The following is a 57671-nucleotide window of genomic DNA, read 5'->3' as shown; positions in this document are numbered from 1 at the left end:
CAAGACCTTCGGTCTTGGCTGGTCCACCCCGTGGGAGCGGGCCTGGATCAACGGCGGCTCGCCGACCAAGGGCTTCCTCAGCAGCGTCGAAGTCGGCCCGTTCCAGGGCTTCTTCCACTCCATCGCCGGCGACGCCTGGGCCAACTGGGCGTTCATGCTGGGCATGCTCGGCATCGGCATCGCCCTCATCGCCGGGATCGGCCTGCGGGTGGCCGCCGTCTCCGCCACCGCCGTCATGGCCATGATGTGGGCCGCCGAATGGCCCCTGGCCAGCGGCTCGAGCAACCCGGTGGTCGACTACCACTTCATCTACGCGGTCGCCGCGATCGCGCTCGCCCTCACCTACGCGGGACACACCTGGGGCCTCGGCCGCTGGTGGACCAAGCTCCCGCTCGTCCAGAAGAACCGCTGGCTCATCTGAACGGTTCCGACACGGCCGCCCTTCGGGGCGGCCGTCCCTGCGTGTAGGGACTTTCGGCCCTGATCGGCCCCCTCCCCCGATGACGAGACTCGGGGTGAAATCACTGAAAGGAACCGCCCGTGGACGCGCTCGACCTGGCCCGATGGCAGTTCGGCATCACCACCGTCTACCACTTCCTCTTCGTCCCGATCACGATCGGGATGTCGGTGCTGGTCGCCGTGCTCCAGACGGCCTGGGTGCGCACCGGCAAGGAGCACTACCTGCGCGCCACCAAGTTCTGGGGCAAGCTCTTCCTGATCAACTTCGCGATGGGTGTGGTCACCGGCATCGTGCAGGAGTTCCAGTTCGGCATGAACTGGAGCGACTACTCCCGCTTCGTCGGCGATGTCTTCGGAGCCCCGCTCGCGATCGAAGGCCTGCTCGCGTTCTTCCTGGAGTCGACGTTCCTCGGCCTGTGGATCTTCGGCTGGGACCGGCTGCCCAAGCGGTTGCACCTGATGACGATCTGGCTGGCCGCGATCGGCACGCTGCTCTCGGCGTACTTCATCCTCGCCGCCAACTCGTGGATGCAGCACCCGGTCGGCTACGAGCTCAACCCCGACACCGGCCGGGCCGAGCTGACCAGCATCTGGGCCGTCATGACCAACTCGACCACCCTGGTCACCTTCCCGCACACGATCACGGCCTGCTTCGTGACCGGCGGCGCGGTGCTGGTGGCGATCAGCGCCTGGCACCTCAAGCGGCGCAACCAGGTCGACGTGTTCCGGCCCAGCCTCAAACTCGGCGCGTGGGTGGTGCTGATCGCCGGCATCGGCGTGCTCATCACCGGCGACCAGCAGGCCCGCATCATGACCGAGCAGCAGCCGATGAAGATGGCCGCCGCCGAAGCCCTGTACTCCGACGCCCAACCGGCCAGCTTCTCGATCTTCACCATCGGGTCGCTCGACGGCAGCGAGGAGCTGTACAGCGTCCGCATCCCGTCGCTCCTGTCGTTCCTGGCCACCGGCGACTTCGACGGCGCGGTCGAGGGGATCGACAACCTGCAGAGTTCGTACGAATCCACGTACGGCCCGGGTGACTACAAGCCCTCGATCCCGGTCACGTACTGGTCGTTCCGCTTCATGATCGGTTTTGGCGGGCTGGCCATGCTGGTCGCGCTGGCCGCGCTCTGGTTCACGCGGGGCGGGCGTACGCCTCGGAACCGCTGGTTGTGGCTGGCGGCGATCAGCTCGATCGGGATGCCCCTGGCCGCCAACTCGTTCGGCTGGATCTTCACCGAGATGGGGCGGCAGCCGTGGACGGTGTTCGGGCTGTTCAAGACCGCGGACAGTGTCTCTCCGTCGGTGAGCGCCGGTGAGGCCGCTACTTCACTGATCGTGCTGACGCTTCTGTACGGGGTTCTGGCCGTCGTCGAGGTCGGGCTTTTCGTGAAGTACGCCCGGGCCGGCGCGCCCCCGATCGCCCCCGAATCGGATGAAGAAGACCGCCCTCTCGCCTTCGCCTACTGAGCCCGAGGAATCATGGAACTCACCACTGTCTGGTTCGCGCTGATCGCCGTCCTGTGGGCCGGGTATTTCCTGCTCGAGGGCTTCGACTTCGGCGTCGGCGTCCTGCTGCCGGTGCTCGGCCGCGACAACCGCGAACGCCGCCTGCTCATCAACACCATCGGCCCGGTCTGGGACGGCAACGAGGTATGGCTGATCGTGGCCGGCGGCGCCACCTTCGCCGCGTTCCCCGAGTGGTACGCGACCCTGTTCTCCGGGTTCTTCCTGCCGCTGCTGCTCATCCTGGTCGCCTTGATCATCCGTGGGGTCGCGTTCGAGTATCGCGGCAAGCGCGACGACGATCGCTGGCGCCGCCGCTGGGACTGGTGCATCGTCGCCGGCAGCGCCGTTCCCGCGGTCCTGTGGGGTGTCGCGTTCGGCAACATCGTGCGCGGGGTGCCGCTCGACGCGTCGCACGAGTACGTGGGCGGTTTCTTCAACCTGCTCAACCCGTACGCGCTGCTCGGGGGTCTGACCACGCTGACGCTGTTCACCCTGCACGGCGCGGTGTTCCTGGCCCTCAAGACGGACGGCGAGATGCGTTCCCGGGCCGGTCGCCTGGCCGCTGCTCTGTCGTGGCCGGCTCTCGTGGTGGCCGCCGCCTTTCTGCTCTGGACCTCGGTGGCGTACTTCGATCCCTCCGGCCTGATCATCTTCGCGGCGGCGGCGCTGTCCCTGATCGGCGCGGCGGTGGCGGCCCGCTTCCGGCGTGAGGGCTGGGCCTTCATCGGGACCGGCCTCACGCTGGTGCTGGCCGTGGCCGGGCTGTTCGTCACGCTCTTCCCGAACGTGATGCCCGCCCTCGACCCGGCCAACAGCCTGACCGTGGACAACGCGTCCTCCACCCCGTACACGCTGACCGTGATGACCTGGGTCGCCGTCGCGTTCACGCCGATCGTGCTGGCATATCAGGGCTGGACGTACTGGGTGTTCCGCAAGCGCCTGACGGTCGAACGGATCCCTTCGTGAAGCCGCTCGACCCCCGCCTTCTGCGCTACGCCCGCAGCGCACGCGTCTACCTCGCGGTGACGGTCGCTCTGGGCGTGGCGCAGGCCGCGCTGATCGTGGCGATGGCAACCCTCCTCGCGTACGGGATCACCGCGGTCTTCCTGGACGGCGCGGACCTCGCGGATCTCGGGCCGGCGCTGACCGCCCTGATCGCCGTCGTCGCCGGACGCGGCCTGATCGCGTGGGCGCAGGAGGCGGCGGCCGTGCGTTCGGCGGCCGGGGTGAAAAGCGAACTGCGCGGCCGCCTGCTGACCCACCTGGCCGCGCAGGGCCCCTCGGGCGGCACCGGCGCCTCGGTGGCCCTGGTCGTGCGCGGGCTCGACGCGCTCGACTCGTACTTCGCCCGCTACCTGCCGCAGCTGATCCTGGCCGCGTTGGTGCCGTTCGTCGTGCTGGCCCGCATCTTCCCGGCCGACCTGGTCGCCACCCTGACCATCGCCCTGACCCTGCCGCTGATCCCGGTGTTCATGGCGCTGGTGGGCCTGAAGACCGAGGCCGACAACCGCCGTCAGTTCCGGCTGCTGGCCCGCCTGTCCCACCACTTCCTCGACGTGATCGCCGGCCTGCCCACACTGAAGCTGTTCGGCCGCGCCGCGTCGACGGCGTCGTCGATCCGCCGCATCAGCGACGAACAGCGCCGCGTCACCATGCGGACGTTGCGGATCGCCTTCCTGTCCTCGCTGGTGCTGGAGTTGCTGGCCACGCTGTCGGTGGCGCTGGTCGCCGTGGGCATCGGCCTGCGCCTGGTCGGCGGCGAACTGGACCTCCGTACGGCGTTGCTGGTGCTGATCCTGGCCCCCGAGGCGTACCTGCCGTTGCGCCAGGTGGGTGCCCACTACCACGCCAGCGCCGAAGGATTGGCGGCCGCTTCCGAGGCGTTCGCCTTGCTGGAGAAGCCGCTCCCCGCCGCCGGTTCGCTTCCACCGCCGCCGTTCCCGGCCCCGATCTCGTTCGAAGACGTGGTCGTGCCGTTCCGTTCGTCCTCGCTCTCCCTGACCGCGACCGTGATGCCGGGCGAGATCGTCGCGCTGACCGGCCCGAGCGGCTGCGGCAAGTCCACGGTGCTCAACCTGGTGCTGGGTTTCGTACGTCCGTCGACGGGCCGCGTGGCCGTGGACGGCATCGACCTGTCCACCGTGGATCTGGCTGCCTGGCGGGCGCAGATCGCGTGGGTACCGCAGCGGCCGCATCTGTTCGCCGGGACCATTCACGAGAACATCGCCCTGGGCAGCTCCGCAACGGCCGTTGCCGTGGCCGCGGCCGCCGCTGCGGCGGGGGCTTCCGGATTCATCGAGGAGTTGCCCGACGGCTATGCCACACGGCTCGGGGACAACGGGGTGGGTCTTTCGGCGGGGCAACGTCAGCGGATCGCGTTGGCGCGGGCTTTCCTCCGTGACGCGCCGTTGATTCTGCTGGACGAGCCGACCGCGAATCTGGACCGGGAGACCGCGGCTTCGGTCATGGCGGCGATCCGCCGTTTGGCCGTGGGCCGGACCGTTCTGATCGCCGCCCATCGCCCCGAGTTGATCGCGTTGGCCGACCGCATTGTGCACGTTTCCGGGGCCCCCTCCCCCTCCCCCACCAACCAGCTCGAGGCCGCAGCAGCGCTCATTGCCGGAGGCGCAAAATGACCAGCTGGCAGCAACTGCTCCGGTCGGCCGCCCGTCCCGCGGCGGGTGGCATCGCCGTCGCTGTGCTCGCCGGTGTCGGGGCGGCCGGCGCCGGTGTCGGCCTCATGGCCACCTCGGCCTGGCTCATCTCACGCGCGGCCCTCCACCCGCCCGTGCTGCACCTGATGGTCGCCATCGTGGCCGTGCGCGCGTTCGGCATCGGGCGCGGCGTGTTGCGCTACGCCGAACGGCTCGCCGCCCATGACGCCGCCTTCCGGGCCCTCGGCCGTCTGCGCGTACGGCTCTTCGCCCACCTGGAACGCATCGCCCCGGCCGGGCTCGCCGGGTTCCGCCAGGCCGACCTGACCCAGCGCCTCGCCGGCGACGTCGACGCCGTGCTCGACATGCTCACCCGGGTGCTGCTGCCCGCCGCCGTGGCCGCGATCGTCGGCCTGGCGTCGGTGCTGCTCATCGGCTCGCTGTCGGTGACCGCCGGCGCCGCTCTGGCCGCCGGGATCCTGCTCGTCGGGGTGGGCGTGCCGTGGATGCAGCGTTCGGCGGCCCGCCGCAGCGACGGCCGGCTGGCACCGCTGCGCGGCGAACTCGCCACCGGAACCGTCGACCTGTTGCAGGGGCTTCCCGACCTTCTCGCGTACGGGGCGGACCGGGCACAACTGGCTCGTCTGGCCGATGTGGACGCCCGGTTGCGGCGGGCCGGCGAACGTTCCGCGGCGGCGGCCGGGGTGTCGGCGGCTGTCACGGCGGTCACCACCGGTCTCTGCGTTGTCGTGGGGCTGGCGGCGGGGGCGGTGGCTGTCCGTTCCGGGTCCCTGAGCGGCGAACTTCTGGCGGTCATCGTGCTGACTCCTCTCGCGGTCTTCGAAACGGTGGGGACGGTGCCGGTGGCGGCGCAGCGCTATGCCGAGGCTCGGGCGGCGCTGCGTCGTCTGGCTGAGGTGTTCTCGGTGTCTCCGGGTGCCGAACACTCCACCACATCCGCGGGTTCGGCGACTTCGGTTATCCACAGGCAGGCCCGGCTGTGGACAACCGACGACCCGCCGACGGCCGGGGGTAGGGTGCCGGGTATCCCCGGGTGGGAGGGGGCTGGGGATGGCCGTACACCGACAAAAGCCTCCTATGCGGACAAATGCCTCCTGAGGGTCGAAAAAGTCAGCGCGGCGTGGCCGGGGGGCGGGCCTGACGTCGTACGGGAACTCGATCTTGATCTGGAACCTGGGGCGCGGGTGGCGTTGACCGGGCCCAGCGGGTCGGGGAAGACGACCGTCGCGTCGTTGCTGGTGCGGTTTCTTGATCCGACGGCGGGGCGGATCACGCTGAACGGGGTCGATCTGCGGGACATCGCGCCGGACGAGGTGCGGCGGGTGGTCGGCTATCTGCCGGAAGACGCGTACCTGTTCGACACCACGATCGCCGGAAACCTGCGGCTGGCGCGGGAGGACGCGAGCGACGACGAACTGCGAGCCGCGCTCGGGCAGGCCCGGCTGCTGGACTGGGTCGCCTCGCTGCCGCAGGGGCTGGAAACCCTGGTCGGGGAGCACGGGATGGCGATCTCGGGCGGGCAGCGGCGGCGGCTGGCGCTGGCGCGGGCTCTGCTGGCCGGCTTCCCGATCCTGATTCTGGACGAGCCGACCGAGCATCTGGACGACGAGACGGCGGTGGCGCTGACCCGGGATCTGCTGGCGGCGGCGGGCGACCGGGCGGTCCTTCTGATCACCCACCGTACGGGTATCGCGTCCGAAGTGGACCGGGTGATCTCGCTGTCGTCGCAGGTGAAGGAGTTTTGTCGTACCCCCGCGGCATGATTCCGCGCATGGACAGCTGGCTCTCCCTGATTCCCGGTCCGCGCCCGGAGACGCGCGATGTCACGCCGACCGTGGTCACGGAGGTGGAGAGTGAGGAGTGGGACGGTGCGCGGCAGCGGCTGATCTCCAAACAGTGGCATCGCTACGCCGCCGACATCAGCGGCCCGGTCTATCTGCGCGATCCGGAGATCTACGAGGTCGCGGCGGCGCCGACGCCGTGGACGGAAGACGATCTGGCCTGGGCGCTGCATGTGAGCCGCGAGTCCACGACCAAGTATGACGGGCGGGTCTTCCACCTGCCGGTCATCATCGCGTCGCAGCTGTCCGTCGAGCAGCTGGCGCCGTTCGAGCCGGTGCTGCGGGCGGTGCTGGCCGACGTCTCCGAGCGGTGGGGCATGCCGACTGACATCCGCCGTCCGCTGGCCGCGCGTTACGGCGAGGTGCTGGCCCGGCTCGGCGGCGGGTTGCCGGCCCATCTGCTGCCCGAGCGCGACGGGTTCGGGGTGACCACGCGGCGGCGGCTGGGCGGGCTCGCGGCCGATCCGGCGGTGATCGCGGCGTTGGAATTCGCGGACACGCTGGCGAAACCGGCGCCGACGAAGACGTGGCTGCGCCAGGCCGAGCAGCTGGTCGCGGCCTCACCGGCGGTGCCGTCGGCGGTCACGACCGTGCTCGCCACCTTCACCGAGGAGGCCGGCCCGCTCGACGACTTCCACGACCAGCTGCTGCGGGGCCTGGTCTGGATGGCCGCGGCCGATCCGGGTGACGAGGCGACAGCGCTGATCGCGCGGGTCGCACAGGTGGCCGGTGAACCGTACGGGCGCGGGGCTTACGCGCGGGCGTCCCGCACGGCGGCCTCGGCAGTCGAGGCGGTGGCCGACCGGCCGGGTGACGCGCCGGCGGCGGCCCTGGCGCGGCTCGCGGTGACCTGCCGCAGCAAGCCGTTGCGGGTGCGGGTGCGTGACGCGCTCGACCGGCTCGGGGCGGCCCGCGGGTGGGCGCCGGGCGAGGCTCTGGAACTCACCGTCGAGACCCACGACATCGATCGGCACGGCGACGCGGTCGAGATCGTGGGTGACAAGGCGAAGGCCCTTTCCCGCACGGGCGAGGCGAAGACCCTCGTGAAGGCGCTCAACAAGACGCTGGGGCTCGAGCGCGCCCGGCTGGAAGATCTGCTGGCCCACGACCGTACGTGGAAATGGGAGACCTGGGTGGAACGCTATGCGCGACACCCGATCACCGGCACGGTGGCGCGGCGACTGCTGTGGCAGGTGTCAGCCGACGGCCGGGAGTGGACGACCGGGCTGCCCGAGGCCGCCGGCGACGAGTGGCGGGTCGGCGGCGCGGGCGGGGCCGGGTGGGTCGTGCGGCTGTGGCATCCGGTGCTGGCCGACGCGGCCGAGGTGGCGGCCTGGCGTGACACGATCACCACGGCCGGGATCCGGCAGCCGTTCAAGCAGGCGTTCCGCGAGGTCTACCGACTGACGCCGGCCGAGGAGCAGACCCGGGCCTATTCCAACCGGTTCGCGGGGCACATTCTGCGCTACCGGCAGGCCAACGCGCTGATGCGGGTGCGGAACTGGTCGGCGTCCTACCTCGGCACGTGGGACGGCGGCTATCACAGCGAGGCGGTTCGGGAGCTCGCGGCCGGCACGTGGCAGGCGTCGTTCCGGCACGAGATCGCGGGCGAGGTGGAGGCCCCCAGCTACACAGTGGAGCACTGCTCGACCGACCAGGTGCGGTTCGCCGTGCGTGCGGGCCGGCGGTGGGAGCCGGTGCCGGTCACCGACGTTCCGGCGCGGGTGCTCAGCGAGGCGATGCGTGACGTCGACCTGTTCGTCGGGGTGACGTCGATCGCGGCCGACGACACGTGGGCCGACCGGGGTGAGCATCCGTTCGGCATGTACTGGCAGACGGCCGGGTTCGGGGCGCTGACCGGCAGTGCCGAGGTGCGGCGGGATGTGCTGGCGCGGTTGCTGCCACGGCTTGCGATCGGCTCGAAGTGCGAGCTGACCGACCGGTTCCTGCGGGTCCGGGGCAGCCGCGCCACCTACAAGATCCATCTCGGGTCGGGCAACATCCTCATGGAGCCGAACGACGCCTACCTGTGCATCGTGCCCGCCGGACGATCGGCGCGGGTGAGCCTGCCGTTCGACGACGACGAGCGGTTGAGCCTGATCCTGTCGAAGGCGTTCCTGCTGGCGGCCGACGAGAAAATCACCGACGCAACGATCCTGCGCCAGCTCCCGCGGCCGGCGTAGGTCACCGGGGACGCGGCAGCAGTCGGTGTTGGCCGCGCACGGCGAGCGGGCCGCGCGGTGAACGGACGCAGCGCGGCGAGCGAGGGTGGCGCGGAGAACGGGGCGGCGCGTGGAACAGGGCGGCGCGCGGAACAGGGCGACGCACGGAACAGGGGCCGCGCGGAACAGGGGCCGCGCGGAGAACGGGGCGCGGCGCGGATGGCGGTTCGGGGTGAGTGGGAGTGGGAGGCGGTAGGGCATGGCTGAGGCGCTGATGCGAGACGAGACCATGAGCGGGCGCGAGATCGACTCGTGGCTGCTGCCGGGGTTGCCTGATCGGATCACGGCGCGGGAACTGGTCCGGCTGCGGGTGCGGGAAGAGGTGGCCCGGTTCAACGCCACGGGCGGGGATGTGTTCCGGGGACTGGTCCGGCCGGCGGCCGCGACCGAGACACCGCAGGGGTTCAAGCTTCCGGGCCGCGAACGCGTGGACTGGGAAGCGCAGGCGGATGCGGCATGTGAGGCGTTCGGGCGCAACGGTTTCGTGATGCTGACCCGCGACCGGCAGATCGACAGCCTCGACGAGCTGATCGACCTGCGCGACGACAACGAGGTCTCGTTCATCCGGCTGGTCCCCCTGGTCGGCGGATGACCGGCAGGGGTTCTTGGGCGCAACCATTCACGCAGGTCGCCGCGGCTCGGTGAGCGTTCTGGACGCGCCAGCGGCCAGCTCGCCGGGCCGTGGCCCTCGGCGTGAGCAGCGGTCCGTACCCACCACCCCGCTACGACATCGATCTTCTGACTGATCCAGCCGTCGCCGAGCTCGGTCTGCAGGTGCAGATCGGCCACGCCTTCGTCCCGATGGATGCCTCGACCAACGGTGGAGGACTTTTCGCAGTTGCCGCAAACGTATGTACGCAAACGTATGCGGTACCGGTACGGTCCCGATAACCCGGCCGTCGGAGACGAACGGATGCGACGCCCGAGCGGCCGGGACAACTCGACAGGAGGCACCAGGGATGAGGACCCGCCAGCGGTTGTCCCTCCTGACGGTCGCGGCCATGATCGGGGTCGCGGGCTGCTCCCAGGAGGCTGAGTCACCGGAATCCACCGCCGGCCAGAACGTGGCGGCCACGACGAGCTGCGCGAGCAGCGGCGAGCTCACCATGTGGGAGCGCTCGGGTGGCAACAAAGAGATGGTGGACATGCTGGTCGCGGCATGGAACGCCAAGAACCCGGACTGCCCGGTCAAGCTGACCTACATCCCGCACACCGAGATGGTCGGCAAGATCGCCCAGGGCATCGCCTCGGGGCAGGTGCCCGATCTGATGGGCATGGACCTGATCTATGCGCCGCAGTTCGAGAAGGCGGGCCAGCTGGTCGACCTCACCGACCGGCTCAACGGCTGGTCCGAACTGAGCACGGCCAGCAAGGGACACATGACGGTCGCGACCTTCGAGGAACGGCTGTACGGGGTTCCGCTCTATGCCGACGTGTCGGCGCTGTTCTACAACAAGGATCTGTTCCAGCGGGCCGGTCTCGACCCGGACAAGCCGCCGGCCAGCCTGCCCGAGCTCCGCACGTACGCCGACAAGATCACTGCGCTGGGCGGCGACGTCAAGGGCTACTACCTGCCCGGCAACTGCGCGGGCTGCAACATCTTCACGGTCGGCCCGCTGATGTGGGCGTCCGGCGCCAAGATCGAGGCGGCCGGGCCGGGCGACGAGCCGCTCGTGGGTGACGGCGTCAAACAGGTGCTGCAGTTCGAGCGGGACATGGTCAAGGCCGGCAACGTGCACAACGGCGACCGCACCGAGAACGGCGAGACGTTCCACCTGCAGTTCGGCTCGGGCAAGGTCGGCATGATGGGCACCGGCAACTTCAACATCACCCTGGCCCGTCAGCAGAACCCGTCGATGAAGTTCGGCATCGCCCTGCTGCCCGGCATGACCGCGGGCTCCAGCGCCTCGTTCATCGGCGGTGACCTCGTCGTGGTCCCCAAGGGCAGCAAGCGGGTCGCCGACGCCGTCAACTTCATGAAGTTCCTGCTCTCCGACGACGTGCAGGTCGAGGTGTACGCGAAGGCGCTCAACCTGACGACCCGCAGCGACATGGTCGACAACAAGTACTTCCAGGCCGAACCGCTGGTGCAGGACGTGGCCAAGGCGCTGACCGTCGGCCGCACGCCGTACACGCTGACGTTCTTCGAGCAGATCAACTCGCCGCAGGGCCCGTGGCTCAAGATGCTGCAACGGGCCTACTACACCGACGACAACCTCGACACGGTCATCGCCGACGCCAAGACAGCGATGAAGGACATAGCCGCCAAGTCCTAGGGGAGCCGTCATGCGCAACCGGTGGGTGGGTCTGGCCTATGTGGCGCCGGCGCTGGCGTTCGTGCTCGTCTTCACGGTCTATCCGCTGGGCCGGATGATCTGGATGTCGCTGCACCAGTGGTCGCTGATCAGCGCGCCGCGCTGGATCGGGCTGGACAACTACCGGCAGGCGTTCGCGGACCGGCAGTTCTGGGTGTCGTTCCTGTTCACGCTGAAATACACGCTGCTCGTCACCCCGGTGCTGATCGTCGGCGGCTATCTGCTGGCCCTGCTGACCGCGCCCGCCTCCCGGATGCGCGCGGTCACCCGTACGGTGGTGTTCGCCCCGGTCGTCATCGGCCTCGGCGTGTCGAGCCTGCTCTGGTACTGGCTGTTCAGCACCGACTTCGGCGTGGTCAACCGGATCCTGCTCGATCTCGGCGTCGTCGACCACCCGGTGCTGTGGCTGGGGGTGGACGCGGACACGTCGAACTTCGCGATCAGCGCCTCGGTGGTCTGGAAGGTCATCGGCTTCGGGATGATCCTGTTCGTCGGCGCCATCCAGGCCGTGCCGTCCGAGATCACCGAGGCCAGCCTGGTCGACGGCGCCGGCTACTGGCAGCGGGTCAGTCGGGTGTTGCTGCCGCTGACCATGCGGACGGTCCTGCTGGTCACCCTGATCAGCGTGATCGGCTCGCTGCTGGCGTTCGACCAGTTCTACATCATGACCGCCGGCCAGCCGCAGAACGAGACCGCGACCTCGGTGTTCTTCGTCTATCTGAACTCGTTCCCCTATCTCAAGCTCGGCTACGGCGCCGCCCTGTCGCTGGTGCTGGCCGTGACCATCCTGGCCTTCACCGTCGTGCAGCTGGTGCTGACCCGGCGGAGCGAATCGTGAAGAAACTCGTCGCCGCCGCCTGCGTCGCCATCTGCACGGTCATGCTGCTGCCGCTGCTCTACTCGGTGCTGGCCTCGGTCAAACCCACCGCCGAGGCGGCCGCCACCCCACCCACGTACGTGCCGCATGGTCTGAGCCTCGACAGCTACCGCCGGCTCTGGGACTACCAGGAGGGCCTGCTCACCTATCTGGGCAACAGCGCCGGCACCGCGCTCCTGACGATCGTCCTCACGTTGCTGCTCACGGTCCCCGCCGCGTACGGGCTGGCCCGTTTCCGCCTGCCCTTCAAGGAACTCGTCTTCGTCGTGCTCCTGCTGTCGCTGATCGTTCCCTACCAGGCGTTGCTGACCCCGATGTTCCTGATGTTCGCCAAGGTCGGCCTGACCAACTCGCTGGTCGGGCTGGCCGTCCTGCACACCACGATCCAGTTGCCGTTCAGCCTCTACGTGCTGCGCAACAGCTTCGCCGCCGTGCCCCGCGAACTCGAGGAGGCCGCGGTCATGGACGGCGCGGCCTCCCTGCAGACCCTGTGGCGGATCTTCATTCCGCCCACCGTGCCGGCGATCGTCACCGTCACCCTGTTCGCGTTCATCACGTCGTGGAACGAGTTCCTGGGCGCGCTGGTGATGATGAGCTCGAGCGAGAAGTTCACGCTGCCGGTGATCCTGGCGACGGCCCGCACCGAGACCAGCCTCGGCGGCACCGACTGGGGCATGCTCCAGGCCGGCGTCACCATCTCGATCGTCCCCTGCGTCCTGGTCTATCTGCTGCTGCAGCGCTACTACATGGCCGGCCTGATGAGCGGAGCCGTGAAATGACCCGATTCTGTTCGTTTGACGTCCGCCAGGTCTCGATCACCGACGGGTTCTGGGCCGAGCGCCTCCGGATCAACCGCGAAAGTTCCCTCCCGTACGGGCTGGAGCAGCTCCGTGAGGCCGGAAACCTCGACAATTTGCGGCTCGCGGCCGGCGCCCCGGGCACGTACCGGCCCGCCGATCCCCTGCCGTTCCTCGACTCCGACGTCTACAAGTGGCTCGAGGCGGCCGGTTGGGAACTCGGCCGGCGCGGTGACCCCGGTCTGGCCGCGGCTGCCGACGAGGTGATCGCCCTGGTCGCCGCCGCCCAGCGCCCCGACGGCTATCTGAACAGCTACGTCCAGGTCGTCGGCGGCAACGGGCCCTACCGGGATCTGTCGTGGGGGCACGAGCTCTACTGCCTGGGCCATTTGATCCAGGCGGCGGTCGCCTGGCGGCGTGCGCTCGGTGACGACCGGCTGCTCACGGTGGCGCTGCGGGCGGTCGCCCACGTGCCCGAGAAGCTGGTCGACGGCCATCCCGGAATCGAAATGGCCCTGGTCGAACTGGGACGGGTGACCGGCGACCGGCGGCACGCCGAGAGGGCCGCCAGCATGATCGAGCTGCGTGGCCGGGGCATCTTGCCGGGTGCGGACCGGTTCGGCGCGGCCTACTGGCAGGACCACGAACCGGTCCGTGACGCCGCCGAGGTCGCGGGGCACGCCGTGAGGCAGCTCTATCTGGACTGCGGTGCGGTGGACGTGGCGGTCGAACTCGGCGACGACCGGTTGCTGGCCGCGGTGCGCCGCCGCTGGGACGACATGACCCGCACCCGCACCTACCTGACCGGCGGGCTGGGCAGCCGGCACCGCGACGAGGCGTTCGGCGATCCGTACGAGCTGCCGCCCGACCGTGCGTACGCGGAAACCTGTGCCGCCATCGCGAGCGTCATGCTGGCCTGGCGGCTGCTGCTGGCCACCGGCGATCCCGGGTACGCCGACGCGATCGAGCGGGCCATGTTCAACGGGGTGCTCGGCGGGTTGTCCCTGACCGGAACCCGGTTCTTCTACACAAACCCGCTGCAGCGCCGCACCCACCGCGCCCCGGGCGACGACGGGCTACGGCAACCCTGGTACCGGTGCGCGTGCTGCCCGCCCAACCTGATGCGCCTGCTCAGTTCGTGGCCGCAATACCTGGCGACGTACGACGTCAGCGGTGTCCAACTGCACCAGTACGCGTCGGCCGACATCGCCTCGGGCCCGATCCAGCTGCGGGTCCGAACCGGCTACCCGTGGGACGGCCGTGTCACCGTGACCGTCGCCGCGACGCCGCCGGAACCGTGGACCCTGTCGTTGCGGGTGCCCCGCTGGTCTCGGGCGGCGACCCTGACCGGCCCCGACGGCACTTCGGCGGTCGGTCCCGGCGTGGTCAAACGGCACCGGCGGTGGCGGGCGGGTGATGTGGCCGAGCTGCGTCTCGACCTGCCGGCCCGGGTGACCGCGCCGGATCCCCGGATCGACGCCGTACGGGGGTGCGTCGCGCTGGAACGGGGTCCGCTCGTGTACTGCCTCGAATCGGCCGACGCCCCCGCCCGTACGGAGATCGAGGAGTTGACGTTCGACGCCGGCCGCGCGCCGGAACTGGTGCCCCGGCCCGACATCGCCGAGTCGATGGTCGGGGTCAGCGTGCCGGTGGCCGGGCACGGGACGGCGGGCGCGATCCCCTACTTCGCGTGGGCCAACCGCACCCCCGGCGGCATGCGGGTCTGGATCCCGCGCTGATCCCTGACGACCCGGCGGCGCGGGTTTGGATTCCGCGCTGATCCTCGGGCGGCGGGCCGTTCAGTCTGGGGGCGCCGTCGAGTCGCGGACGATCAACGGCAGCTCGTACGTGGTCACGCCCGGCTCGCGGGCCCGCTCGGGATCGCGGGTCAGCGCGACCGCCTCGGCGACGCCGTGCCCGACGATCTCGCCGACCGGCATGCGCAGCGTGGTCAGCGCGGGCACGGTGTGCGAGGCGATGAGGATGTCGTCGAAGCCGACCACCGACAGCCGCCCCGGCACCGGAATGCCGAGACCGTGCGCCGCGTGCAACGCCCCCACCCCGACCAGGTCGGTCGACGCGGCCACCGCGGTCGGCGGTTCGGGCAACCGCATCAGCGCGGCCAGCGCCGACTCCCCGCCGTCGAGGGTGGACGGGCAGCGACGCAGATAACCGTCGGGCACACCGCCGAACCGTTCGCGCATGAAGTCGGCGTACGCGTCCTCACGGATCCGGTATTCGTTGGGCAGGTCCGCGCTGAGAAACCCGATCCGCCGGTGCCCCAGCGCCGCCAGATGCTCGAGACCGGCCCGTACGCCGGCCTGGTCGTCGGGGTTGACCGTGGGGAACTCGAGCGGACTCGTCCCCTGCCACAGCCCCACCACCGGCACCAGCGAGCGCCGCAGGTCGGCCATCAGCTCCGGATAGCCCTGCATGTCACCGAGCAGAACAATGGCGTCGGTGTGGCGCGTCTCCAGAACGGTGGTGAGCGGAACCCCTTCGTCGAGCCGCCCGTGAACGTGCCCGAGAACCACGTTGTAGCCGTGCGCCATCGACTCGACCACCAGGGCCTCGATGACCCCGGCATAGAACACGTCACTGAAGTCGCGGACCACCGCCCCGATCAGGTTGGTGGACGCACCGCGCAGCCCCCGCGCCAGCGGATTGGGCCGATAGCCGAGCTCCCGCGCGGCCTGCAGAACACGCTCCCGCGTCCCCGCCGCGATCGGCACCCGGGTCGGCGCGTTGTTGAGCACCCGCGACACGGTGCTCTGCGCAACCCCAGAAGCCGCGGCGATGTCTTTCATCGTGGGCGTCAACCGCCGGGAAGGTGACATCGAGCCGGAGCGTAACACCACCGCATCCCCATGCCCGCATACGATTCCACCAGCTTAGGGACTCCCCGCGCCGAACCTAGGCGACCACCCGCACCTGGTCCGCTGTCAACGGAACCTGCGCGATCGTGCGGCCGTCGTCATCGGTGAACTCGACCTCATAGGCGACCCGTGGCCGGTCGAAGATGTGGACCACCGCACCGACCGCGCCCGCTTCCAGCCCTTCGGAAGGCAGGTCGACCAGCAGTCGGACGGTGTCGTACAGCTCCACGTCGTCACTCCTTCGGAAATGAGATGGTCACCAGCCGGGGCGTGGTCGATCCGACGTCCACGATCCAGGCCGTGCGGACGATGATCGTGCCCCGCGGCCCGGTCAGGGGCACGTTGACGCCCCACCTCTGACCGTACTCATCGGGCTTCGCGAGGATCGGCGTGCCCTGGGCGATACCGTCGCGGATCTGCTGTTCGACCAGGGCGGCGTCACCAGGTTCGAGTCCGGTGGCGCTGTGAATGACCCGGTACTTGTTCTTGCCGACGGGATGGTCGGGATTCATCGCGTACGCCGTGATCTTGTTCGAGTCGATCTCGGCGTCGCGGAAGTCCGGCGGCGCGGGGACCGCAACCGGCGCGCCGCCCTCCCCCGCACCCGCTGTCGGGTCCGCTCGCGCGGTGCGGAACTTCTCGTCGACGCGGTCGTGCGCCGCATCCACGTTGCCGGGGGTGATCGGCGGCGGCCGGTCGCCGCGACGGCGATCGTGGGAACTCGGATCGCCATCGCCGCGCGGGGACCGCGGCCGGCCGGTCACGCCGCTACCCCGTCAGCTGCACCAACCACACGGCCAAGGTAACAACTGGTGTCGATGCCGACGACACATCGTGAGGGCGGCGGTCAACGGCCGGGTGAGAGGCGGGTTCGCAGGTCTACCTTCAGGATCTTGCCTACCTTGGAGCGTGGCAGGTCGTCCCAGATCTCTATCTGCTTGGGGGTCTTCACGCTTCCCAGGCGTTCCTTCACGAAGGCGGCTATCTCGGCCTTGTCGGCGGTCGCGCCGGCTCGCAGTTGCAGGACCGCGGTCACCCGCTCGCCCCACTTGTCGTCGGGGAGGCCGATCACCGCGCAGTCCTGGACCGCCGGGTGTTGCATGAGGGTCTGTTCGACCTCGGTCGAGTACACGTTGAAACCTCCGGTGATGACCATGTCCTTGGCGCGGTCGACGATGAACAGGTAGTTGTCGTCGTCGAGGTAGCCGATGTCGCCGGTGTGGTGCCAGCCGTGGGCCGACGCGGCCGCCGTCGCCGCCGGGTCGCGGTGGTAGCCGCGCATCACCAGCGAACCGCGGCAGACGATCTCGCCGGTGGCGCCGCGGGGCAACAGGTCGCCCTCCGGGCCCATGATGGCCACCGTGACCAGCGGCGACGGGCGGCCGGCGGAGGACAGGCGGGTGACGGCGACGCTGCCGTCGAGGAGGTAGTGGTCGGCCGGAGCCATCGTCGAGATCATCATCGGGGCCTCGGTCTGGCCGAAGAGCTGCGCCATCGGGCCGATGCGGCGTAACGCCTCCTGCAGCCGCGCCGCGGACATGGGCGCCGCCCCGTACCAGAAGCATTGCAAGGACGACAGGTCGGCGGCGTCCAGAGTGGGGTGCGCGAGAACCATGTAGATGAGCGTCGGCGGCAGGAACGTGTGCGTCACGCCGTGCTGTTCGATGAGCGCGATGAACGCGGCCACGTCCGGCTTGCGCATGATGACGATCTCGCCGCCCCGGGCCAGCACCGGGAAGCACAGCACCCCGGCGGCGTGGGTGAGCGGGGCCAACGCGAGATAGACGGGCCGGTCGGGCCACGGGTAGCTCATCAGCGTGATCGCGGTCATCGCCTCGAGGTTGGCCCCGGTCAGCTCGACCCCCTTGGGCCGTCCGGTGGTACCGCCGGTCCCAACGATCATGGCGAGGTCATCAGCCGCCGGCAGATCCACGTCGCCCTGAGCCAGGAAGTCGGAGAAGTCCGACTCCAGACACACGGCCACCCGCAACGCGGGCAACTCCGAGCGGATCTTGGCGACCAGCGGCTCGAACGACGCCTGGTAGATCAGCGCCACGCACCCGAACAGGTCGAGCAGCTCCCGGTTCTCCGACGCCTCGTTGCGCGGGTTGATCGGGCACCACACCGCCCCGGCCCGGCTGATCCCGAACACGCAGGTGAAGGCGGTCGGGTCGTTCCCGGAGAGCACCGCCACCCGGTCTCCGGGAACAACCCCGTGCGCGGCCAGCGCCGCCGCGACGCGCACGCTGAGCCGCTGCACTTCCCCGTACGTGCGTGTCTCCCCGTCCGTGGTGAGGCACGGCGCGTCCGGGTCGAGGGACGCCCCCTTGTCCAGATAGTCGACGAGCCGCATGGTCAGCGCTCGACCGTGACCGTCGGCTCGCGCACCAGGCCGAAACTCTCCAGCACCCCGAGCAGTTCCCGATGCCCGAAGGCCTGGCAGCCGGAGGCGAACCCGACCCGGCGCGGCGGCTGTTGCAGCAGGTGGTAGGCGGCGTACGCCTGCATGAGCCCGGTCTGCTTGTAGTTCGAGTTGCCATAGATGACGCAGTGCGCGCGCCCCAGCGGCCCGGAGGCGTGCACCGAGTCGACCGACTTGTTGAGCCGGGGGTTCTCGCGCGGCGGCATCACGTTCATCACCTGCGCGGCGGTGGCGGTCAGGGCCGCGTACCGCTCGTCGGGTTGCATGTCCTTGGTCGCTTCGACGGCCGCCGAGACGATCTGCGGTACGCCGTTCATCAGCGCCCGGTTGAACACGCCGCCGAGCACCTTCACGTTGGCGACACGCGGATCGCGGCGGTACCAGACGGGGTGCGAGGTGCCGCCCCACGGCAACGCCAGCGCCAGCTCGTGCTGGCCCGGCAGCACCAGCTGATAGAGCCCGGCCTCGGGATCCCAGGCCTCGTAACGGTTCTGCTCGAGCCGGAACGCACCCGAGGTGGCCGCGTTGACCAGGATCGTCAGCGTGGACGCGATGGTCGGGCTGCCGCCCCAGAACACCGCGATGTCCAGGGTGTCCAGTCCGGGCTTCTCCAGGCACAGCTCGGCCGCGATCTCGCCGGTGGTGTACATCTGCGCGACGCCGGGCGCGAGCAGCAGGCCGGCCGCGGCGAAGTCCGGGCCGTACTTCTCGTCGCAGGTGATCATCCAGTCCTGCTCGCCGGTGGTGTCGAGGTAGTGCGTGCCGGCGGCCAGGCAGGCCTCCGCGACCTCGGGGCCATAGACGCTGAACGGCCCGACCGTGTTGCACACGACCGACGACCCGGCGAACAGTTCGGTGAGCGCCTTGACGTCGTGGCCGACCTCGGCGATCTCGTAGTCGGCGGTCTCGATGCCGGCCACGTTCTCCTGCATCGACTGCTTGAGCTTGGCGGCGTCACGGCCGGCGGCGACGAACGGGACGTTGTACTCGCGCAGGTATTCGCAGATCAGCCGGCCGGTGTAGCCGGAGGCGCCGTAGACGACGACGGGTTTGGCGGCCATGTCACATCCCCATTCCGCCGTCGACGGGCAGGCCCACACCGTTGATGAAGCTCGCCGCGTCGGAGGCCAGGAACACCACCGCGTCGGCCATGTCGGTGACCTCGCCCAGGCGTCCGCTCGGGGTCAGCTCGACGACCGCGCCGACCGCCTCCTCGGGCGAGCCGAACAGTCCGATCCGAGCCACGTCGTTGGCCAGTCCGGCGCCCATGGCGGTCGGGACCAGACCGGGATAAATGCAATTGACCCGTACGCCGTACCCCAGCTTGCCGCTCTCCATCGCGGCCACCCGGGTCAGCCGGTCGACGCCCGACTTGGTGGCCGAATAGACCGCGATGCCGGGGAAGGCGATGGTCGCGGCCACCGAGGCCACGTTGATCACGACGCCGCTCTTCTGGGCGCGCATGGCCCGGAAGGCGTGCTTGATGCCGAGGGCGGTGCCGAGCAGGTTGACCTCGAGCTGCTTGCGGACGGCGGCCGGGTCGAGGTCGACGATCAGGCTGGTGATCTCGACGCCGGCGTTGTTCACGACGATGTCGAGTCCACCCAGGATGCCGGTCGCCTGCTCGACGGCGGCGGCCCAGTTGTCGTCGTCGGTGACGTCGAGGTGCACAAAACCCCCGGTGGTGCCGAGCGATTCGGCGACCTTGGGGCCGAGGTCGTCCTGCAGGTCGGCGATGACGACGGACGCGCCGGCGGTGGCGAGGGCGCGGGCCATGCCTTCGCCCAGTCCTTGGGCGCCACCGGTGACCAGTGCGCGCCGGCCGGTGAGATCGATCTGTGCCATGTGGGGCTCCCGGGGGGCTCTCGACATTGAGGAGACCTACATCACATGCCGCTTCTTGACAGTTGTCAAGAAAAAGTCGGGACACCGGCCACAGCCCGTACGATGGTCCTCGTGCCCACCAAGTCCGACCGCCGCCGCGAGGAGCTGGCCGAGTCCGCGCTCACCACCCTCGGCGCGATGGGCTACGCCCGGGCCAGCCTGCGCGAGATCGCCGGCAACTCGCCGTTCAGCCACGGCGTCGTGCACTACTACTTCCAGGACAAGACCGAGCTGGTCATCTACAGCGTCCGCCACTACAAGAGACGCTGCGTGACCCGCTATGACGCGGTGGTCAGCGATTCGACCTCGCCCGAGGAGCTGGTCGAGGCGTTCGCGGCCAAGCTGGCCCAGACGATCCGCGAAGAGGCGCCGATGCACCGCCTCTGGTACGACCTGCGCACCCAGAGCATGTTCGAGCCGGCCCTGCGCGACGCCATCACCGAGATCGACGGCACGCTCGAAGCCATGATCTGGCGGGTCGTCGACCGATACGCCACGCTGGCCGGCCGCCCGCCGTCGGTCGGCGCCCCGGCCGCGTACGGGATGCTCGACGGTCTCTTCCAACAGGCGTTGCTGGCCTACACCGCGGGCGGCGAGCCGGTGCTCGACGGCCTGGCCACGCAGGTCCGGGTCGTTCTGCCGCTACTGGTCCGCTGACCGCCCCAGCCGCGTCATCTCACCGTCGGGTGCGGAGCCGCCGCCGACGACGTGCAGGCTCGCCGGGGCGTAGCCCGCGGCCCGCAGCGCGGTGAGCGTCGCGGCCGGCGCCTCCGCACTGGCGAGCACGGTCGGCGCGAGCCGCACCAGGCCGAGCGGTTCCAGCGACCGGTTGTCCAGGATCTCGGTCAGGAGCGTGTCGTCGTCGCTGCACAGGCAGCACCCGACCGGACGCACCAGGACACGGCCGGGGCCGGGCGGCGGCGGGACGGAACCGGGCGGCCGGGGCAGCATCGCCTGAGCCGGCTCGCGGGCCGCGGCGGCACCACCGGCCAGACGGCGACGGCACAGTTCGGTCGGGCTTCCGTGGGCGAGCAGGCCGAGCCGGTGGGCCTCGCGCCAGATGCCCGCGACGTAACCGGGCAGACCGTCGGCCGCCTCCTCGGCCACGTCCGGCGCCTGCCAGAGCAGCCGCTCGGCCAGGCCCTCGGGATCGACCGACCGGTCGGCGGGCACGGCGTCGACCAGCGTGCGCAGCATGAGGGAGCGCAGGCCGCCGAGGAGAAACTCCTCCTCCGCGTTCCACTGGAGGAGGCGGGCCGGGCCGGGCGCGAGCGGGCACGCGGGCATCGTCAGCCAGATGTCGATGATGTCGAGCAACTGGTCCGCGGGGTCGGCGGCGGTGAACCGGTCGTAGGCCGGAGTGGGCCGGGCCTGCGACGTGTCGATCAGTTCGCCGGCCGCCAGCAGCTCGACGGTGAGACGCGTGCGGTCCTCGTCGTGGCCCGGGATCGTGGGCCACCGGACGGCGCCGCCGGTGACCGCGGCCAGAGTCTCGGCGGCGGCGGCCGCGGCTTCCCGTTCCACCGACGCCGGGTCGACCGGGTTCAGGGTCAGGCCGGGCGGGCGCGGGTCGAACGGCGCCCCGCCACGACTCCGGCCGAAACCCAGCGGGTGCTGGAACAGCGCGCCGAGGTGCGCCGTGGCCAGACCCGACTTCTCCGGTCAGATCAGGGCGAGCTCGGTGAGCCGGTGCACGGCCGCGGCCAGGTCCGGGTCGTCCCCCGCAACGCCCATCAGTTCCGCGAGCCCGGCCACGGTGCATTTGCGGCCAAGCGCCGCGGCCGCCTCGGCCACCTGCAACTGGGGACGGGTCGTCAACGCGCACGCCGCGGTCATCGACGCCGGGTCCAGCAGACGCCGGGCGAGCTGCTCGACCCGGGTCGGGGCCGGCTCCAGCGCGACGTCAGGCCGCACCTCGGTCAGCTCGGTGAGCTCTTCCGGGGTGCGCGTCAGGAGGTGGCTGACGAGGGAGTCGAGGGAATGCACCCCGCCCAATCTACGACTCCGCGGACCGGGCCGGACTGCCGGTCGGCCCGGTCCGCGCTTCCAGCGCTCGCCACTCTTTACTGCTGCAAGACCCGGATCGGGTTGCCGGACGGGTCCCGCAGACCCATGTCGGTGCCGTAGAAATGCTTGGTCGGCTCCTGGGTGAAGTCGGTGACTCCGGCCGCCTTCAGCGACTCGTACAGGCCCTGGATGTCGTCGGTGTTGAGGACGAGACCGTTCAGGGCGCCCTTCGCGACCAGCTCGCGGAGCTGCTGGGCGGTCGCCTCGTCGTGCAGCGGCACACCCGGAACCTCCAGCGAGATCTCGGTGCTGCCCTCGCCCGGCACCCGGACGGTCAGCCAGCGGTAGGAGTCCTGCTTGACGTCGTTGCCCTTCTCGAGCCCGAGCTTGCCGACGTAGAAGTCCAGCGCCTCATCCTTGTCGAGGACGTAGATGGTGGTGACGTTCAGCTTCGTGATCATGTCGTGCTCCCCTCGTTGATGGCGTTCAGGCTAGGGAGACCGGGCCGGTGCGGGCTTCTTGAAAACTGACCGATCGGCCGCGCCCACGCCCGGACCCGGTCGCCCGAGTGCGCACTCGGCTCACACTCCGGCCCCCTGATCGGTAGGGTCGCTCGCGTGGATCTGGATGGCGTCGCCGCGCGGCTCGGGGTTCCCGTCGAAGAGATCGAGCGCGTGGACCGGCTCGCGGGCGACCGGCCGTCGGCTCCGCTGCCCGACCGCGACGACGTGCCGGAGCTCCTCGAGCGCCTGGCGGTGCGGCCGGATGACGCCGCCGGCATCCTGGCCGGCTGGCCCTCACCACAGTGGACCCCGGAGCTGACCTGGCTGCTCGACCGCTCGACCGCCCTGGTGCGGGCCGACCTCGGCGGTCACGAGTGGTTGCCGCCGGGTCCGGAGCTGCCGGGCTATTTCGCGTACGCCTACCTGGCCCTGATTCCCGTCGTGCGGCAGTACCACCGCGACCATGGCATCCCCGACACCGTGTCGTGGGCGACGCTGGCCGATCTGGGTCGCAACCTGGCGGTCGACCGCCGGATGCGCGGCGAGGGCTGGCCCGTCATGCAGAGCTGGCTGACCCTGCACGTGCGGGGCGGCCTCTATGAGCTGGGCCGCCTGCAGCACCAGCGCGGCGACGACGCGATCAGCCTGCACATCCCCGAGGCGGGCCCGTTGACCCCGGAAGCGGTCGACGCGTCGCTGGACGAGGCCCGCGCGTTCTTCCCGCGCCATTTCCCCGACGAGCACTACACCAGTTTCTCGTGCGGCTCCTGGCTGCTCGACCCGCAACTGCGCGAATACCTGCCCGAGGATTCCAACATCATCCGGTTCCAGCGGCGGTTCGAACTGGAGCCGTACGAGGCCCCGGAAGGTCTGGACGCCGACGTCGAGGTGCTGCGGTTCGGGTTCCGCTCGCTGAGCACGCCGCTCGACGAGTTGCCCCGGCGCACCGTTCTGCAACGCGCGATCGCCGATCACCTGCGGGCCGGCCGGCACTGGCAGTGGCGTACCGGGCGTTTCCCGTTCTGATTCTCCGGCTCCTTGGACCGTCGGCGCGCGACTGCCGTCCAGGCCGCCGGGTTGCGGATCGTCGCCGCCGACCCCTGCTCCAGCAGTTTCAGGTGCACCTGCTGGACGGCGTCGTCCAGGTCCGGCCACGGCACGCCACCATGCTGAGCACGGCCGGACGCGCCCGACGTCCCAGATCCGCGGCGGGCTGTTGTCCCGCGCTCTCCGAACCGGCTGCCTCATCGGCATTCCCTCCCGTTGTCCTTCGATGCTTCGACGCGGGAGGGGTTCGGATCGTTCAGTGCCTGGCTATCCCGTACGGGGTCTGTTTCAGTTGCCGCCGTTCGTCTCGGCTACTGCCTTCTCGTACGCGGTTTGGAGCTCGGCGAAGACCGACGGGGTGCCCGGCGGACGGGGCACGCCGAGGTGTTGCTCGCGCAGCTCGTCCATGAACCGCCCCCACAGCTCGGGGCCGCCCCGCTCGAGCAGCTCGGCCCGTACCGAAAGCTCGTGACTGGCCGGCATGTGCCGCCGCCCCCACGAGCCGAGCGCCGCCATGACCGGAACGAGCTGCACACCGGCCTCGGTCAGGCTGTAGCGGATCTTCTGCTTGTGGGAGGGATCGTCCGCCTGCCACAACAGCCCGTTGGCCACCAGCCGCCGCAGCCGATCGGCCAGGATGTTGGAGGCGATCCCCTCCTGCGAGCCGGCCAGCAGCTCACGGAAGTAGTGCCGGTCGCCGAACATGACGTCGCGCAGCACGACCAGCGACCAGCGGTCGCCCATCACTTCGACCGCGAGATTGATCGGGCAGCCCGACCGGTGTTCATTGCCCTTGTCCATCGGGACTGATGGTACTTCGCAACCGGTGGTGCTACCTTCACCGTGCCCGGTTTCATTCCGCAACCAGTTCTGGACGGTCCCGATGAACCTCCTCCTCACCTCAGGCGGCGTGAAGAACAAAGCCATCCACGGGGCCTTGTTGGAGCTGCTGGACAAGCCGATCGCGGAGTCGGCGGCCCTCTGCATCCCCACCGCCGGCTACGCCCACCGCGGCGGCATGGGCCGGGCCTGGAACTTCATCGCCGGCCGGGAAACCGAATGCCCCATGACCGAACTGGGCTGGAAATCGGTCGGGGTCCTGGAGCTGACCGCCCTGCCCACCCTGGACCACGACCAGTGGACCGCCGAGGTCCGCGAGGCCGACGTCATCCTGGTGAACGGCGGCGACCCGCTGTACCTGCACTACTGGATCCGCGAGTCCGGCCTGGCCGACCTGCTGCCCACCCTGACCGACACGCTGTGGGTCGGCCTGAGCGCCGGCAGCATGGTGATGACCCCAAGAATCGGCGACGACTTCGCAGGCTGGCGCCCACCCACCGGCGGCGACGACAGCACGCTGGGCATCGTCGACTTCTCGATCTTCCCCCACCTCGACCACCCCGACCTGCCCGAAAACCACATGGGCGCAGCCGAGAAGTGGGCCGCCGGCCTCCCCAACCCGTCCTACGCCATCGACGACAACACAGCCCTCAAGGTCTCCAGTGCCGGCGTCGAGGTCGTCTCCGAAGGCCACTGGAAGCACTTCGACCAGCCCGAAGCGTCCTAGCTTCAGTCAGCGGGACCCACGACGCGACCGAACTGGGCGAGTGATCCGGTCCGATCGATCTCGTCGAGAGCGTCGGCGGCGAAGCTGGACATGGCGGGCGCCTCGGCCCGGTCACGCCAGCCGGCCATGCGGACCGACTTCCACTCCAGGTTGACCGCGCCTTTCTCGGTGTGGAAGCCGCCGCCCCGCTCGAACAGCTGGATCAGGGGTTCGAACGGATCCTCCAGGTCGTCGGGAAGGTCGGCGCTCGAGGCGGCACCGCCGCGCGATGTCCTCGGCCGCCCGCTCACGACCCCAAGCTAACAATCGACGGCCATAGATCACGACCCTGGACGCGCGCCTGACGAACGGCCGTCGGAGCCGCTGACAGCAATGAGCATCTGCTCACGCATTTGCTGCCGCCGGGGCCACGCGGTCGTCGTTGTCCCAGGTGGGGTCAACGGCACGAGCCTTGGCCTTCACATCACACCAGTCCGATGCCTCGGTCATGACTCCTCCTCAGGGCGACTACGCCGTCGTCAGCACTGAATGGAGCACGCCGCGCCGGCCGAGCATTCTCTCCGCCACTCGGGTCAGTCGGGGCGACGCTCGCTGCCGGCGTCGTTCAGGCCGTCGACGAGCATCTGCGCCTCGTCTGTCGTGATGTCCATCGTCGCGCTGAGCAACTCGACTGCCTGTTCGCGCTGCCCGGCGTCCACCATGGCCGCGATCCGGAGCCAGGCGAATGCGTCGGCCATTGCGTCATTCTTTCCGTCGGCTGCCAAGGGCCACCCGTCCGGCGGAGCTGTGGCGTCCTGAGCCGACCGCTCTCCCGCGGTGGCATCCAGAAAGCCAGCATCCAGCGCCGCACCGGGGGCCGGCTCGTCAGTGGCTCCTTGAGCAGGGACGGGAGCACGGGAGGCAGCTTCATCAATGCGGGCGCCGGCGATCCGGGTGGCTGCGTCCCGCTGACGGGTGTCGGCGCCCGGGCCCGCAGCGGCGGAGGCACGCGCCTCCATCTCCCGCACCTGAGTGCCCAGCAGGTCTTCGCGGCCACTGCGCCGGCGCAGGATCATCGTGATCACCGCTATGAGCGAGACCGCGACGAAGAAGCCCACCACCAGTTCCAGCAGGCTCGCGTCAGTGCCACCGGGACTCATGAGTTCAGGCAACCGGCCGGGACGAGACCACGATCAGCGGCCGTCATCAAGAGACCCGACATGCATCGACAATAACTAACAGCATCGTCGCCCGACGCGTCATCGGACGTAGGCGCGGCGGAGACCACACCGTCCCGTCGCGAGCGAGACGGACAAGTGAGCGCGATATCGGCCGGACTGGACCTCAATCGCCGGGGCACGGCGGTCAGACTCGGCGCACGACCAGTCCTGGCTTGACCTCGGCCGCAGCTCCCAGATCGGTGATGTCACCCGGGTCACTGGTAAATACGATGGCACCGTGGACCAGAGCGATGGTGACCACCGTGGCGTCGACCACGTCGCGGGTGCCTGCCTTGCCGCACAGGACGCCGGCCGCCTTCGCTGACTCCAGCCCCACCGGGACGATCTCGCAGCTGTGCAGGAACCGGCCCAGCTGAACCTGCCGCCGGCCATCGCGCCAGGCCTGAGCCACGACGACGGAAGGGACGAGCAGCCTTCGCCCTTCCTCGACGGCCAGGTGATGAATGGCCCACATGCGACGGTCGTTGCTGTCGATAGCCAGCAGCACACCCGCGTCGTAGACGTACGGAATGCTCACGCCGCCGCCGACGGAGAAACCCCGAACGCCTCAGCATCCGCGGTAGCCATCTCCGCCCTTGCCGCCGCGAGTTCCTCGGCCGTGAAGGCACCATGCTCCGCCTGCCAGTCGGCCACCAGATGCCGCCCGGCCCGACGGCGAAGCTCACTCTCGGCCGCGCTGGCCACAAGCCGCGACAACGGGACTCCCTCATCCCGGGCCGCGGAGCCGAGAGCTTCGACCAGCTCTTCGGGAAGCGTTATCGTGATCTTCTTGGCTGCCATACAAGGACCATACACCGATATGGCGCTACGCGGAGACGCGCGCCAACCACCCGCAAACAAGAGCGCAACCAGCGCCGACCGGCAGCGGACCACTCGGCGCCACCACCGTAACGTGGGGTCCGGGGGTCGCCCCTAGGTTAGTTGAGTCGGACGGGCGGGACTCGAAACCCGCGACCGAGGGATTACGAGAGCGCCCTTCCGGATGGCCTACAACCTCTACCTGCTGCTCTGCTGACGGAGCGGCCGTCTGCGACCGCATTGTCCTCACCGAGCAGCTCGCCAATACGGTGCGCGCGGTTCGCGATACTCCTCAGCGCCGGGGTCGGTCAGTGTGCCGAAGTAGCCGAAGATCACCGCGCGCATGGCCCGCACACGGACACGCCGGAGACCCCCGTGGTGCGAGGGCCTCCGGCGAGGCGGTTCCGTGCGGTGGATCAGGATCCGCGAGGGATCCGGGCGCCGTTGTCCACGGCGCCGCATTCCCGCGGCTTTAACCCGCCGGCGTTTCGTTAAGACCCAAACCGCGCAGGACGTCATCGCGGTTCGCGTCTCCGCGCAACGCGGTCAACGAATTCAAGCGGCCCAGCAAAGTCGTCGAAGATGCAGGGCACTTCAAGTCCTGAATCGCCGACAAGGTCTTTTCAAAACGCTGAATGCGGCTTTCCAGGTCCGTTCCACTCGGCAGGTTCGCATTCTTGAGCGCCACCTGCGCGTTCACCTGAGCCTGAGTGGGCGGGCAACGACCAGGGACATTCACCCCGGTGGGGCCCACGCGGTCGGCCGTCGCGTTCGGATCGCCCGGGCTGAAACCCAGCGCCGGCACCAAAGCGTCAATGCTGCCGGAGCCGGCTCCGGCGTTCCCCGTCGCTCCACCCGCGGCCGCGTCACCGGGTCCCGGGGCGGCGGCTCTATCTGCCGGCGTCTCGTTCAGACCCAGACCACGCAGGGCGTCATCGCGGTTCGCGTTCCCGCGCAGCGCGGTCAACGATTTCAAGCGGCCCAGCAACGTCGTGGAAGATGCAGGGCACTTCAAGTCCTGAATCGCCGACAAGGTCTTTTCAAAACGCTGAATGCGGCTTTCCAGGTCCGTTCCACTCGGCAGGTTCGCATTCTTGAGCGCCACCTGCGCGTTCACCTGAGCCTGAGTGGGCGGGCAACGACCAGGGACATTCACCCCGGTGGGGCCCACGCGGTCGGCCGTCGCGTTCGGATCGCCCGGGCTGAAACCCAGCGCCGGCACCAAAGCGTCAACGTTCCCGGAGCCGGCTCGGACGTTGCCCTGTTCGGCGGCCTGGCCCATCCCCGTGCCGACCGCGAGCGCCGAGCCGAGCAGCGCTGCGGCGGCGCCTCCAATCACCAGCTTGCGCGTCCGGCTGCTGATTCCGCGTCGATAGCTGCTGACTCCGCGTCGATACATGCACGGCTCCTCTTCGTCTCCGGTACTGCTTGTGCCGAGATCTCGGTACTGCTTGTGCCGAGGTCTCCGGTACTGCCTGTGCCGAGATATACGAGCAGCGATGTGCACCAGTTCATGACGCTGAGCAAGCGTTCCTTAAAGTTCCTTAAATGCGACCCCCGGGGCGTGCAGCCGCCAGCTACAGGCAAAATCGAGCGCGCGAGGCCTTGCGGGCCGGAGGACGCAAGCCCGACGGAAGCGTGACCAACTCCCCCCGCGCGCCCACCGTAACGTGGGGTCTGGGGGTCGCCCCCAGGCAAATACAGTGGGGCGGGCGGGACTCGAACCCGCGACCGAGGGATTATGAGTCCCCTGCTCTAACCCACTGAGCTACCGCCCCTTACCGGCGGCGATACTAACCCGTGCCGCACAGCCACAGCCAGCGATCTCCTGCGCGGACGCTGGGTGACGCCGACGAATCAGGCGTTTACCCGGGTTCCCAGCCAGGAAAGAACGGCCCCGGCCGTGCGCCAACCGCCCGCCAGCGCGCCCTGGATGGACGGGCTGTCGCGGTGGTCGCCGGCTATGAACAGGCCCTCGCCCAGGTCGACCGGCTTGCGCAGGGACGACTGGGGGACCCGGGCCGCCGGTAGCGCCTCGGGGATGCTCACGACTTCCAGCAGGTCCCAGTCGTCGGTGGGTACGCCGTAGAGGCGGGAGAGCTCGACCCGGATCACCGTCTCGGACGCGGGAGAGGGGGCCGAAACCCCGACCACGGAGGCCGCGATCAGGGATTTGCCGCTGGGTGCGTACTCCGGCGCGGCGTTCGAGACGACCACCGTGTTGGCGATGATCTCGCGGCGGTCGCCGTCGAGGATCAGGGTGGGCTCGTCGATGGGGGCCCGGTCGGCGCCGAAATAGAACGTGGTCAGGCCGTGCATGTCGGGGCGTGGGAGCTGGGGCAGCAGCTCGGCCGCGGCGGACGGGTCGGTGGCCACGATGACCGCCCGGCAGCGGATCTCGCCCCCCTCGGTCACCACCATGCCGGGTTCGACCTCGAGCGTACGGGCGCCGATCAGCAGTTGGGGATAGGGCAGCGGACCGGCGATCGCGGCGGGCAGGGCCGCCATGCCGGCCGCCGGAACGCCCATGCGGCCGCGGGCGAACGAGCGCAGGATCATCGCGAACACGTGGCTGGACGTGTCGAGGGAGCGGTCGGCGAAGACCCCGGAGAGGAACGGCCGCAGCACCTCTTCGATCATCCGGTGGGACAGGCCGGCCTTGCGCAGCATCTCCTGCGTGGTCGTCTCGCGGGCCTCGAGCAGCTTCCCGGCGGGCAGCGTGGCGCATTTGGTCGCCAGCGCCGCGAACTTCAGGCGGTCGCTGAGCGTTCCGACGCCGGAGGTCAGGGTCTGGGCCGCCGCCATCGGCTCGCGCACCGGGTTCTCGAGGCGATGGAGTTCCCCGCCGCGGCGTACGAGCACGCCGGGGGTGAAAAAGCGCAGGTCGAGGGCGTCGACATCGACGAGGGCGGGCAGTCGCGGATAGGACGTGTTGATGATCTGGAAGCCGCGGTCGAAGTGCCATCCGTCGACGACGTCGGTGGTGACGCGGCCCCCGATGCGGTCGGAAGCCTCGACCAGCAGCCACTCCACGCCGGCCCGGTCGAGCCTGCGAGCAGCGGAAAGGCCGGCGAGACCGCCGCCGACGATGACGACGTCCACCTCCACGGGCTGCGACACGGGCACCTCACAAGGGGACGAAACAGGCAGACCTCAGACTAACGGCGGTGGGTGGCCGCGGCAGGAGTTTCCCCTCGGTGCGGCCACCCAAAACCCGGTCGTCAGGGCAGATAGTCGACCTCGGGGAACGCACGGTTCGGCCCGTCGAGCAGGCGTTGCTCCCGCCCGCGCAGGTGCTCGTCGAAGAACGCGACCGGGTAGGCGCGGTCGATGCGCACGGCGCGGGCCGGGTCGAGCGTCCCGATCCACGAGCGCAGTTCGTCGTCGCTCATTCCGACCAGCCGGGCCACCTGGGGCATCAGCACCTGCAGATCACCGTACGAGGAATGCACCGCGCCCCTGGCCTGCACGTTGAGGCGCCATCCGCGCAGCTGGGTCCAGAACTGGGCCACGGCCGGCTCGGTGGCCCGCGGGAACTCGGCGGTCATCATCATGAACGGCCGGTCGATCGACCCGGTCATCAGCGGCTGCATGGGCGCGTCGATGGCCAGGCCGGCCCGGACCCGCCGGTCGGTGAGCATGACCCGGGCCGTGGCGGTGCCGCCCTTGGACCAGCCCACCATGCCGATCCGGTGGGTGTCGGGCGCCCAGGCCAGCCCGTCCGGCAGGCGCTTTCCGTCGACGTCGGGATTGCGTCCGGCGGCCAGGTCACCGATGCGGTCGAGCACGAACCGCGCGTCCTGGGCGTAGTCCTCGGGCGTGAACGACCCCTCGGTCGGTGTGACGACCCGGCCGCTGGGCAACTGGCTGTAGGCGTCGCCGAGGTGGTCGATGGTCACGACCAGGTACCCGCGGGAGGCCAGTTCCTGGATCATCGTCGAGTTCTCGTCGCGGTGACCTCCGGAGCCGTGGGAGAAGACCACAACCGGCAATTTCCCCGTACGCCGGACCGTCGCCCCGATGTGCCCGGAGGTCCGGGGCGTGGTCACGAGGTCGGGGGCGTACCCGGCGTCGCTCAGGTATTCGCGCAGCACCGCCGGCTCCATCCACGGCGCCCGCGGGTGGTGCGCAGTGTCGCGGGCCGGGTACCAGACGCCGATCATGAGTTCACGGTGCCCGGCCTGGCCCGTGAAGGGGTCGGGCCGCGACCGGTCGAGCAGATGCAGAGCGACCGTGCCGATCTGGTGCGGCCCGGTCGGGCCAGGCAGCGAGAGCCGTGGCGGCGCGGCGACGGCGGGCAGCGAGGGCGCGACAAGCGTGGCCAGCGCGCTCGCCATCAGGGCGCGACGGCTGATCGAGAGTACGGACATGGGACCTCCCCGTGAGAACCGGCTGAGTATTCTCTCAGCGTATACTCTGAGCGTATAGCGGCCAAGAAAAATGTCGCCCGGCGCTGCTCCCGAAAGCAGCACCGGGCGACGTACCGGGGATCAGCAGGACAGGTTGGCTCCCGGATCCACGCCGAGGATCTGCGTGAACCGCTGGTAGGCGTCGATCCGGCTCTGCACCTGGGCCGGGTTGCCGCCGTTGCACTCCAGCGACCCGTTGATGCTGCGGATCGTCTCACCGAAGCCGGCGCCGTTGACCATTGCGGCGTGCGGCGTCATCGAGCCCGGGCCGGTCTGGGTCATCCAGTACCAGAGCCCGGTCTGCCAGGCCACCGACGAGTCGTTCTTGACCAGGTCGGGGTTGTTCAGCAGGTCGATGCCGAGCGCGTCACCGGCCGCCTTGTAGTTGAAGTTCCAGCTCAGCTGGATCGGCCCGCGCCCGTGATAGGCGTCCTGACCGGCCGGGCACCCGTACGGCTGACTGGCGTCACAGTAGAGCGGCCAGTTCGCCTGGTTCAGCTCCTCGACGTAGACCAGCCCGCCCGACTCGTGGTTGATGTTGGCCAGGAACGCGGCGGCTTCCCGTTTCTGCACGTCCTCGCCGCCCGTGCCGGTGAACTCACCGAACTTGTTCATGGCGTCGAGCAGACCGGAGTACGAGTAGAAGTCGATCCGGTTCGGGAACATCTGCTGGAACTGGGCCTCGGACACGGGCAGGGTCGCCGCCGAGGCGCCCGTGCTCGGGAGCAGGGCCGCGATGCCGGCGGTGACGGCGACGGCCAGGGCGCCGGCCGCGGCCAGAAGACGATTACGCTTCACGATCACGCTCCGATGTTCAGGTCGACGCAGGCGTAGAACGCCATGGCGGTGTCCGCCACGTTCCAGCGGGCCAGCACGGTCTGCGGTCCGGTGAAGCCCTGCATGTTGACGGTGTGGGTCTTGGTGGCGCCCGGCTGCGCGCCGCCGTCGTCGAACGACGCGAGCAGCGTGTCGCCGATGAAGTACTCCCACGTCGTGGTCGAGTGCCGGGCCGTGAGCACCCAGTCGAACGTCACCGACTGACCGGCCGTGGCCCGGGGCCAGGCCTTGCTGTTGTCGTTGAGCGCGGCGAACCGGGAACCGCCGCCGTTGCACTCCTTCGAGCCCTTGGCGGCCTCGACGCTCTGCGGTTCGTACTGGACGTCGCCGCAGTCGGCGACCGCGCCGCTGGCGCAGTTGGCCTGGCGGCTGGGCGGGGACGAGATGTAGCCGTGGGCCGAGGCGGGGGAAACGCCGACGGTGAGCGCGGCCACGGTGGCGCCGACGGTCAGCGCCGGAAGTGCGAATTTGCGGTGCATGGGGAGAAACTCCTTCGCTCTGAAGGCCCCGGGCTCCTGGGAACCCGGGGCGGGGGCTCAGTTGAAGGGCGAGAGGGTGATGCCGATCGACGTCGGGTCGCCGCTGTGCACCAGCGACTCCTGGTTCGCGACGTCGTCGAAGGCGAACGCGTACGCCTTGCCGTCGGCCATGTTCTCGTGGATCAGCTTGCCGTACAGGTTGGCCGGGGTGTTCTGATAGAACGTGCCCGGGTCGGTGCTGGGCTCGACGTCCTGCGTGCCGAGGGTGCCGCGGAACAGCGCCGCGCACAGGCTGCGCGCGATCGGCCCGACGACCAGGTCGTTCGGTGCGCCCAGGTTCCCGTCGCAACCCCACACGTTGGACGAGGTCGGCTTGGTGAAGCTGGCGACCTGCGCCCCGGTGGAGTCGGTGAAGTTCATGACGTCACCGCTCGTACGGCCGGTGAAGACCTTGTCGGGCTGCTCGGCGAACGGCTTGACCGTGAGGTCCTTGCTCGCGTAGGCGGCCCACGCCTGGTCGATGTAGCCGCCCAGGTAGTCGGGGTTGAAGCCGCCGGCGTCGGCGCCCTTGCCCGGCGAGAGCACCCGCAGCACGGTCCCGTCGCCACGGGTCTGCACCAGCTTGGCGAACTCGGGGTCGGACTTCATCCCGTCGATGACGGCCTGGTGGCCGCCCGGCTTGAGCTCACCGGTCTTGAGATTCTGCCCGTCCGAGCCGGTCACATCGACCGAGTGCGGCACGGCGAACATGTCGACCTGGGAGCTGTTCAGCCACACGCCGGAGTCGTTGTAGGTGAACTCGCTCCAGTCGAACAGGACGTCGCGGCTGGGGTCGCCGCCGGCCCACGGCGCGGGCTGCACGAGGCCGCCGGTCTCCGAGATGCGGAAGTCGAGCTTGTCCCCGAACGACATGTACATGCGGCCGGACAGGCCCTTGGGAACCTGGAGGGTCTTGCTGGCGCCGTTGGCCGGCCCGGCGATCGACACGTCGGGCGCGGGCACCGGCGGGCTGCCGCCGGCCGGCCACGGGGTGAAGGTGCCGCCCTCGGTCACGTAGCCGAGCTTGCCGCCGGACTCACCGAGCACGTACAGGTTCACGCCCTCGCTACGTCCGGAGTCGTTGGTGACGGTCAGCGGAAGCAGATCCGGCCCGGCCGCGCTGGCGGTCGGAACGACCGCGGCGACTCCGGCGACGGCGACGGCCGCCACGCCGAGTCCGAGCAGGGTTTTGCGGTTCAGACGCATAGGCACTCCACGGTCCGGCCCCCGGGGTGGCGCGGGTCCGGTCGAGCCGGAAGGGATCCCGCACCGGCCGGCACGCTTCGGGGGCGGACACAGAAGGGGGATGCGTCCCGGCCGTCACGCTCCGTGCAACTTGAGCGCTCTCGAAACACCATTCCCCGGCCGCCGGAGCCTGTCAATCGACGATCGTCACGCCATAGCACACATCCCGGTTGGCGCAATTCGGGCCCGTTCTACCAGGTCAGAGCGATGCCTTGAACGATCGGGAAAGAATGTTGACGAAAGGGCAACAGCCCCCGAATCCCCTCGTCACGGACACCCCACCCACGGTGACGGCGTGACCGAGCCAACCACCGAAGATGCAACCGTGCACTGCCCCGGCAATGCGCCTCGGCAAAGAACTGGCCAGAACGCGTACGGCCCTCTCGCCCGTACGCACAAATCGCAAGCACCCCGAGCGCGGCCCCGCCCCGGCGACCGACGACGCCACGCGTCACCACCGCACCGTGGGGTCTGGGGGCTCGGCCCCCAGGTAATAGAAAGAGCGAGGCCCCCGTTCGCGCATTTGGCGAACAGGGGCCTCCGACTCGCTCCCCCGATTGGACTCGAACCAATAACCTGCCGGATAACCCGAATATCACTCATGTTGTTGCCTGACGCTATTCGATATACCGTTCCACCTGCAAAGACGTCGCGGAGACATCGACCATCGCTTGGTCTTGTTGCCCGTTGTTTGGCGTCATAAAGCGGGGGTTGGACGGGGGCAAGGATGGGGAGACCGCCGTTGCCGCTCGGAACGGCAGGCAAAATCAGGTTCGAGCAGAACACCGCGGGGTGGCGAGCCCGGTGCAGCTTCCGGGACTACGACGGAATCACACGACCGGTAGAACGTGCCGGCGCGACGAAGGGCGCAGCAGAGCGGGCTCTCAAGGAAGCCATCCGCGACCGCGGGAACTACAACCGCGACGCTGATCTCAACCCCGACACGCGGTTCAGCGTGGTCATCGAGGCCTGGTGGCAGACGTTCGCGACCCAGGAAGGCTCACTGGGTTCAAAGAACAATTACCGCCAGCAGGTCGACAACCACGTGCTCCCGTCTCTGGGCAACCTCCGGTGCCGCGAACTGACGGTCGGTATGGCCGAGCGCTTCCTGCGAAGGCTGGAGGAGAAGAACGGCAAGTCGATCACCAAGACGGTCCGCACGGCGCTGAGCAACATCTGCGGCTTCGCGGCGCGGATGGATGCCATGGAGCGTAACCCCGTCCGAGATACGTCCCCGATCAAGTTCAAGAGGAAGGATCCGAAGGGTCTCGACGTGGCGGGGCTCCGACAATTGCGGGCGTTCGCCACTTATCACGATCGGGCTGTCCGACGCGACGTCCCCTGGGTCATCGACTTCTTGGCGGCCACCGGCAAACGCGTCGGCGAGTGCCTGGCGGTGACTGAGGAGGACATTGACCTCGAGGAGGGCTCGGTCGCGGTTCGGGCCACCGTGGTTCGCTTGCCAGGCGTGGGGCTCACCATCAAGCGGGAGCCCAAGAGCGAGGCAGGGTTTCGCACCTTGAAGCTGCCAGCTTGGATCATGCCGCAGCTGACCGAGCGCGTCACAGATGCCGCTCACTCTTCAGCACGAGTCATCACCTTGGACGATCACACTGAGCTGGTCCTCCCCAAGAAGGTCTCCACCGCGGGTAGACGCAAAGGAGATCCGCCCGACTGGCTGCAAAAGCTCCTGAACAACGGCCAGGAGCGAACAGAGTCGATCGCCCTGCTCTTCCCGTCTTCCCTGGGAACCCTGCGCGACCCGTCGAACGTCGCCCATGACATCAAGGACGTCTTTGCCTTTGCCGGCCTGCCGGGCGACACGTCCCATCTCGTCAGAAAGAGCGTCGCGACACAGATGGACGATGCCGGCATTCCCGTGCGAAAAATTGCTGATCAACTGGGCCATTCGCGGACAAGCATGACTCAGGACGCATACCTCGACCGCAACAGGCGCAGCACCGTCGGAGCGTCAGTGCTGCAGTCGCTCGACTTCGGCGACGCCTGACGAGCCACCTGCCAACAGCCTAACCGCCACATCAGAACATTAGGCGCACCACACAAGCGCCCTTCCCTGGTTTCATCCTGTTCGCCGAAAGGACGGCACACGATGGCCCATCTCTCGACCAAGAAGTATTGCTGTCTCGCCTGCGGGAGCGCCGACCATCTCTACAAGGTCACTGCGGTGACATCTGAGACAGGCCGCAGGCTGACTGTCCGCGGAAGAGCATTCGGACAGTACGGCGTGTTCGCCCCAATCAGAGCACGCATTGATGCTGCCAAGCCGCTCTCAGCGGCGCTCGCTCCCCCACGTCATCCACGTTCGCCAAACGCACTGGCAGCGGGCGTGGGCGTAGCGTCATTCATCGCGGCCATGAATCTCTTCGCAGCCGTCGATTCACCAACTACGAGCAACCTGGTTCTACTGGTCGGTGCATCACTGTCGGCAGTCGCCGTCGGTCTACTGCTGCAACGACGCCGCCGATTCAACAGAGGCATGAAGGATATGGCCGACAGGGCCCTCCGACTGTGGCACTGCTGTTGGTATTGTCGACGCTGCGACGTCGTCTCATTGGCGGCGGGCTCCCTTGCGGTCCAGCTTCCACCGACTGATTTGGCGCGGTCACTCATCGGCATCACAAGAGAGCAGGTCTAGTCCGCCTCACCGTACGTGCGAAACGTCGGCCGCAGGCTCAGGCGTACGCTTACACCGCGGCGCGCGTCGAATGAATCCGGAACTACATCGGCGCCCGGTCTGCAAATCTACGACAATGCAGCTATGGTACTTGCTGCCGTTCAATGAAATCCCATACCGACTTGAACCCACAAGGAGCGAAGCCGCATGGCCCGGCAAGTCATTACAAAGCTGTTGGACGACCTTGATGGTGGCGAAGCCGACCAAACCGTCGAGTTCGCATTCGACGGAATCGACTACACGATCGACCTGTCAGAGAAGAACGCCGGCAAGCTACGAAAGGCGCTGGACCCGTTCCTGAAGGCAGGAACGAAGGTTCGCAGCAGCAGCGCAGACGACCGTCGGGGTCGCGGATCAAGAACAACGTCCGTCGCTGATCACCGAGAACGCAACCAGAAGATTCGCGAGTGGGCCAACAAGAACGGATTCGAACTCTCAGACCGAGGCCGAATCCCAACAACAATTGTAGACGCCTACCGCGCTGCCCAATGAGCACGACATAGGCTCTGCCGTTGCGGGCGCGCAAGCACACCCGCCGAAGAAACCCTGAGCGCTCAGGGGATGGCCAGCACGCCGCCGAGCCATCCGATCACTCAGGTTGGACACCAAGGTTCGGTGGATTGCCCGGGCATGCGCGGAGCAGCCGCTAGCCTCGGGAGCCGCCGTGGACGCCTCCGGATCATCCCCGCGTACGCGGGAACGGGTCCAAGCGCAACGTCTTCCTGCGCGGATACGGATCATCCCTGCGTGAGTGGGGAGCGGTTCAACAGGCCAACCTTGTTGGTGGCGTTGTTGGGATCATCCCCGCGCTCGCGGGGGAGCGGATGCCCGGCATCATCACCGACCAGATCGACCACGGATCATCCCGCGTGCGCCGGGAGCGGGTAGCCAGAGCTGCGGGCGACTCATCCTTGAACGGACCATCCCCGCGTGCGCGGGGAGCGGTCCGCCAGGGTGCCCGGGCCGGGTCAGGATTACCCCCGTGTGCGCGGGGAGCGGTTCTGCTGGTTCGTGATCTACTGGGTGGTCCGGGGACCAGTCCCCGTGCGTGGCGAGCGGGCCGGCGGCCAGAGCGGCGCGCTGACACTCGGCGGACCATCCCCGCGTGCGCGGGGATGGTCGACGTACTCAGATGTCGTGATTTTCCCTTTGGATCCCACCCCGCGTGCGCGGAGAGCGGGATAGCCAGGATTCGCTGGCGTGCGTGATCTGGGGCTCGTCCCCGCGTGCGCGGGGAGCGGCAATGGGCCGAGCCCGAGACCGGCGGGGAGCTGGGATCATCCCCGCGTGCGCGGAGAGCGGGGCGTCTTGCCGTTGAGCGCCAACTCGATCAGCGGATCATCCCCGCGTGCGCGGGGAGCGGACGAAGAAGCTGACCACGCTGGTCAAGTACACCGGATCATCCCCGCGTGCGCGGGGAGCGGATGGCCTCACCGAACGAGGCTTGCGCCTGGCGCGGATCATCCCCGCGTGCGTGGGGAGCGGGACCGGCAATCGGATCCGGCCCGCTCGAACGTAGGATCATCCCCGCGTGCGCGGGGAGCGGATCATCTCGGCGACGCCGCGGTAGTACTCGTGCGGATCATCCCCGCGTGCGCGGGGAGCGGATCATGCCGAGGATCACCATGCGGCACAGGTCGGGATCATCCCCGCGTGCGCGGGGAGCGGCTGGGCGGCACTGTCCATCCTGGCCGGTTGCCTAGGATCATCCCCGCGTGCGCGGGGAGCGGCAGACCGCCCCGGTGTAGGTGTGCCGCCGCCCGGGATCATCCCCGCGTGCGCGGGGAGCGGGTCGCCCAGACCATCTCGCAGCACCTTTTCGAAGGATCATCCCCGCGTGCGCGGGGAGCGGACGCGCGACCACATGAACGTGCCGCGAGTGCCGGGATCATCCCCGTGTGCGCGGGGAGCGGGACCAAGCCCGCTTGTGTGCCGCGTGCGTCTTCGGATCATCCCCGCGTGCGCGGGGAGCGGGTCAGCCTGTTCACCGACGGCGTCAGCCTCACCGGATCATTCCCGCGTGCGCGGGGAGCGGGCCTTGGCCTCTTTGCTGCCGCGGCCGTGCTCCGGATCATCCCCGCGTGCGCGGGGAGCGGCCACGCCGCCGTCGTCAGCGTGCTGCCCTACTACGGATCATCCCCGCGTGCGCGGGGAGCTGTCTCGTCTCTCCGAGCCGTCACCTGGTTAACCAGGATCATCCCCGCGTGCGCGGGGAGCTGTTCGTTCGCTTCGCTGGTCGTCATTTCAGGGCCGGATCATCCCCGCGTGCGCGGGGAGCTGGTCACACCCGATCGGATGATCGGCTGGTCGCAGGGATCATCCCCGCGTGCGCGGGGAGCTGACTAAATGACCTGGGAAGACGGAGATCAAGAACCTGGTTTTTGTTCACTTTGTGTAGGGGACGTGGGACCGCGTTGGGTGCCTCGGCGGCCGAATCTGCGGCGTTTGGCCGCCTTGCTCCAGCCGGACGGCAGGGCTGGGTTGAAGGGTGAGTCTCCGGCGCGGCGGATCAGTGTCACGCCGTCCAGGTCGACGGGTTCCCAGTGATGGTCGTGCACGGCGAAGGAGAGTCGCTGCTCGCTCTTCTCCTGGAAGACCATCAGTGCACGGCCGGGTCCTGCCATCTCAATGACCCGCGCCCAGAGGCGTTCCCTGATGCGAGCGTTGACGTGGCCTATGTACACGCCGGCGGAGATCTCCAGCAGCCATTGCGTCAGGTGTCCGCGGAGTCCAGGTGGGCAGGAGGTGAGAACGATGACGATCATCAGAAGTCCACGTCGCCGACGTCGGCGTAGTTGCGGCCGGCGTCGACTTCGTAGCCTTTGTCGTCCCAGAGGTGGACTGCGTCCTCGTCGTCCTCGATGGGGCCGGTGCTTTCGGGCCTGAGCAGGAGCATGCGGATATCTCTGACACATCGTTCGAGGAGGGCTCCGTCGTGGACGCGGTCGCGCACTCGGCGTCGAGTGTCGGCGCTGATTTCAGTAGAGCCTTCCGCGATCAGGTCAAAGGCGATCGGAATGGTGATCTCGGCCTTGTAGAGGTCCGCGATGTCGTACACGAAGGCGCGTTCGTGGCCTGTGTGGATGAAGCCAAGGCCGGGTGCGGCTCCGAGTGCCACGATGACGGCGTGCACGATGCCGTAGAGGCAGGTGTGTGCGGCTGACAGGGCCTGGTTGATCGGATCGCCGCTGGCGAAGTCGGCCTTGTCGTATTCGCGCTGGTTCCAGGGCACGCCGGTTCGTTGGGCATTCTCGCGATAGATGCGTCGCACTCGCGCCCCTTCTTTGCCCCGAAGTTGTTGCATCGACAGGTTGCCGGTGTCTTCGCCGGGGAAGCGCATCGCGTACATGGTGCGGGCCACTGCCAGCCGTTTGCTGCGATGACTGACCGCATCGGCCTGGGCGATCAGTAGTCGGCTGGAGGAAGCCAGGGAGCGGCCGTGGGCGTAGTAGCGAACGCCGCGCTCGCCGACCCACACCGCGGTTGCGCCGTGGTCGGCGAGCAGCAAGATGGCCTGGTGGGTGATGCTGGTGCCGGGTCCGAGCAGCAGCACGCTGATGGTGGCGGCGGGGATGTGGATGACGCCGCGGTCGTCGGTGGCGGTGATGGCGTTGCTGTCGCGGTGGATGACGCTGCGTTCGAGGTAGAGGAAGCTGATGCGGTCCTCGGCTCGGGTGAGGTCGGCGAGTTCGGCGGGCGGCACGCCTGGCGGCTTCATTGTCCGGTCGTTGTCTCCTGGGCTTTGGCGAGGGTGAGCAGGCCGCAGCCGTAGGCTTTGGCGTGTCCGATGCCGCTGCTGAGTGCGGCGCGGAATTGGTCCTTGTCGGTGATTTCGAGGATGCCGTCGAAGGTCGCGGTGGTGAGGGTGACGGGGTATGCGCCGCGTTTGAAGCTGAGTGTCTGGCGCTGGTGCAAGCGTAGGTTCGGCCGGCCGTCGCGCTGGGTTGCCACGGTGAACCCGTTTCGGGCGGCGCGCTGGAGCAGCCAGTCCTGTTGTTCGTTCTCCCGGAGATGGCCGAAGCGTTGGGTTTCCTTGGCGTCGGCGGTCTTGCGCCCGCTGTGGGTGGGGTTGGCGGTGAGCCGGAAGGCCCAGCGTTGGCCGGGTTGCAGGGTGGCGAGCAGTGGGTCGTACTCGCGAGTGTCCCAGGCCGAGGTGGTTGGCCAGCCGGCCTGTTCGACGAGGTGGGTGAGGTCAGGGCGGCCGGGGCTGACCAGATAGAGGTGGACGGTCGCGGTGGCTGGTTTGTCGATCCGCCAGAGGGTGCGGCTGCCGGGGCGCTCGTAGTCGTCGGGTTTCGGGAACGCGGCCCGGACTGCTGCGTGCATTGCCTGTGGAGAGGAGAGGAGTTTCCGTGCTCCGCGGCGGGCTGGGTTGATCTGGAACCGGGTGAGGAACATGGTCAGCCTCCCAGCAGGCTCAGCGGGTCGTGGTCGGATACGCCAGCCCGTTCCGCGAGGTCGTTGGTGACGTCGACGTGGCGGCGGAGTACTGACCGCCAGGTGTGCTGCCGGTGGGCGGGGTCGAAGCTGACCGGCTCGTCCGGATGAGTCTCGGTGCGTTGGTCGTCCGGCCGGGCGTCACGGACGATCTCCAGCCGGGCAGTGCGGGCGGCACGTAGGCGGTATCGCTCGGTGGCGAGCCAGGGCCACGAGTCCAGGGCGTCGTCCAGGCTGCTTTGTTGGACACCGAGGCTGACCGGGCCGGCCGGTGGGCAGGATCGCCGGCCAAGGTAGAGCGGGTATCGGGGCCGCCTCAGGGCGTCGGCCAGGTCGTGGATCAGCGTGGCATCGCCCTGGACGGCGGCGAGGAAGATCGCATCGGACAGGTAGAAGCGGTAGGTAAGGGGGGCGCTGCGCCGGCCGTCGAGGGAGCGGGCGGTCTGGAAGTCGCGCGTGATCTGGCCGGGCTGGTCCAGTCGCACCCCGAACTCCAGGCCGAGCAGTTCGGTAAGCGGCTCGGTACGTCGTATGCCTTTGGCGGCGGCGAGCATGCCAATGACGCCGCTCTTGGTCGGCGCGACCTCGGTTCCGCGGCGCGCGAAGCGGCTCGAGGAGCCCCAGGACTGGAGTGGTCCGGCGAGTCTGAGGAGCAGAACCGTCATGCCGACTGTCCGAGCGCCGCGTTGGTCCGCTCCCCCACCTCGTGGACAAGTTCGTCCAGGGTGACGCTCTTGCCGAGGTCGGCCAGCGCTGAGGTCTGTTCACCGACTCGGGTGACCCAGCTTGCCGTGGGCTGTTCGCCGTAGGCGCTTTCGACTGCCTTGGTGTGCTCGGCCAGGGCGTCGGCGGCCAGTTTGATCCGCCCGGCTTCCTGGGTCTCACGGACAGGTGTTTCGAAGGCGCCGACCAGGTTGATGGGCTGGGTGTCGCGCACCCGCACGATGATCGCGTCGGGCAGGGTGCGGTGGGCAAAGGTGTTCTGCTTGCCGGTCGGCATGCTGCGAGCGAAACCCGTCAGGAATGCCTTGACCGCGGCCTGAGTGGCGGCCGCCGAGCCAAGGGTCTCGTGCAGGGCGTTCACGTCGACCGTTGCGTACCGGAAAAGGGTGGACGAGTTGAACTCGATGGTGCCGATCATGCCGGCGCCGGTCTCCGCAACGTCGTCCTTACGGTCGTCGACCGCAGTGAAGTAGTCGAACTCGTTGTCCACGCCGTGCACGCTGATGGCGTGGGCGACCTGGCAGGCTGCATCGACGTTGATGTCGGGCATGTCGGCAAGCATCCGGCCGAACATGGCGATGTCGACCGAGTGTTCGCTGTTTGCCAGTGCCTTGAATCGGCTCTTGTCCAGGGCAGTGCCGGTGCGGCTGGCTTCCAGCGTGGCGGCGGCGAGGTTGTCGAGCTGCCGGTGGCTGAGGAACAGCAGGTAGCCGGATTCGGCGTTGGGTGCCTCGCTCTTTTTCTTGTCGGCTTTGGCGACGCCGGCGGCGATGAGTACCTCGGTGGCCATCGCTGAGGCCTGTTCGTCGGTCAGGCTCGGGTCGAGGGTTTTGATGCGGTTCGCCAGGGATTCACCGACCCGCTTGGTGCGTTCGCCGAGCTGGGATCGGTCGAGCAGGTCTTTGAAGGCCAGTCGGATGGCTCGTTTCCATGCCTGGCTGGAGACCCGGGCGCGGCGTACGCCACCGTAGATGGCGGTCTTCGGTGAACCGGTGTCGTCACGGTTGAGGTTGCTCGGCGGGACGGTCTGCAGGGCGTAGATGTCGATGATGGTGCGGTTCATGCGGGGGTCTCCTCGGGAGTGTCGGTCGCGGTGTCGGAGTCGGTCAGGGTGGCTGGCCGGCTGCGGAAGAACTCGCGGCCCCAGATGGCCTGCACCTTCGGCCGGCCGTCGGGGCGCTGGAGGGTTCGCAAGTCCTCGGCGAGCAGCCCGTAGTCGAGCGGGATCTGATGGCCACGCAGCATGGTGATAAGTCCGCGGAGGTGATGGATGCTCTCGTGGTAGGTGCTGGCAGTGCCGAGCGCCGCGAAGCGGCGGCGCACGCCGTCCGGCCCCGTTGACACCCGGACAAGCTCGGACATGGCCCGGCCAAGTCCCCGGCCGTCTACGTGCATCCGTTCCGAGCGGGATTGCTGGTGCAGCGCGTACAGGCTGACCGCGTCGTGGACGGCGTGCTCGACTTCGGTGGCAGTCTCTTTCGGCCAGGTGTCGAGCAGGTCGTCGGGGACGTACAGGAAGTCCTCGAGGGTGTAGTCGAAACCGGGGTCGCGGCCGATGGCACGGCGCAGCCGGGCGAGTGCGCTGATCGCCTGGGGTAGCGGAGTATCGCGCAGGACTTGCGCCTGCAGGCGGCCGACGGTGCGTGCCACGTGATTCCCGAGGTCACCGCGGCGTCTGCCCCACGCCTTTCGCGCAGGTACGGCCGGTGGGCCTACCTCGACTGTCGTCATGCTGGTACCTCCTGCTGGTTATCTGCGTTGATCGGTAAGGCGAGCTCCTTGGCCAGGTCGCGGAGGAACCATGCCTCTGCCTGGTAGCTGGAGTAGTGAAGTTCCCGGCCGTTGCGGTCGAGCTTGGGTCCGGCCGACCCAGGCCGCCGGGCCAGCCGCCGCCACTAGATCGCTGCCGATGCGGCGCACAGTTCGCCGCACCCGGTCTTGCCAGACGGCGCGTTCGGTTGCCGGGTCGCTGTCCGGTCCGAGGTTGGCCAGCCAGTCACGGAAGACCCGGTCCAGCACGGCGTAGGCCCGTTCGGCGGCGCGGTCGGCGTCGCCGGGGTCATCAGAGCCGCCGGCAGCCCGGACGAGGTTGGTGGCGAGACGCCGTAACGCTTTTACCGCTGCCTCGGCATCGTTTGTGGCGTCGACGGCCGTGGTCCGTAGCGGGGAGCCTTCGACGAGCAGGAGAACGTTCATGGTCAGCGTGTCGGAGAAGACTTCGTCGATGACCGCCTGCTGGGTCCCGTACGTGATGCTGACGGCGTGCGGTCGTGCCTGGAAGTCCCGGCTGACCGCACCGTCGCGGGTGAGACGGGCCAGCCGTTGCAGCACTGTCGGCGAGAGCCGCTGGGCCGGTTCGCTGGTTGCGGCTACGGGCGGAGGCAGGAGCGTCTCCAGCCCCCGCCAGAGTGTCCTGGTGTGATCGTGTGGCCGTGGCAGGTAGATCGGAGTCTTCTTCTGTGCGCGTTCCCGCGGGGCGCTTCGTCCCCACACGCTCATCGGTTCCAGCAGCTGGCGGTCCTGCCAGTCGAGCCGGTCTCCGATGGCGATCATTGCGCCGGTTATGCCACGGGCGTCACCGAACAGCCTGACTCGGCGCGACTGCCAGGTGTAGAGACTGAGCAGGCCGTACGGGCCTCTGGTCGTGTCCGGTTCCTCGGCGGCGCCGTGGGGTTCGCGTTCCCATACCGGCACGTCCCTGTCGTCGGGCTGTTGCCGGCTCGGGCCGATCGGTACCAGGTTGAGGAGCAACGTCTCCAGCAGACTGGCGCCGTCCAGATAAACGCCGCCGAGGTTGCCGAGGGCGCCGACACCGATCGAGTAGCCCTTGCCGCTTTTCACGCGTGTGTCGCCGATCGCGCCGGTCTTGATACCTGCCGGGTCGAACGCGTGGCAGTGCACCAGCCATCGTGCTGCCTCGGCCGGCAAGATCGATTCCATGCCGGGCCCGGCGCGGTTGGTCAGAAACGGCATGCCGTTGGGTACGTCGGCGATCAGCCGTTCCAGCCCGTAGGTGTTGTCCTTGCCGGCCTGCAGGTCGGCTACCTGGTAGAAGGGGTGCTGCGGGTGCAGCAGGTCGAACCGGTCACGGAACTCGTCGAGGTAGTCGGTGAGATCGTTCAGAGGCAACCGCCGGTCTCGCCACAGCGACTGCCAGGAGGCTTCACTCGGTGGGCCGTCGGCGCTGCGATGCAGGATCGCGAGGGCGAGGCGTAGGATCGCGAACGTCTGAGTGGGTAGCTCACCGGCGATCATGCGGATCTCACCGGCTTGTTCGAACAACCCACGCAGCGAGACTTCGCGGTGGTGGCCAGCGGCGTCCAGCACCGGAATCCACGCCTCATCGGTCAGCGGGTACTTGTCAGGAGTGCTCAGGTCTACCAATCTGCTGCCTCCATCGCGTTGTGCGTATGGGCGGGTTGTCAGTCGTTGCGCGTGACCCGGAGGCCCTCATGTGAGTCGTAGTGGAGGTCGAAGGAGCCGATACGCGCGTTGCCGCTTCCGTCGACGTCCACGACCAGCTCCCCCGAAAGCCAGGGGCTGTCCTGCCAGGCACTGAGATCGACCCGCCGCTCCAGCTCCTCGATGACGCTGTCGATGACGTCGGAGTCGGTCATCGACCGGGGCAGAGGCAGAGTGCATCGGGCGATCTCCCGGGCCAGTCGCCGTCCGGGTTCGCTGGCGGTGGGAACGTGTACTCCTCCCCCGTCGATCCATGGCGGGATTACTAGGCCCTGCTCGGTGCGGACCAATAGGAGAACTTCGAGGGTTTCTCCGTCGGTGTCGCGTACGTGCCCTCGTGCCGTCTGGTCGTCCGCGTCACCGACGCTGCCGGAGAGCCAGCCGATCAGAGCCGTACCGGGCTCGCCTACGCCGGCGAGGCGGAACCCATCGGCTTTCAGTTCCTTGGCGGCGAAGGCTTCCCGCTGTTTTGCCTCAGCCTCGGCCAGCGCGGGCTGCCACGTCGTCGGGCCGACGTCCGCCGGGCCGTAAGCAGCTTGGGTGAGCGCCGCGATGTCCGCCGGCAGCCGCAACGGTTCGCCGTCCAGGTAGGGCAGTAGGACGGCGGCGCTGCGCAGCAGCATGGCGGGCTGATAGACCCGCCGGGAGCCGATGACCGGCTCGGGAGGCTCATGGGTCCAGTCAGCTCCGGTGATCCAGCAGGTCGGGGTGGCCAGCGCTGCCGGGCGGTCATCTCGGGGGTGACGGTGCAGGCGTCCGATGCGTTGCAGCACCAGGTCTACCGGTGCGAGGTCGGTGACGAGCAGGTCGAAGTCGATGTCGAGGGACTGCTCGGCGACCTGGCTGGCCACGACGATGTGCCGGTACGGCCGCTGACTATTACCCGGCGGTCCGAACGTGTCGTTGAGCCAGCGGTCCTTCACTGCCCGGTCCACAGCCATGAACCGGGAGTGCGCCACCGAGACGGGTGTGTCCGGGCCGAGCGCTGCGCGGAGCTGCTCCGCGGTTTCCTGGACGCGGGCGACGGTGTTGCGAATGACCAGGGCACAGCCGCCGTGGCGTAGTTGCTCGCGCAGCATCTCTGTCAGTGACATCGGCTCGTCGTCGAGGCGGCGGACGCGGATCTGGCTGCTGCGGCCGGAGTCGGCGCAGCTTGCCGTGGTGCCGCCTCGTTGCTCGGCCGAGGTGGTGATCAGTGGGTAGCGCAGGTCGGCGCGTACGGCTTCGTACGGGTCGATCCTGGGTTTGCCGCGGTCGCGCCAGGTGAGCGGCGGTGGTGGGCCGAGCCGGCCGGTGTCGTAGGCCGCAAGCAATTCGGCACGTCGGTGCGCGGGCAAAGTTGCCGAGAGCACAACGACGGGTACGCCGTAGGCAGCGAGCCACTCCAGTGCCCGGTCCAGGAAACGGCCCATGTAGACGTCGTAGGCGTGCGCTTCGTCGATGACGACGACCTTCCCGGCCAGGCCGAGGTGGCGCAGAACCAGGTGCTTGCTGCGCAGTGCAGCCAGGAGCAGCTGGTCGATGGTGCCGACGACGAAGCTGGAGAGCAGAGACCGCTTCGACCCGGCGAGCCAGGAATGTACGCCGATTTTGGCGCCGCCGGCGTCCTCACCGATGGCGCTCGGCAGCGAGTTGAAGCGCAGCCGGTCATAGTCGGCGTTGAGAGCGGCTTTGCCGTGGGCGAGCCTTACCGCGTGGTCGCCTCGTCCGATCTGACGGTCGGGTAGTCGGCGCAGCCAGGACAGCATCCGGAGGAACATGGCGTCGCTGGTGGCGCGGGTGGGAAGGGCGAGGTAGCAGCCGGAGGCTCCGGTGCGCCGGGCGAGGACTTCCACCGCGGCGAGTGCTGCTTCGGTTTTCCCCTCCCCCATCGCCGCTTCGACGATGATCATTCCGGGTGCAGGCATGGCGGCGGCGAGGTCGGTGACGGTTTGCTGCACGGGGCGCGGCAGCGCACCGGTGGGCAGGGCGAATCGTGTGGCGAACAGCGCGACCGTGTCGGCCGGCGGCGGGGTCGCCAGCCATGGGATGGGCAGGTCCACCTTCGTCCAGGCGGCTCGGAGACGGTCCAGGTCGGACTTGTCGAGCAGGTAGGGGAAGAATTCCTCGTTGCTGGCGATCCAGTCGGCGACGATGACGAGCCCGGTGAGAGCCGCCTGCGCCGGCTGCGACAGCGGGGTGCCTGCCCAACTACTGAGCCATTTGTCGGCGCCGGAGCGGGTGGTCATCCAGGCGAGCAGTTCGCTCTGGACCTGTTGCCAGGCTGTGTCGCCGAGCAGGTAGCGGCGGAGCAGGATGCCGTCCAGCAGCTCGTCGGTGGGTGGGGTGCCGTGGTGACCGCCAACGACGACTGCGTACGCGTGAGGGTCGGCCCAGCCCTGGGCGCGCAGCCACTCGGCGAGCACGATGTGCCCGGCGGCGTCGTGGCGGGCGCGGCGGCGCTCGGCGCACACCTGGTCCCGGTCATAACCGAGCCCTTGGTCGCGCATCCGATTGACCAGTCCGGCGCTCTGGTCGCGGAAGGATGCCTGGACGGCGAAGGCCGGCGTCGCCTTGCCGATGTCGTGCACACCGACGAGCCAGACCGCGAGTGTGCGGCCGCTGGCGTCGCCGCCGGGCAGTTCATCGGCGATGCGGCGGCGTACTGCGGGGCTCAGCCAGTGCTCCCAGAGCCGACCGGCCACGTCGGCGGAGTCGGCCATGTGCCGCCACAGGGGTAGCCAGCCGACCGCGGACAGGCCCGTACGGTCGGTCTTTCCCCACGCCGAGCGGGCGGCTGCGCTCAGTCCCGCCGTGCTCAGTTCCACGTCGTTCACGTCAGGGCCGGCAGTAGCTCGGTCGGCTCACCGCTGTGCGACAGGTAGAGCACGTCACGGGCCCTCGTGAGTGCCACGAACAGCAGGCAGCGCTCTCGTTGCAGGTCTTGCTGGTGGGCGTGCGGGTCATCGGCGGCCGAGGTCACCGCGTTGGCCGCCGGAAGGACTCCGAGGTTGAGGCCGACCACAGCGAGGCATCGGAACTCGAGCCCCTTCATGCCGTGCATGGTGGCGACCCGCACACCATCGGAGCCCTGTTTGTCGTCGGCCACCGGAATGTATGCGCCGGCGAGCGTCGCGGTGATGGTCTTAACAAGCTTTCCGGTACGGGCCGCCACCCCGATCGAATGGGGTTCGACACCCTGCTCCAGCCAGGTTCCGACGCGTTCGATCAGGCCTTCGAGCTCGTCGTCCTGGTTGTGGTGGGTGCTCAGCTGCGGCCTGTCGCCCCGGGTGATCGACCGGTATCCGACCAGGGTGTCAGGGGCGTCGTCCAGGCCGACGACCGCATCGGCGTTCAGGATCTTGACGGACAGGTCCAGGATCTCGTGGGTGGTCCGGTAGTTCACGGTGAGCCGGCGGGTCCGACCGCGCACCGCGATACCGAGCCGGGTCAGCGACACCTGGCTGTCGTAGATGCGCTGGTAGGGGTCGGCGAGAAGGAACATGTCATTCTTGCCAACGGCCACGAGCGCGCGCAGCAGGCGCCACTGCGCCGGGTGCAGATCCTGCCCCTCGTCCACGACGACATGTCGATAGCGAGGTGATGAGCTCGCGGCGATGACGGCTGCGTCGTCGGCGAGCTGGGTGTGGGTCCGGATTCGCTTCGTGGCCAGCTTGCGGACCACACCGGAGATCGCGTCCCAGACTTGGTCGCGTTGCGCCGCGCGCAGCCCGGCTCCCCGCCCTTTGCGTGGGCTGTCGCGGTAGGCGTCGGCTGTAGCCAGTTGCTGGGCCAGGATCACCTGCTCCCATTCGCGTTTGAGGAAGGCGGCGCTGACCGTGGTGACCGCACCGGCACGGTTCACCCAGGTCGGGCCGGTTCGGGCTGCTTCCTCCCAGAGCGGGTCCGTGTTCGAGTCGGTCGCGATGGTGACCTTCCCGCCCTGCTGAGTGACGATCTGGTGGGCCAGCTTGTCGACGCCGATGACGTCGATGCGTTGCAGGACTGCGCGATCAGAGGTCAGAAGGCGCAGCTGTTTGCCAAGGGCGTCGGCGAGGGAACGGGTGTAAGTGGTCAGCAGTACCTTCGACCCGTCGTCGGGCAGCCGCTGGGCGAGGAAGACCGCCCGGTGCAGGCCAGTGACGGTTTTCCCGGTGCCGGCACTGCCGGTGATCAGAGCCGGCCCGGTGTAGGTCTCGCGGTAAGCGACGTCGCGCTGGGTGGGATGCAGGAAGGTCCGCCAGACGTCGAACGGGTGAGCGAGGATGGCCGCCAACTCCACCGGGCCGGAGACGAAGGCGATCCGCTCGGGCGTGCGCTGAGCGGCGGTGAGCAGGTCGTCGGGGTCGACCTCGCTGACGATCCGTTCGGCCATCTCCTCCCAGACGGCCTGTACGGACATCCCACTGGCCAGCCCGGTCAGGACGTCGTACTGAACCTGCGGAAGCAAGGTGCTCAGGCTTTCCAGTTGCCGGTCCGTGCTGATGACACGCAGCAGCGGCATGATGTCCTTGTCGATGCCCAGCCGTTCGAGATTCGCTGCCGAGACCTGAGCGAACAACCCGGCCGCAGTCGGTGGCGTCGGCGTGGACTGGGTGAACTCCTCGATTCCGGCCTGGTCGCGCACCTCGAGGACACCGAGCACCTGATTCACCGTGAACCGACGCCGGATCGCGAACGTATTCGCGTCGTCGTGGGGCAGCACATTGAGCAGCGCATAACGCTCGGCTCCGAGGGCGAGAACGACCCCACGGTAGAACTGGTCGATCCTGATGGTACGGACGTGCGGATCCTTTGCACCGGTGAGCTTCTCCAGGTGCAGGCCGGCGTGAGTGTGCGCGGAGAACTTCTCGATCGCGGCCAGCACCGCATGCTGCACAGGCCGCTGCAGCTTGGCGTAAGCCGGCAGAAAACCGCGGTCGATGGCCAACTCGGCCATACACACTCCCCTGATCGGTCCATACAGCTGGCCGGCACGTCATAACGGACGGGCGAAAAGCCGGGCTGGTTCTCACATGCCGTGCGACAAGCTGTCACCGTCGGCAACGGAGCCACCTTGACATGGGACAGTCCGGCGCCGCAAGGTGTGAACTATGTTTCCAAAGATTTGGCACACAAGTGGATGACCTACGTTCGGCGTTCACAACTGACTGTCCGAACAGGTCGCCGGCAGATTAAGGCTGTTAGGGTCGGACACGTGGTGGCAGGAATTCACCTCCAAGGCCGGTACCAGGTCGAGCGCCTCCCCTTGCCGCACAGTGGAATGGGCGAGGTTTGGCCGGCGCAGGACACCGTGCTCAACCGCCCGGTGATCATCAAAACGGTTCCGGCATCCACCATGGACGTCGATCTGGCCAGGCGGTTCCGGCGTGAAGCGCAACTAACCGCGCGCCTCGTTCACCCGGGCGTGCCCGCCGTCTACGACTTCGGCCACCATGAGGGCCGCTTCTATCTCGTCCTGGAGCTGATCAAGGGCACAACCCTGTCCGACCTGATCGCCGAGCACGACCCCCTGCCGATCGCCTGGGTGGCCGCCATCGGTGCACAGATCAGCAGCGTCCTGATCGCCGCCCGGCGGATCGGCCTGGTACACCGGGACATCAAGCCGGGCAACGCCATGCTGGAGGCCAGCGGGGCGGTGAGAGTGCTCGACTTCGGGCTCGCCGCTATTCATGGAGACGACCGCTACTCACGGATCACCCAGAGTGGCCAAAGCCTCGGCACCATCGGCTATATGGCCCCCGAACAGATCGAAGCGAAACCTACCGACCACCGCACCGATCTGTACGGGCTCGGCGCCACCCTCTTCGACCTTCTCACCGGCCGGGCACCCTTCGATGGCTCCACCACGATGATCACCGTGCAGAGCCAGATGCGAGCCTCACCACCCCACCCGGCAGAGCTCCGTGACGACGTCCCGCCCGCCGTCGACGACCTGGTTCACGCGTTGCTGGCTCGACATCCACAGGACCGGCCGACGAGCGCAGCCGACGTATACGCAGCATTGGCCCCCTTCGCCCAGAACCTTCCACCGATCCCGGGAGCCGTCAGCGACCAGCCCGACGCCGTCAGGGCGTACGCCGCCGTTGTTGGCCAGGTACCCGTACGCACCGACCTCACGGCACAGCAGACAGACCTCGACCCCACGGATGCGAGCGCGGAGGAAAAGGCCGAATCTCTGGCCGCTGGCGGGAACCTGCGAGCCGCCGCCCAGCTTTGGCGGCGACTCGCAGAAGAGCGGGCGATCCAATACGGTCCCGACGACCCAAAGCTCGTCGAGTACCGCATGCAGGCCATCCGCCTGCATGCCGATCTCGGCGAAGGCAGCCGAGCCTTGCGCCAGCTTCGCACCCTGCTGGACGACCTCACCAGGATCGGCGGCCCCGACCATCCGGCCGCTGTCGCCGTGCAGAAAGAAATGGCGCGGATCAGCGAGACCGGGTCCGCGTAGTCCGGCCGGCAAGCCGTACGGATCGAGGGTCAGCGAACACGGACGGCAACAACACTGCCTTCTGCTCGGCGAACGCCTCCCCTCGAAGGTGCAGGAGCATTGTGCAGCTCTGACCGCGCGTCTCCGTCGTCAGCGCGCGACGCGCCAGTGAGGAGTACATGCCGCTGTGCTTCAGCCAGGCCGCTTCCTCACCATCACCGTCGAAGCCCCGCCCGATCGCCGCATGGCCGAAAGCGTCGTGCACAGCCCGGAACCTGTCGTTCTCGGCGTCGGTGAGAAAAGGATGCGGGTTGCCTGCGCTCGCGGTGGCGAAGACCTTCAACTCACGGTGCGCCACGTCCTCGATCATGTCGACGGCATCGGCGTACGGGTCGACGTCCACGACCTGGACTCTCACGCCGAGCCCACCGAACTCCCGGCGGCCCACGAGGTAGTCGTACTGCCGCATCGTCTCGCGCCGGAACGCGGCATAAGCAGCGTCGGCCCGTGGATCCCGTACCGGCGCGGCGACGTAGGCCGCCGCGATCGCCGCCCCAACTGCCGAATCAAGGCGCACCCGGGCGTAGGCATCCGGCGCAACCCAGTCAAGGCAACCCCACCGGCGCGCACCGTCGATCAGGTACGAGACCGCGCTGAGCGACCGATTCCGCGCAGACGCAGAGAATTGCGCTGCCGTTGTCGTGGATGAAGCCAATCGTGTTCATGATCCTCCTCAGGTTGTCGGTACGAAGTGGGCTTGATCAGTGACGAGCGGCGGAGGGCAAGTCGTCCGCCTGCATGCCGTCCGGGCGGTCGACGCTGCGCTGCTCCTCACGGAGCGCCACGCCCAGCCGACGGATCTCCGAGACCCGGCGATCATGATGGATTTTGGCGAACTTCCCAATGGCCGTGCTGTGCCCTCGCCTGCCCATAACAACCTCCACATCGACGCTCCGGTGAATCACTCTGCTTAGACCATACTGGTGAAGTGTGTTCACAGTCCATAGCGTCATGCTAGCGTTCACGTGTGACAGAGATGCGAGGCGCGACCGGCGGCGGCCCCACCCTGACCGCGAGCGGCATCGCGCGACTGGCCAACGTCGGTCGGCCGGCAGTCAGTAACTGGCGCCGCCGCTACGCCGACTTCCCGCCTCCCGTGGCCGGCACACCGGGCAACCCCCAGTTCGATGCGGAAGCAGTCGAGCAGTGGCTACGACAGCAGGGCAAGCTCCACGAAGTCGGCCTGGAACAACTCGCGTGGCGGCACATCGAGAACTATCAACCCGCCGCCCAGCTCGAGGATGCGATCATCGCCTGCGGCGCGTACCTCCTGGCCAGCAGAGCCGTACCCGACGACGGGCGGGACACCCTGCTGACCGCGAAACAGGTACTCGCCCACCTCCGCGCCGTCGACCGCGACCTGGCCAAGCACGTCGGGGCGGTGCTGCCACAGCGGTGGACCCCACAACTTGCCACCGTGCTCGACACCGTCGATCAACTCGGCCGTGACCGGGAACCCGAGGCCGTCTTCGAATACCTGCATAACCAGTACGCCAACTCGGCCCAGTCGATGTCCGGCCTCGCGAACACGCCCGACGACATCGCCGGGCTGCTATTGGCCCTCGCCGGCCCCGGCACGACCACCTTCGACTTCACTTGCGGCACCGGCTCGATCCTGCGCCTCGCCGCCAACCGGGCCCTACAAGTCGGCGCCGCCACACACTGCTACGCCCAAGAGATCAAAACGCCGTACGCCCTGATCGCACTGCTGCGCCTGTCGTTCGCCTACCAACGTGCCCGAGACTCCAACCAGCCGATGAGCCCCCCGGTCCTGCACATCGGTGACAGCCTCCTCGCCGATGCCTTCCCTGACCTGAGAGCCGATATCGTCGTGGCGAACTTCCCGTTCGGCATCCACGACTGGGGCCACGACCAGCTCGCCTACGATCCGCGCTGGATTCACGGCCTGCCGCCTCGCACCGAACCGGAACTAGCCTGGGTTCAACATGCTTTGGCGCACCTGCGTCCCGGCGGCACAGCAGCCGTCCTGATGCCCCCGGCAGCCGCTCTACGACCGGCCGGCCGGCGTATCCGCGCCGAGCTCGTACGCACCGGCACGCTCCGGGCGGTCATCGCGTTGCCTCCGGGCGTGATGCCTCCTGCCGGAATCAGCCTGCACATCTGGGTGCTCACTCAGCCGGACCCGCAGGCAGAAGCCAGCGATCGTCTCCTGTTCGTCGACACCACCGCCGCCGCACCGAACGATCCCCCGGCCGAAACCATCCTGCAGGCGTGGCACAGGTACCTCACCAACCTCGACGACGAGTCCGACGTCTCCTGTGTCGTCTCCGCCCTGCAAGTCTTGGACGGACAGGTCGACCTGACACCGTGGAGATACCTCCCGCAGACGACCAGCCCGGCCGTTGATCCTCAGCAGACCCTCGACAGGATGCGGGCTTTCGCCGAACTCATCGAACGGACCAGAGAGACCCTGCCTTCCCTCCAGGCGGCGCCGACAACCGCCCTGGCGCATGCGCCACAGGCCTCGATCACCGACCTGATCCGATCTGGAGGCATTGACGTGCTCCAGCGGGCCAGCACCCGAACCCGGCCGACCCGCGAGATGTCGGGAAGCGCAGCCGATACTTCCAGCAGGATGCCAGCCGCCAGCCCTTCACCCGGCGACGCCACGCCCCTCATACGTGAGGGCGACATTGTTGTCCCCATCACAGGTCACGCGATCACTGCTCGAGTAGCCACTCCCGATGAGATCGGCAAGGAGCTCGAACCAGGCCACCAACTCGTTCGTATCAAAAGCGCTCAGTTCAACCCCTGGTTCGTGGCCGGAACGCTCTCCCGCACCGAGAACGCACGGGTCGCCGGTCGCGCATCCAGCGTCGGCAGCGGCGCCCGCCGCATCGACGTCAAACGCCTCACCATCCCCGTGCTCCCGCTCGACCAACAGCGCGAGTACGGGCGGGCCTTCCGTCAACTCGCCGAGTTCCAGTCAGGACTACACGAAGTCGCAACGGCGGGCGAAGCCCTCGCCTCGGAGATTAACGACGGCCTCGCTTGGGGATCACTCACCAGCAGTCCTGAACGCTGAGAGCATCGGGCTGCGCCACCTCATCCTGACCGTCAAGAGCACAAATGTCACCGACAAGTGCGCGGGGAGCAGTCAACTCCTGATCTCGGGAGGCGGGCATGCCGCGGATCATCCCCACGTGCGCGAAGAGCAGGCCCAAGCGCCGGCCGCGATGGTGGTTTGGTAGAGATCATCCCCGCGTGCGCGAGGAGCAGAGCTGGCCCTGTCGGTGTGCCCAGCGACTCGTCGTCGCCGACCTCGGGATCATCCCCGCGTGCGCGGGGAGCAGCTGCGCGCCAGGGCCTGCGGCTCGTTCATGGGATCTGCCCCGCGTGCGCGAGCAGCAGGCCAGAACTTGCGGGTCCGCATCACGTAGCTCCAGATCATCCCCGGGTGCGCAGGGAGTAGCAGGATCTGATCGACGTGATCGCCCGGGACGACGGATCATCCCCGCGCGCGCGGGAAGCTGTCAACGACAGGAGCAGGCCGGTACCCAACGGCCCGCTGATGATCTCCCGTGGATCATCCCCGCGTGCGCGGGGAACAGGTCCGGCCCGTCTTGATGTTCTCGCCGCGCCACGGATCATCCCCGCGTGCGCGGGGAGCAGCGGAAGACCGCAGTGATGTGCCGCTCGTACCGGGGATCATCCCCGCGTGTGTCGATGTGACAGCGTGCGCGGGGAGCAGATCGGCGCGATGAACGCGGAGCCGTCGCGGGCCGGATCATCCCCGCGTGCGCGGGGAGCAGGCCGTGACCTGGGCCCCGTGGATGGGCGACTGGGGATCATCCCCGCGTGCACGGGGAGCAGGCGATGTCCTCGTGCACGTGATCCGAGAGGCCGGGATCATCCCCGCGTGCGCGGGGAGCAGATCCACATCGGCCAGGCGTCGTCGTCGCCGTCGGGATCATCCCCGCGTGCACGGGGAGCAGCAGCTGGCCGGGGTCGAGTCAGGCCATCCACGCGGATCATCCCCGCGTGCGCGGGGAGCAGGCCAGCGGGCGTCGGCCTCGCGCGACCGCTTCCAGGATCATCCCCGCGTGCGCGGGGAGCAGCACCGACCCGACCGAAGTCTGACGTATTCGCGCGGATCATCCCCGCGTGCGCGGGGAGCAGGCCACGGCACCCTCGCCGCTGTCCTTCACCACCGGATCATCCCCGCGTGCGCGGGGAGCAGCGGCCCACGCCAGCCGGCGGCGGCAGCACGCTCGGATCATCCCCGCGTGCGCGGGGAGCAGGTCGCCGCCGCGCGCACGACCGTGGGCCCGTAGGGATCATCCCCGCGTGCGCGGGGAGCAGAAGTCCGGCGGCATGAGGGTGACAAGGAAGACCGGATCATCCCCGCGTGCGCGGGGAGCAGACCAGCACCACCGTCACGATGCGGTTGCTGCCCGGATCATCCCCGCGTGCGCGGGGAGCAGGAGCGGCCCGGCGACGGCTCCGAAGGGTGGGCGGGATCATCCCCGCGTGCGCGGGGAGCAGGGTCTTCCTTCGTACCGGCAGGCGGTCATCCATGGATCATCCCCGCGTGCGCGGGGAGCAGTTGAAGGTGCACTCCTGCCAGATGTCGGACAGCGGATCATCCCCGCGTGCGCGGGGAGCAGGGTGATCGGTCTCGTCACCGCGGCGCAGTGGGCGGATCATCCCCGCGTGCGCGGGGAGCAGGCAGACTCCACCGTCGGCGCGAACCCCAGTCCCGGATCATCCCCGCGTGCGCGGGGAGCAGACGTTGTTCGTCGGCTGCAGCGGTGGCAGGTTCGGATCATCCCCGCGTGCGCGGGGAGCAGGGGCGCCGCCTCCGGTTGAGGGAGACGACGCCCGGGATCATCCCCGCGTGCGCGGGGAGCAGGGTCTCGGCGAGAAGGTCGAGCAGATCCGGCCCGGATCATCCCCGCGTGCGCGGGGAGCAGAGGTCACCGCCGGCATGCCCGGACAGGTGGGTGGGATCATCCCCGCGTGCGCGGGGAGCAGGGCCACTTCACCTTCACCCGGGTACGGTCCTCGGGATCATCCCCGCGTGCGCGGGGAGCAGCCGGAGTCCACGTACCACTTGCCGCGCCACTGCGGATCATCCCCGCGTGCGCGGGGAGCAGGTGGGTGTGCTGGAACGGGCCGGCGCCGACGCCGGATCATCCCCGCGTGCGCGGGGAGCAGGCCTACTACCAGCTGCTGCCCGCGAACACACCCGGATCATCCCCGCGTGCGCGGGGAGCAGTTCGTCCACACGGACGAACTGGCCCAGCAGGCAGGATCATCCCCGCGTGCGCGGGGAGCAGGGCCCTGCTCCGTCCCGGAGGGAGATGACCATGGGATCATCCCCGCGTGCGCGGGGAGCAGGCTTCTTGACCTGCAGGTCCAGAGATCAAGATTCCGTATTTTGTTCACTCGTGTGATGCACGATCCGCCGCCTCCGTTGCGATGCTATCTGCCGTCAAAGCCGTGCCAGCAGGTCAGCGCTGGCTGCCACACGTGCAGGCAGCATCTGGAACTCTATACGGCAACCGCTCCGGCCTCGCCTACACAATTCGATTGGTAGGTCGGTAAAGATGCCGGGACATCGACGTGATCGCGCGGGTCATTCGTTTCGCCACCACGGGTACAGGGTCAGGTTGTTGGTCAGGGTGATCGAGGCATCGGTTCTCGTGTAGCCAGCGCGGGCGGCTGCCTCGGACAAGCCCGCGGTCAGGGTCAGGTAGCGGGGACAAGGTGAGTTCCCCCCGGTTTCCGGGAGCGGGGGTTACCTGGCTCCGGTCGGGGCAGGGGTGAGGTTATCTGGCTCGGTCTGGGTGTGCCAGGCGGTCTCGTATTCATCGGGGCTGAGGTAGCCGAGTTC

General features: G+C 68.6%; 47 protein-coding genes, 1 tRNA gene, 1 pseudogene and 2 CRISPR repeat arrays (1 of these 51 running past the window's edge). Of the genes and pseudogenes, 18 read left to right on the top strand and 31 right to left on the bottom strand.

Going from position 1 to position 57671, the window contains the following annotated elements; translation table 11 throughout:
- The 11 genes from JIG36_RS46435 to JIG36_RS46385 form a co-directional block, all read left to right on the top strand.
- Positions 1-421, top strand: the 3' portion of a protein-coding gene (locus tag JIG36_RS46435) for a DoxX family protein (protein WP_203383317.1). It extends 140 nt beyond the left edge of the window; only the last 421 of its 561 coding nucleotides appear in the window; its start codon lies off the left edge, out of view; it ends in the stop codon at positions 419-421.
- A 119-nt stretch (positions 422-540) separates the two neighbouring features.
- Positions 541-1929, top strand: a complete 1389-nt coding sequence (locus JIG36_RS46430; protein WP_203383316.1) for a cytochrome ubiquinol oxidase subunit I — start codon at positions 541-543, stop codon at positions 1927-1929.
- A 12-nt stretch (positions 1930-1941) separates the two neighbouring features.
- The gene (cydB, locus tag JIG36_RS46425) at positions 1942-2934 is read left to right on the top strand and encodes a cytochrome d ubiquinol oxidase subunit II (RefSeq protein WP_203383315.1); all 993 of its coding nucleotides are present in this window, start codon (positions 1942-1944) and stop codon (positions 2932-2934) included.
- A complete protein-coding gene (cydD, locus tag JIG36_RS46420) occupies positions 2931-4604 on the top strand; it encodes a thiol reductant ABC exporter subunit CydD (RefSeq protein WP_203383314.1) in 1674 nt (557 codons plus the stop codon). The genes cydB and cydD overlap by 4 nt, the downstream gene beginning before the upstream one ends.
- Positions 4601-6406 (top strand): thiol reductant ABC exporter subunit CydC, encoded by a 1806-nt coding sequence (gene cydC, locus JIG36_RS46415; protein ID WP_203383313.1) that lies wholly within the window; start codon positions 4601-4603, stop codon positions 6404-6406. The genes cydD and cydC overlap by 4 nt, the downstream gene beginning before the upstream one ends.
- A gap of 8 nt (positions 6407-6414) precedes the next feature.
- On the top strand, positions 6415-8667 hold the full coding sequence (locus JIG36_RS46410; protein WP_203383312.1) for a DUF4132 domain-containing protein: 2253 nt from the start codon (positions 6415-6417) through the stop codon (positions 8665-8667).
- 238 nt (positions 8668-8905) lie between these two features.
- A complete protein-coding gene (locus JIG36_RS46405; protein WP_203383311.1) occupies positions 8906-9298 on the top strand; it encodes a hypothetical protein in 393 nt (130 codons plus the stop codon).
- A 367-nt stretch (positions 9299-9665) separates the two neighbouring features.
- Positions 9666-10982, top strand: coding sequence for an ABC transporter substrate-binding protein (locus tag JIG36_RS46400; RefSeq protein WP_236049701.1), 1317 nt, complete (start codon positions 9666-9668; stop codon positions 10980-10982).
- A gap of 10 nt (positions 10983-10992) precedes the next feature.
- Positions 10993-11859 (top strand): carbohydrate ABC transporter permease, encoded by an 867-nt coding sequence (locus tag JIG36_RS46395; protein WP_203383310.1) that lies wholly within the window; start codon positions 10993-10995, stop codon positions 11857-11859.
- Positions 11856-12677 carry a carbohydrate ABC transporter permease gene (locus JIG36_RS46390; protein ID WP_307873193.1) on the top strand — a complete coding sequence of 274 codons (822 nt, stop codon included), beginning with the start codon at positions 11856-11858 and terminating at the stop codon, positions 12675-12677. Before JIG36_RS46395 ends, JIG36_RS46390 begins: the two co-directional genes overlap by 4 nt.
- Entirely contained in the window at positions 12674-14434 is a 1761-nt protein-coding gene (locus tag JIG36_RS46385) for a glycoside hydrolase family 127 protein (protein ID WP_203383309.1), read from the top strand. The genes JIG36_RS46390 and JIG36_RS46385 overlap by 4 nt, the downstream gene beginning before the upstream one ends.
- Before the next feature lie 60 nt (positions 14435-14494).
- On the opposite strand, the gene JIG36_RS46380 is transcribed toward JIG36_RS46385, so the two are convergent.
- From JIG36_RS46380 to JIG36_RS46355, 6 genes are all read right to left on the bottom strand, one after another.
- Positions 14495-15532, bottom strand: a complete 1038-nt coding sequence (locus JIG36_RS46380) for a LacI family DNA-binding transcriptional regulator (protein WP_203383308.1) — start codon at positions 15530-15532, stop codon at positions 14495-14497.
- A gap of 76 nt (positions 15533-15608) precedes the next feature.
- Positions 15609-15800: a DUF4926 domain-containing protein gene (locus JIG36_RS46375; RefSeq protein ID WP_203383307.1), complete on the bottom strand. Its 192-nt coding sequence runs from the start codon at positions 15798-15800 to the stop codon at positions 15609-15611.
- A gap of 4 nt (positions 15801-15804) precedes the next feature.
- Complete coding sequence (locus JIG36_RS46370; protein WP_203383306.1) at positions 15805-16239, bottom strand: DUF6883 domain-containing protein; 435 nt, start codon at positions 16237-16239, stop codon at positions 15805-15807.
- Positions 16240-16418: 179 nt separating this feature from the next.
- A complete protein-coding gene (locus JIG36_RS46365; RefSeq protein ID WP_203383305.1) occupies positions 16419-17924 on the bottom strand; it encodes an acyl-CoA synthetase in 1506 nt (501 codons plus the stop codon).
- A gap of 2 nt (positions 17925-17926) precedes the next feature.
- Positions 17927-19054, bottom strand: a complete 1128-nt coding sequence (locus tag JIG36_RS46360) for a DUF5938 domain-containing protein (protein WP_203383304.1) — start codon at positions 19052-19054, stop codon at positions 17927-17929.
- 1 nt (position 19055) lies between these two features.
- Positions 19056-19838 (bottom strand): SDR family NAD(P)-dependent oxidoreductase, encoded by a 783-nt coding sequence (locus JIG36_RS46355; RefSeq protein WP_203383303.1) that lies wholly within the window; start codon positions 19836-19838, stop codon positions 19056-19058.
- Positions 19839-19949: 111 nt separating this feature from the next.
- Between JIG36_RS46355 and JIG36_RS46350 the strand changes: the two genes are divergently transcribed.
- On the top strand, positions 19950-20534 hold the full coding sequence (locus JIG36_RS46350; protein WP_307873192.1) for a TetR/AcrR family transcriptional regulator: 585 nt from the start codon (positions 19950-19952) through the stop codon (positions 20532-20534).
- Here the strand turns inward: JIG36_RS46350 and JIG36_RS46345 are convergent.
- The 3 genes from JIG36_RS46345 to JIG36_RS46335 form a co-directional block, all read right to left on the bottom strand.
- The gene (locus JIG36_RS46345; RefSeq protein ID WP_203383301.1) at positions 20520-21401 is read right to left on the bottom strand and encodes a hypothetical protein; all 882 of its coding nucleotides are present in this window, start codon (positions 21399-21401) and stop codon (positions 20520-20522) included. The genes JIG36_RS46350 and JIG36_RS46345 overlap by 15 nt on opposite strands.
- A 138-nt stretch (positions 21402-21539) precedes the next feature.
- Positions 21540-21863 (bottom strand): hypothetical protein, encoded by a 324-nt coding sequence (locus JIG36_RS46340; RefSeq protein ID WP_203383300.1) that lies wholly within the window; start codon positions 21861-21863, stop codon positions 21540-21542.
- A gap of 77 nt (positions 21864-21940) precedes the next feature.
- Positions 21941-22345: a VOC family protein gene (locus JIG36_RS46335; RefSeq protein ID WP_203383299.1), complete on the bottom strand. Its 405-nt coding sequence runs from the start codon at positions 22343-22345 to the stop codon at positions 21941-21943.
- Positions 22346-22501: 156 nt separating this feature from the next.
- Here JIG36_RS46335 and JIG36_RS46330 point away from each other — a divergent pair, with 156 nt between their 5' ends.
- Complete coding sequence (locus JIG36_RS46330) at positions 22502-23413, top strand: acyltransferase domain-containing protein (RefSeq protein WP_203383298.1); 912 nt, start codon at positions 22502-22504, stop codon at positions 23411-23413.
- A gap of 309 nt (positions 23414-23722) precedes the next feature.
- Here JIG36_RS46330 and JIG36_RS46325 read toward each other — a convergent pair whose 3' ends face one another.
- A complete protein-coding gene (locus tag JIG36_RS46325; protein ID WP_203383297.1) occupies positions 23723-24235 on the bottom strand; it encodes a winged helix-turn-helix transcriptional regulator in 513 nt (170 codons plus the stop codon).
- An 82-nt stretch (positions 24236-24317) separates the two neighbouring features.
- Between JIG36_RS46325 and JIG36_RS46320 the strand changes: the two genes are divergently transcribed.
- Positions 24318-25001 (top strand): Type 1 glutamine amidotransferase-like domain-containing protein, encoded by a 684-nt coding sequence (locus JIG36_RS46320; protein WP_203383296.1) that lies wholly within the window; start codon positions 24318-24320, stop codon positions 24999-25001.
- A gap of 2 nt (positions 25002-25003) precedes the next feature.
- Here the strand turns inward: JIG36_RS46320 and JIG36_RS46315 are convergent, their stop codons facing one another.
- From JIG36_RS46315 to JIG36_RS46265, 11 genes and pseudogenes are all read right to left on the bottom strand, one after another.
- Positions 25004-25291: a hypothetical protein gene (locus tag JIG36_RS46315; protein WP_203383295.1), complete on the bottom strand. Its 288-nt coding sequence runs from the start codon at positions 25289-25291 to the stop codon at positions 25004-25006.
- 282 nt (positions 25292-25573) lie between these two features.
- A complete protein-coding gene (locus JIG36_RS46310) occupies positions 25574-26140 on the bottom strand; it encodes a hypothetical protein (RefSeq protein WP_203383294.1) in 567 nt (188 codons plus the stop codon).
- Between the two features lie 205 nt (positions 26141-26345).
- On the bottom strand, positions 26346-26738 hold the full coding sequence (locus JIG36_RS46305; protein WP_203383293.1) for a type II toxin-antitoxin system VapC family toxin: 393 nt from the start codon (positions 26736-26738) through the stop codon (positions 26346-26348).
- Complete coding sequence (locus JIG36_RS46300) at positions 26735-27001, bottom strand: ribbon-helix-helix domain-containing protein (RefSeq protein WP_203383292.1); 267 nt, start codon at positions 26999-27001, stop codon at positions 26735-26737. Before JIG36_RS46300 ends, JIG36_RS46305 begins: the two co-directional genes overlap by 4 nt.
- 490 nt (positions 27002-27491) lie before the next feature.
- Positions 27492-28418 (bottom strand): hypothetical protein, encoded by a 927-nt coding sequence (locus JIG36_RS46295; protein ID WP_203383291.1) that lies wholly within the window; start codon positions 28416-28418, stop codon positions 27492-27494.
- A 305-nt stretch (positions 28419-28723) separates the two neighbouring features.
- A tRNA-Ile gene (locus JIG36_RS46290) sits at positions 28724-28797 on the bottom strand.
- 79 nt (positions 28798-28876) lie between these two features.
- Positions 28877-30139, bottom strand: a complete 1263-nt coding sequence (locus JIG36_RS46285) for an NAD(P)/FAD-dependent oxidoreductase (RefSeq protein ID WP_203383290.1) — start codon at positions 30137-30139, stop codon at positions 28877-28879.
- Positions 30140-30240: 101 nt separating this feature from the next.
- Positions 30241-31389: an alpha/beta hydrolase family protein gene (locus tag JIG36_RS46280; protein ID WP_203383289.1), complete on the bottom strand. Its 1149-nt coding sequence runs from the start codon at positions 31387-31389 to the stop codon at positions 30241-30243.
- Between the two features lie 120 nt (positions 31390-31509).
- Positions 31510-32232, bottom strand: coding sequence for a chitinase (locus tag JIG36_RS46275; RefSeq protein WP_438870807.1), 723 nt, complete (start codon positions 32230-32232; stop codon positions 31510-31512).
- Between the two features lie 5 nt (positions 32233-32237).
- A pseudogene (locus tag JIG36_RS46270) lies at positions 32238-32744 on the bottom strand (lytic polysaccharide monooxygenase auxiliary activity family 9 protein); the annotation flags it as partial.
- Positions 32745-32801: 57 nt separating this feature from the next.
- The gene (locus JIG36_RS46265) at positions 32802-33989 is read right to left on the bottom strand and encodes a beta-1,3-glucanase family protein (protein ID WP_203383287.1); all 1188 of its coding nucleotides are present in this window, start codon (positions 33987-33989) and stop codon (positions 32802-32804) included.
- Between the two features lie 781 nt (positions 33990-34770).
- Between JIG36_RS46265 and JIG36_RS46260 the strand changes: the two genes are divergently transcribed.
- Together JIG36_RS46260 and JIG36_RS46255 are read left to right on the top strand one after the other, a co-directional pair.
- Complete coding sequence (locus tag JIG36_RS46260; RefSeq protein ID WP_203383286.1) at positions 34771-36036, top strand: site-specific integrase; 1266 nt, start codon at positions 34771-34773, stop codon at positions 36034-36036.
- A gap of 834 nt (positions 36037-36870) precedes the next feature.
- The gene (locus JIG36_RS46255) at positions 36871-37215 is read left to right on the top strand and encodes a histone-like nucleoid-structuring protein Lsr2 (RefSeq protein ID WP_203383285.1); all 345 of its coding nucleotides are present in this window, start codon (positions 36871-36873) and stop codon (positions 37213-37215) included.
- Positions 37216-37936: 721 nt separating this feature from the next.
- Positions 37937-39064: a CRISPR direct-repeat array (repeat unit 28 nt; unit sequence GGATCATCCCCGCGTGCGCGGGGAGCGG).
- Positions 39065-39089: 25 nt separating this feature from the next.
- Here JIG36_RS46255 and cas2e read toward each other — a convergent pair.
- The 9 genes from cas2e to JIG36_RS46210 all read right to left on the bottom strand — a co-directional run bounded on the left by cas2e (position 39090) and on the right by JIG36_RS46210 (position 50263).
- Positions 39090-39488: a type I-E CRISPR-associated endoribonuclease Cas2e gene (gene cas2e / locus JIG36_RS46250; protein ID WP_203383284.1), complete on the bottom strand. Its 399-nt coding sequence runs from the start codon at positions 39486-39488 to the stop codon at positions 39090-39092.
- Entirely contained in the window at positions 39488-40441 is a 954-nt protein-coding gene (gene cas1e, locus JIG36_RS46245) for a type I-E CRISPR-associated endonuclease Cas1e (RefSeq protein ID WP_203383283.1), read from the bottom strand. The genes cas2e and cas1e overlap by 1 nt, the downstream gene beginning before the upstream one ends.
- Positions 40438-41121, bottom strand: coding sequence for a type I-E CRISPR-associated protein Cas6/Cse3/CasE (cas6e, locus tag JIG36_RS46240; RefSeq protein WP_203383282.1), 684 nt, complete (start codon positions 41119-41121; stop codon positions 40438-40440). The genes cas1e and cas6e overlap by 4 nt, the downstream gene beginning before the upstream one ends.
- Positions 41122-41123: 2 nt before the next feature.
- Positions 41124-41825 carry a type I-E CRISPR-associated protein Cas5/CasD gene (cas5e, locus tag JIG36_RS46235; RefSeq protein WP_203383281.1) on the bottom strand — a complete coding sequence of 234 codons (702 nt, stop codon included), beginning with the start codon at positions 41823-41825 and terminating at the stop codon, positions 41124-41126.
- Complete coding sequence (gene cas7e / locus JIG36_RS46230) at positions 41822-42946, bottom strand: type I-E CRISPR-associated protein Cas7/Cse4/CasC (RefSeq protein ID WP_203383280.1); 1125 nt, start codon at positions 42944-42946, stop codon at positions 41822-41824. The genes cas5e and cas7e overlap by 4 nt, the downstream gene beginning before the upstream one ends.
- Positions 42943-43533 (bottom strand): type I-E CRISPR-associated protein Cse2/CasB, encoded by a 591-nt coding sequence (gene casB / locus JIG36_RS46225; RefSeq protein ID WP_203383279.1) that lies wholly within the window; start codon positions 43531-43533, stop codon positions 42943-42945. Before casB ends, cas7e begins: the two co-directional genes overlap by 4 nt.
- Before the next feature lie 99 nt (positions 43534-43632).
- On the bottom strand, positions 43633-45267 hold the full coding sequence (gene casA / locus JIG36_RS46220; RefSeq protein WP_203383278.1) for a type I-E CRISPR-associated protein Cse1/CasA: 1635 nt from the start codon (positions 45265-45267) through the stop codon (positions 43633-43635).
- Between the two features lie 38 nt (positions 45268-45305).
- Positions 45306-48152 (bottom strand): CRISPR-associated helicase Cas3', encoded by a 2847-nt coding sequence (gene cas3, locus JIG36_RS46215; protein WP_307873191.1) that lies wholly within the window; start codon positions 48150-48152, stop codon positions 45306-45308.
- 5 nt (positions 48153-48157) lie between these two features.
- A complete protein-coding gene (locus JIG36_RS46210) occupies positions 48158-50263 on the bottom strand; it encodes a UvrD-helicase domain-containing protein (protein WP_203383277.1) in 2106 nt (701 codons plus the stop codon).
- 258 nt (positions 50264-50521) lie between these two features.
- On the opposite strand from JIG36_RS46210, the gene JIG36_RS46205 reads away from it, so the two are divergent.
- On the top strand, positions 50522-51775 hold the full coding sequence (locus JIG36_RS46205; RefSeq protein WP_307873190.1) for a protein kinase domain-containing protein: 1254 nt from the start codon (positions 50522-50524) through the stop codon (positions 51773-51775).
- Here the strand turns inward: JIG36_RS46205 and JIG36_RS46200 are convergent.
- The gene (locus tag JIG36_RS46200) at positions 51753-52469 is read right to left on the bottom strand and encodes a hypothetical protein (protein ID WP_236049697.1); all 717 of its coding nucleotides are present in this window, start codon (positions 52467-52469) and stop codon (positions 51753-51755) included. The genes JIG36_RS46205 and JIG36_RS46200 overlap by 23 nt on opposite strands.
- A gap of 321 nt (positions 52470-52790) precedes the next feature.
- On the opposite strand from JIG36_RS46200, the gene JIG36_RS46195 reads away from it, so the two are divergent.
- A complete protein-coding gene (locus JIG36_RS46195) occupies positions 52791-54860 on the top strand; it encodes an HsdM family class I SAM-dependent methyltransferase (RefSeq protein ID WP_203383366.1) in 2070 nt (689 codons plus the stop codon).
- 698 nt (positions 54861-55558) lie between these two features.
- A CRISPR array of direct repeats spans positions 55559-57175; the repeat unit is 28 nt; unit sequence GGATCATCCCCGCGTGCGCGGGGAGCAG.
- Between the last annotated feature and the right edge of the window lie 496 nt (positions 57176-57671).

The sequence above is a fragment of the Paractinoplanes ovalisporus genome (assembly GCF_016834655.1).
In the GTDB taxonomy this organism is placed as follows: domain Bacteria; phylum Actinomycetota; class Actinomycetes; order Mycobacteriales; family Micromonosporaceae; genus Actinoplanes; species Actinoplanes ovalisporus.
Note: the sequence above shows the minus strand (reverse complement) of the source record. Positions and strands in the feature narration are given on the sequence as shown.

Bases quoted from the DNA above. Each gene is read 5' to 3' on its own strand.
- JIG36_RS46335 (WP_203383299.1), bottom strand. From the start codon at position 22,345: ATGATCACGAAGCTGAACGTCACCACCATCTACGTCCTCGACAAGGAT.
- JIG36_RS46195 (WP_203383366.1), top strand. From the start codon at position 52,791: ATGCGAGGCGCGACCGGCGGCGGCCCCACCCTGACCGCGAGCGGCATC.
- JIG36_RS46395 (WP_203383310.1), top strand. From the start codon at position 10,993: ATGCGCAACCGGTGGGTGGGTCTGGCCTATGTGGCGCCGGCGCTGGCG.
- cas5e (WP_203383281.1), bottom strand. From the start codon at position 41,825: ATGACGGTTCTGCTCCTCAGACTCGCCGGACCACTCCAGTCCTGGGGC.
- cas7e (WP_203383280.1), bottom strand. From the start codon at position 42,946: ATGAACCGCACCATCATCGACATCTACGCCCTGCAGACCGTCCCGCCG.
- JIG36_RS46405 (WP_203383311.1), top strand. From the start codon at position 8,906: ATGGCTGAGGCGCTGATGCGAGACGAGACCATGAGCGGGCGCGAGATC.
- JIG36_RS46310 (WP_203383294.1), bottom strand. From the start codon at position 26,140: ATGAGTCCCGGTGGCACTGACGCGAGCCTGCTGGAACTGGTGGTGGGC.
- JIG36_RS46320 (WP_203383296.1), top strand. From the start codon at position 24,318: ATGAACCTCCTCCTCACCTCAGGCGGCGTGAAGAACAAAGCCATCCAC.
- JIG36_RS46355 (WP_203383303.1), bottom strand. From the start codon at position 19,838: ATGGCACAGATCGATCTCACCGGCCGGCGCGCACTGGTCACCGGTGGC.
- JIG36_RS46380 (WP_203383308.1), bottom strand. From the start codon at position 15,532: ATGTCACCTTCCCGGCGGTTGACGCCCACGATGAAAGACATCGCCGCG.
- JIG36_RS46265 (WP_203383287.1), bottom strand. From the start codon at position 33,989: ATGCGTCTGAACCGCAAAACCCTGCTCGGACTCGGCGTGGCGGCCGTC.
- cydC (WP_203383313.1), top strand. From the start codon at position 4,601: ATGACCAGCTGGCAGCAACTGCTCCGGTCGGCCGCCCGTCCCGCGGCG.
- JIG36_RS46400 (WP_236049701.1), top strand. From the start codon at position 9,666: ATGAGGACCCGCCAGCGGTTGTCCCTCCTGACGGTCGCGGCCATGATC.
- cydB (WP_203383315.1), top strand. From the start codon at position 1,942: ATGGAACTCACCACTGTCTGGTTCGCGCTGATCGCCGTCCTGTGGGCC.
- cas2e (WP_203383284.1), bottom strand. From the start codon at position 39,488: ATGATCGTCATCGTTCTCACCTCCTGCCCACCTGGACTCCGCGGACAC.
- JIG36_RS46280 (WP_203383289.1), bottom strand. From the start codon at position 31,389: ATGTCCGTACTCTCGATCAGCCGTCGCGCCCTGATGGCGAGCGCGCTG.
- JIG36_RS46365 (WP_203383305.1), bottom strand. From the start codon at position 17,924: ATGCGGCTCGTCGACTATCTGGACAAGGGGGCGTCCCTCGACCCGGAC.
- JIG36_RS46300 (WP_203383292.1), bottom strand. From the start codon at position 27,001: ATGGCAGCCAAGAAGATCACGATAACGCTTCCCGAAGAGCTGGTCGAA.
- JIG36_RS46210 (WP_203383277.1), bottom strand. From the start codon at position 50,263: ATGGCCGAGTTGGCCATCGACCGCGGTTTTCTGCCGGCTTACGCCAAG.
- cas1e (WP_203383283.1), bottom strand. From the start codon at position 40,441: ATGAAGCCGCCAGGCGTGCCGCCCGCCGAACTCGCCGACCTCACCCGA.
- JIG36_RS46360 (WP_203383304.1), bottom strand. From the start codon at position 19,054: ATGGCCGCCAAACCCGTCGTCGTCTACGGCGCCTCCGGCTACACCGGC.
- cas6e (WP_203383282.1), bottom strand. From the start codon at position 41,121: ATGTTCCTCACCCGGTTCCAGATCAACCCAGCCCGCCGCGGAGCACGG.
- JIG36_RS46325 (WP_203383297.1), bottom strand. From the start codon at position 24,235: ATGGACAAGGGCAATGAACACCGGTCGGGCTGCCCGATCAATCTCGCG.
- JIG36_RS46410 (WP_203383312.1), top strand. From the start codon at position 6,415: ATGGACAGCTGGCTCTCCCTGATTCCCGGTCCGCGCCCGGAGACGCGC.
- JIG36_RS46255 (WP_203383285.1), top strand. From the start codon at position 36,871: ATGGCCCGGCAAGTCATTACAAAGCTGTTGGACGACCTTGATGGTGGC.
- JIG36_RS46385 (WP_203383309.1), top strand. From the start codon at position 12,674: ATGACCCGATTCTGTTCGTTTGACGTCCGCCAGGTCTCGATCACCGAC.
- JIG36_RS46295 (WP_203383291.1), bottom strand. From the start codon at position 28,418: ATGTATCGACGCGGAGTCAGCAGCTATCGACGCGGAATCAGCAGCCGG.